Annotated in this window: 56 protein-coding genes (2 of these 56 only partly in view); 19 read left to right on the forward strand and 37 right to left on the reverse strand. The window is 73.0% G+C overall.

The annotated features are described in order from the left end of the window. From nuoH to GNZ18_RS38680, 12 genes are all read right to left on the reverse strand, one after another. Window positions 1–821: the 5' portion of an NADH-quinone oxidoreductase subunit NuoH gene (gene nuoH, locus GNZ18_RS38625; protein ID WP_156222164.1), read on the reverse strand. The gene continues 517 nt to the left of window position 1, outside the view; only the first 821 of its 1,338 coding nucleotides appear in the window; the start codon lies at window positions 819–821; its stop codon lies beyond the left edge, outside the window. After that, a complete protein-coding gene (locus GNZ18_RS38630; protein ID WP_312874998.1) occupies window positions 818–3,352 on the reverse strand; it encodes an NADH-quinone oxidoreductase subunit G in 2,535 nt (844 codons plus the stop codon). The genes nuoH and GNZ18_RS38630 overlap by 4 nt, the downstream gene beginning before the upstream one ends. Continuing rightward, window positions 3,349–4,647, reverse strand: coding sequence for an NADH-quinone oxidoreductase subunit NuoF (gene nuoF / locus GNZ18_RS38635; RefSeq protein ID WP_214618161.1), 1,299 nt, complete (start codon window positions 4,645–4,647; stop codon window positions 3,349–3,351). Before nuoF ends, GNZ18_RS38630 begins: the two co-directional genes overlap by 4 nt. Beyond that, window positions 4,644–5,456, reverse strand: a complete 813-nt coding sequence (gene nuoE, locus GNZ18_RS38640) for an NADH-quinone oxidoreductase subunit NuoE (RefSeq protein ID WP_156222166.1) — start codon at window positions 5,454–5,456, stop codon at window positions 4,644–4,646. Before nuoE ends, nuoF begins: the two co-directional genes overlap by 4 nt. Next, window positions 5,453–6,802 (reverse strand): NADH-quinone oxidoreductase subunit D, encoded by a 1,350-nt coding sequence (locus GNZ18_RS38645; protein ID WP_156222168.1) that lies wholly within the window; start codon window positions 6,800–6,802, stop codon window positions 5,453–5,455. Before GNZ18_RS38645 ends, nuoE begins: the two co-directional genes overlap by 4 nt. Next, window positions 6,799–7,545: an NADH-quinone oxidoreductase subunit C gene (locus tag GNZ18_RS38650; RefSeq protein WP_156222170.1), complete on the reverse strand. Its 747-nt coding sequence runs from the start codon at window positions 7,543–7,545 to the stop codon at window positions 6,799–6,801. Before GNZ18_RS38650 ends, GNZ18_RS38645 begins: the two co-directional genes overlap by 4 nt. After that, window positions 7,545–8,090 (reverse strand): NuoB/complex I 20 kDa subunit family protein, encoded by a 546-nt coding sequence (locus GNZ18_RS38655; RefSeq protein WP_156222172.1) that lies wholly within the window; start codon window positions 8,088–8,090, stop codon window positions 7,545–7,547. The genes GNZ18_RS38650 and GNZ18_RS38655 overlap by 1 nt, the downstream gene beginning before the upstream one ends. 1 nt (window position 8,091) lies before the next feature. Beyond that, complete coding sequence (locus GNZ18_RS38660; RefSeq protein WP_156222174.1) at window positions 8,092–8,451, reverse strand: NADH-quinone oxidoreductase subunit A; 360 nt, start codon at window positions 8,449–8,451, stop codon at window positions 8,092–8,094. Window positions 8,452–8,595: 144 nt separating this feature from the next. Beyond that, a complete protein-coding gene (locus GNZ18_RS38665; RefSeq protein WP_242891817.1) occupies window positions 8,596–9,852 on the reverse strand; it encodes a geranylgeranyl reductase family protein in 1,257 nt (418 codons plus the stop codon). Window positions 9,853–9,989: 137 nt separating this feature from the next. Further along, window positions 9,990–10,691 carry a demethylmenaquinone methyltransferase gene (locus GNZ18_RS38670; RefSeq protein ID WP_156222178.1) on the reverse strand — a complete coding sequence of 234 codons (702 nt, stop codon included), beginning with the start codon at window positions 10,689–10,691 and terminating at the stop codon, window positions 9,990–9,992. Window positions 10,692–10,748: 57 nt separating this feature from the next. Continuing rightward, a complete protein-coding gene (locus tag GNZ18_RS38675; RefSeq protein WP_156222180.1) occupies window positions 10,749–10,988 on the reverse strand; it encodes a DUF4229 domain-containing protein in 240 nt (79 codons plus the stop codon). A 45-nt stretch (window positions 10,989–11,033) separates the two neighbouring features. Beyond that, window positions 11,034–12,017: a threonine ammonia-lyase gene (locus GNZ18_RS38680; protein WP_156222182.1), complete on the reverse strand. Its 984-nt coding sequence runs from the start codon at window positions 12,015–12,017 to the stop codon at window positions 11,034–11,036. A gap of 256 nt (window positions 12,018–12,273) precedes the next feature. On the opposite strand from GNZ18_RS38680, the gene GNZ18_RS38685 reads away from it, so the two are divergent. Then, window positions 12,274–12,477 carry a BldC family transcriptional regulator gene (locus tag GNZ18_RS38685; RefSeq protein WP_021593176.1) on the forward strand — a complete coding sequence of 68 codons (204 nt, stop codon included), beginning with the start codon at window positions 12,274–12,276 and terminating at the stop codon, window positions 12,475–12,477. Between the two features lie 78 nt (window positions 12,478–12,555). Here GNZ18_RS38685 and GNZ18_RS38690 read toward each other — a convergent pair whose 3' ends face one another. The 8 genes from GNZ18_RS38690 to GNZ18_RS38725 form a co-directional block, all read right to left on the reverse strand. Continuing rightward, window positions 12,556–12,819 carry a hypothetical protein gene (locus GNZ18_RS38690; RefSeq protein ID WP_156222184.1) on the reverse strand — a complete coding sequence of 88 codons (264 nt, stop codon included), beginning with the start codon at window positions 12,817–12,819 and terminating at the stop codon, window positions 12,556–12,558. A gap of 50 nt (window positions 12,820–12,869) precedes the next feature. After that, window positions 12,870–13,904, reverse strand: a complete 1,035-nt coding sequence (locus GNZ18_RS38695; RefSeq protein WP_156222186.1) for a hypothetical protein — start codon at window positions 13,902–13,904, stop codon at window positions 12,870–12,872. 214 nt (window positions 13,905–14,118) lie between these two features. After that, complete coding sequence (gene ccsB, locus GNZ18_RS38700) at window positions 14,119–15,105, reverse strand: c-type cytochrome biogenesis protein CcsB (protein ID WP_312874999.1); 987 nt, start codon at window positions 15,103–15,105, stop codon at window positions 14,119–14,121. Between the two features lie 5 nt (window positions 15,106–15,110). Continuing rightward, entirely contained in the window at window positions 15,111–16,862 is a 1,752-nt protein-coding gene (resB, locus tag GNZ18_RS38705) for a cytochrome c biogenesis protein ResB (protein WP_156222188.1), read from the reverse strand. Between the two features lies 1 nt (window position 16,863). Then, the gene (locus GNZ18_RS38710) at window positions 16,864–17,604 is read right to left on the reverse strand and encodes a cytochrome c biogenesis CcdA family protein (protein ID WP_156222190.1); all 741 of its coding nucleotides are present in this window, start codon (window positions 17,602–17,604) and stop codon (window positions 16,864–16,866) included. A 33-nt stretch (window positions 17,605–17,637) separates the two neighbouring features. Next, the gene (locus GNZ18_RS38715; RefSeq protein ID WP_156222192.1) at window positions 17,638–18,228 is read right to left on the reverse strand and encodes a TlpA family protein disulfide reductase; all 591 of its coding nucleotides are present in this window, start codon (window positions 18,226–18,228) and stop codon (window positions 17,638–17,640) included. A gap of 48 nt (window positions 18,229–18,276) precedes the next feature. After that, window positions 18,277–18,915: a histidine phosphatase family protein gene (locus tag GNZ18_RS38720; protein ID WP_156222194.1), complete on the reverse strand. Its 639-nt coding sequence runs from the start codon at window positions 18,913–18,915 to the stop codon at window positions 18,277–18,279. 68 nt (window positions 18,916–18,983) lie between these two features. Continuing rightward, window positions 18,984–19,886, reverse strand: coding sequence for a LysR family transcriptional regulator (locus tag GNZ18_RS38725; RefSeq protein ID WP_156222196.1), 903 nt, complete (start codon window positions 19,884–19,886; stop codon window positions 18,984–18,986). Window positions 19,887–20,070: 184 nt separating this feature from the next. Between GNZ18_RS38725 and dapA the strand changes: the two genes are divergently transcribed. Further along, a complete protein-coding gene (gene dapA, locus GNZ18_RS38730) occupies window positions 20,071–20,943 on the forward strand; it encodes a 4-hydroxy-tetrahydrodipicolinate synthase (RefSeq protein ID WP_173391015.1) in 873 nt (290 codons plus the stop codon). Window positions 20,944–20,998: 55 nt separating this feature from the next. On the opposite strand, the gene hemL is transcribed toward dapA, so the two are convergent. Then, a complete protein-coding gene (gene hemL / locus GNZ18_RS38735; protein WP_312875000.1) occupies window positions 20,999–22,288 on the reverse strand; it encodes a glutamate-1-semialdehyde 2,1-aminomutase in 1,290 nt (429 codons plus the stop codon). A 183-nt stretch (window positions 22,289–22,471) separates the two neighbouring features. Between hemL and GNZ18_RS38740 the strand changes: the two genes are divergently transcribed. Continuing rightward, window positions 22,472–24,163, forward strand: a complete 1,692-nt coding sequence (locus GNZ18_RS38740) for a serine/threonine-protein kinase (RefSeq protein WP_173391016.1) — start codon at window positions 22,472–22,474, stop codon at window positions 24,161–24,163. Between the two features lie 73 nt (window positions 24,164–24,236). Here the strand turns inward: GNZ18_RS38740 and GNZ18_RS38745 are convergent, their stop codons facing one another. The 8 genes from GNZ18_RS38745 to GNZ18_RS42870 form a co-directional block, all read right to left on the reverse strand. Then, window positions 24,237–24,905 carry a bifunctional DNA primase/polymerase gene (locus tag GNZ18_RS38745; RefSeq protein ID WP_156222202.1) on the reverse strand — a complete coding sequence of 223 codons (669 nt, stop codon included), beginning with the start codon at window positions 24,903–24,905 and terminating at the stop codon, window positions 24,237–24,239. A 148-nt stretch (window positions 24,906–25,053) separates the two neighbouring features. Next, a complete protein-coding gene (gene hemB, locus GNZ18_RS38750; RefSeq protein ID WP_156222204.1) occupies window positions 25,054–26,034 on the reverse strand; it encodes a porphobilinogen synthase in 981 nt (326 codons plus the stop codon). 61 nt (window positions 26,035–26,095) lie between these two features. After that, window positions 26,096–27,667, reverse strand: a complete 1,572-nt coding sequence (locus GNZ18_RS38755) for a bifunctional uroporphyrinogen-III C-methyltransferase/uroporphyrinogen-III synthase (RefSeq protein WP_308166126.1) — start codon at window positions 27,665–27,667, stop codon at window positions 26,096–26,098. A gap of 46 nt (window positions 27,668–27,713) precedes the next feature. After that, window positions 27,714–28,673: a hydroxymethylbilane synthase gene (gene hemC / locus GNZ18_RS38760; RefSeq protein ID WP_312875001.1), complete on the reverse strand. Its 960-nt coding sequence runs from the start codon at window positions 28,671–28,673 to the stop codon at window positions 27,714–27,716. A gap of 49 nt (window positions 28,674–28,722) precedes the next feature. Beyond that, complete coding sequence (locus tag GNZ18_RS38765; protein ID WP_446678415.1) at window positions 28,723–30,336, reverse strand: glutamyl-tRNA reductase; 1,614 nt, start codon at window positions 30,334–30,336, stop codon at window positions 28,723–28,725. Window positions 30,337–30,439: 103 nt separating this feature from the next. Next, complete coding sequence (locus GNZ18_RS38770; protein ID WP_214618153.1) at window positions 30,440–31,174, reverse strand: redox-sensing transcriptional repressor Rex; 735 nt, start codon at window positions 31,172–31,174, stop codon at window positions 30,440–30,442. A 297-nt stretch (window positions 31,175–31,471) separates the two neighbouring features. After that, the gene (locus GNZ18_RS38775) at window positions 31,472–31,735 is read right to left on the reverse strand and encodes a glutaredoxin family protein (protein ID WP_156222208.1); all 264 of its coding nucleotides are present in this window, start codon (window positions 31,733–31,735) and stop codon (window positions 31,472–31,474) included. After that, entirely contained in the window at window positions 31,732–33,273 is a 1,542-nt protein-coding gene (locus tag GNZ18_RS42870; RefSeq protein WP_246251237.1) for a putative quinol monooxygenase, read from the reverse strand. Before GNZ18_RS42870 ends, GNZ18_RS38775 begins: the two co-directional genes overlap by 4 nt. 225 nt (window positions 33,274–33,498) lie before the next feature. Here GNZ18_RS42870 and GNZ18_RS38785 point away from each other — a divergent pair, with 225 nt between their 5' ends. From GNZ18_RS38785 to GNZ18_RS38800, 4 genes are all read left to right on the forward strand, one after another. Next, the gene (locus GNZ18_RS38785) at window positions 33,499–34,125 is read left to right on the forward strand and encodes a sigma-70 family RNA polymerase sigma factor (protein WP_156222210.1); all 627 of its coding nucleotides are present in this window, start codon (window positions 33,499–33,501) and stop codon (window positions 34,123–34,125) included. 237 nt (window positions 34,126–34,362) lie between these two features. Beyond that, complete coding sequence (locus tag GNZ18_RS38790) at window positions 34,363–34,539, forward strand: hypothetical protein (RefSeq protein ID WP_156222212.1); 177 nt, start codon at window positions 34,363–34,365, stop codon at window positions 34,537–34,539. Between the two features lie 75 nt (window positions 34,540–34,614). Then, complete coding sequence (locus tag GNZ18_RS38795; protein WP_156222214.1) at window positions 34,615–35,511, forward strand: HAD family hydrolase; 897 nt, start codon at window positions 34,615–34,617, stop codon at window positions 35,509–35,511. Further along, the gene (locus tag GNZ18_RS38800) at window positions 35,511–38,696 is read left to right on the forward strand and encodes an ATP-binding protein (RefSeq protein ID WP_156222216.1); all 3,186 of its coding nucleotides are present in this window, start codon (window positions 35,511–35,513) and stop codon (window positions 38,694–38,696) included. The genes GNZ18_RS38795 and GNZ18_RS38800 overlap by 1 nt, the downstream gene beginning before the upstream one ends. Here the strand turns inward: GNZ18_RS38800 and GNZ18_RS38805 are convergent. Further along, on the reverse strand, window positions 38,680–39,447 hold the full coding sequence (locus GNZ18_RS38805) for an ABC transporter permease (protein WP_156222217.1): 768 nt from the start codon (window positions 39,445–39,447) through the stop codon (window positions 38,680–38,682). The genes GNZ18_RS38800 and GNZ18_RS38805 overlap by 17 nt on opposite strands. Beyond that, complete coding sequence (locus tag GNZ18_RS38810; RefSeq protein WP_156222219.1) at window positions 39,444–40,400, reverse strand: ATP-binding cassette domain-containing protein; 957 nt, start codon at window positions 40,398–40,400, stop codon at window positions 39,444–39,446. The genes GNZ18_RS38805 and GNZ18_RS38810 overlap by 4 nt, the downstream gene beginning before the upstream one ends. Window positions 40,401–40,534: 134 nt before the next feature. Between GNZ18_RS38810 and GNZ18_RS38815 the strand changes: the two genes are divergently transcribed. After that, the gene (locus GNZ18_RS38815) at window positions 40,535–41,314 is read left to right on the forward strand and encodes an SGNH/GDSL hydrolase family protein (RefSeq protein WP_156222221.1); all 780 of its coding nucleotides are present in this window, start codon (window positions 40,535–40,537) and stop codon (window positions 41,312–41,314) included. An 88-nt stretch (window positions 41,315–41,402) separates the two neighbouring features. After that, window positions 41,403–41,687, forward strand: coding sequence for a hypothetical protein (locus GNZ18_RS38820; RefSeq protein ID WP_156222223.1), 285 nt, complete (start codon window positions 41,403–41,405; stop codon window positions 41,685–41,687). Between the two features lie 18 nt (window positions 41,688–41,705). Here the strand turns inward: GNZ18_RS38820 and GNZ18_RS38825 are convergent, their stop codons facing one another. Beyond that, a complete protein-coding gene (locus tag GNZ18_RS38825) occupies window positions 41,706–42,602 on the reverse strand; it encodes a class I SAM-dependent methyltransferase (RefSeq protein WP_156222226.1) in 897 nt (298 codons plus the stop codon). A 270-nt stretch (window positions 42,603–42,872) separates the two neighbouring features. Here GNZ18_RS38825 and GNZ18_RS38830 point away from each other — a divergent pair, with 270 nt between their 5' ends. Together GNZ18_RS38830 and GNZ18_RS38835 are read left to right on the forward strand one after the other, a co-directional pair. Continuing rightward, window positions 42,873–43,283 (forward strand): hypothetical protein, encoded by a 411-nt coding sequence (locus GNZ18_RS38830; RefSeq protein ID WP_214618145.1) that lies wholly within the window; start codon window positions 42,873–42,875, stop codon window positions 43,281–43,283. Window positions 43,284–43,504: 221 nt separating this feature from the next. After that, window positions 43,505–45,106: a hypothetical protein gene (locus tag GNZ18_RS38835; RefSeq protein ID WP_156222228.1), complete on the forward strand. Its 1,602-nt coding sequence runs from the start codon at window positions 43,505–43,507 to the stop codon at window positions 45,104–45,106. 22 nt (window positions 45,107–45,128) lie between these two features. On the opposite strand, the gene GNZ18_RS38840 is transcribed toward GNZ18_RS38835, so the two are convergent. Then, window positions 45,129–45,938, reverse strand: a complete 810-nt coding sequence (locus tag GNZ18_RS38840) for a methyltransferase domain-containing protein (protein ID WP_312875002.1) — start codon at window positions 45,936–45,938, stop codon at window positions 45,129–45,131. A 256-nt stretch (window positions 45,939–46,194) separates the two neighbouring features. Between GNZ18_RS38840 and GNZ18_RS38845 the strand changes: the two genes are divergently transcribed. From GNZ18_RS38845 to GNZ18_RS38855, 3 genes are read left to right on the forward strand one after another with little or no spacing between them, the layout of a single operon-like run. Next, a complete protein-coding gene (locus GNZ18_RS38845) occupies window positions 46,195–47,169 on the forward strand; it encodes a threonine ammonia-lyase (protein ID WP_214618142.1) in 975 nt (324 codons plus the stop codon). Window positions 47,170–47,190: 21 nt separating this feature from the next. Next, the gene (locus tag GNZ18_RS38850) at window positions 47,191–47,838 is read left to right on the forward strand and encodes a P-loop NTPase family protein (RefSeq protein WP_216651578.1); all 648 of its coding nucleotides are present in this window, start codon (window positions 47,191–47,193) and stop codon (window positions 47,836–47,838) included. Between the two features lie 19 nt (window positions 47,839–47,857). Then, complete coding sequence (locus GNZ18_RS38855) at window positions 47,858–48,631, forward strand: aldo/keto reductase (RefSeq protein ID WP_214618140.1); 774 nt, start codon at window positions 47,858–47,860, stop codon at window positions 48,629–48,631. On the opposite strand, the gene GNZ18_RS38860 is transcribed toward GNZ18_RS38855, so the two are convergent. Further along, complete coding sequence (locus tag GNZ18_RS38860; RefSeq protein WP_156222234.1) at window positions 48,628–49,077, reverse strand: MarR family winged helix-turn-helix transcriptional regulator; 450 nt, start codon at window positions 49,075–49,077, stop codon at window positions 48,628–48,630. The two genes, GNZ18_RS38855 and GNZ18_RS38860, sit on opposite strands and share 4 nt — an antisense overlap. Before the next feature lie 239 nt (window positions 49,078–49,316). On the opposite strand from GNZ18_RS38860, the gene GNZ18_RS43930 reads away from it, so the two are divergent. After that, complete coding sequence (locus tag GNZ18_RS43930; RefSeq protein WP_216651579.1) at window positions 49,317–49,487, forward strand: LLM class flavin-dependent oxidoreductase; 171 nt, start codon at window positions 49,317–49,319, stop codon at window positions 49,485–49,487. Window positions 49,488–49,735: 248 nt separating this feature from the next. On the opposite strand, the gene GNZ18_RS38870 is transcribed toward GNZ18_RS43930, so the two are convergent. After that, window positions 49,736–50,722, reverse strand: coding sequence for an Acg family FMN-binding oxidoreductase (locus tag GNZ18_RS38870; RefSeq protein WP_156222236.1), 987 nt, complete (start codon window positions 50,720–50,722; stop codon window positions 49,736–49,738). 291 nt (window positions 50,723–51,013) lie between these two features. Here GNZ18_RS38870 and GNZ18_RS38875 point away from each other — a divergent pair, with 291 nt between their 5' ends. The 3 genes from GNZ18_RS38875 to GNZ18_RS38885 all read left to right on the forward strand — a co-directional run bounded on the left by GNZ18_RS38875 (window position 51,014) and on the right by GNZ18_RS38885 (window position 53,301). Then, window positions 51,014–51,592, forward strand: coding sequence for an Rv1733c family protein (locus tag GNZ18_RS38875; RefSeq protein ID WP_156222238.1), 579 nt, complete (start codon window positions 51,014–51,016; stop codon window positions 51,590–51,592). A gap of 259 nt (window positions 51,593–51,851) precedes the next feature. Next, on the forward strand, window positions 51,852–52,562 hold the full coding sequence (locus GNZ18_RS43935) for a restriction endonuclease (protein ID WP_173391017.1): 711 nt from the start codon (window positions 51,852–51,854) through the stop codon (window positions 52,560–52,562). Window positions 52,563–52,590: 28 nt separating this feature from the next. After that, window positions 52,591–53,301 carry a class I SAM-dependent methyltransferase gene (locus GNZ18_RS38885; protein WP_156222241.1) on the forward strand — a complete coding sequence of 237 codons (711 nt, stop codon included), beginning with the start codon at window positions 52,591–52,593 and terminating at the stop codon, window positions 53,299–53,301. A gap of 4 nt (window positions 53,302–53,305) precedes the next feature. Here GNZ18_RS38885 and GNZ18_RS38890 read toward each other — a convergent pair whose 3' ends face one another. Next, entirely contained in the window at window positions 53,306–54,220 is a 915-nt protein-coding gene (locus GNZ18_RS38890; protein ID WP_156222243.1) for an NAD(P)-dependent oxidoreductase, read from the reverse strand. A gap of 50 nt (window positions 54,221–54,270) precedes the next feature. Here GNZ18_RS38890 and GNZ18_RS38895 point away from each other — a divergent pair, with 50 nt between their 5' ends. Beyond that, window positions 54,271–54,699, forward strand: coding sequence for a MerR family transcriptional regulator (locus GNZ18_RS38895; RefSeq protein WP_214618136.1), 429 nt, complete (start codon window positions 54,271–54,273; stop codon window positions 54,697–54,699). Here GNZ18_RS38895 and GNZ18_RS38900 read toward each other — a convergent pair. Beyond that, window positions 54,680–55,009, reverse strand: the final stretch of a protein-coding gene (locus GNZ18_RS38900) for an ABC transporter ATP-binding protein (RefSeq protein ID WP_156222246.1). The gene runs 441 nt beyond the window's last position; the window shows 330 of its 771 coding nt (coding positions 442–771); the start codon falls outside the window, past its right edge; it ends in the stop codon at window positions 54,680–54,682. The genes GNZ18_RS38895 and GNZ18_RS38900 overlap by 20 nt on opposite strands.

Raw genomic sequence — 55,009 nt, forward strand, 5'->3', positions numbered from 1 at the left:
GCGAGCGCCGACAGCGTCGCGAGGTTGATGTACTCCGCGAGGAAGAACATCGCGAACTTCAGCGACGAGTACTCGGTGTGGAAGCCGCCGACCAGCTCGCCCTCGCCCTCGGGGAGGTCGAAGGGGATGCGGTTCGACTCGCCCATCATCGTGATCACGTACACGAGGAAGGACGGCAGCAGCAGCACCACGAACCACTTGTCGTGTTGCGCGGCGACGATGTCGGAGGTCGACATCGACCCCGCGAACAGGAACACCGCGACGAACGACAGGCCCATCGCGATCTCGTAGGAGATCACCTGGGCGGACGAGCGGAGCCCGCCGAGCAGCGAGTAGGGCGACATCGACGACCAGCCGGCCAGCACGATCCCGTACACGCCCATCGAGGACATCGCGAGCACCAGCAGCACCGCGACCGGGAGGTCGGTGCCCTGGAGGGCCGTCTGGTGCCCGAACACCGACACCGTCGGCCCGAACGGGATGATGATGAAGGAGATGAACGCCGGGACGGCCGACACGATCGGCGCCAGGACGAAGACCAGCTTGTCGACCTGGCGGGGGACGATGTCCTCCTTGAGCGCCAGCTTCACGCCGTCGGCGAGGCCCTGGAGCAGCCCCTGCGGTCCGACCCGGTTCGGGCCGACCCGGAGCTGCATCCGGCCGATCACGCGCCGCTCGACCCACATCGACAGCAGGACGGTCAGCACCAGGAAGACGAAGATCGCGAGGACCTTGCCGCCGATCAGCCACCACGGGTCGTCGCCGAAGCTCTTCAGCGTGGGTTCCTTCGCGGACGCCGCCGCGAGCGTGAGCGGACTCATCGGGAGCCTCCAGCGGGTTCGTCGGCCGGTCCGTCGGCCACGCCGCCCGGGACGTCCCTGGCCGCGATGGCGCCGCCGCGCGGGGCGGCGCCGGTGAGCGTACCGCCCGAGGCGCCCGCGACGCGCACGACACCGCCCGCCACCGCGCCGAGATCCCGGTACAGGGCGCAGCCCGCCGAGTTCGTCGGCAGCCAGACCACCCGGTCGGGCAGGTCGCCGGTGATCTCCAGCGGGAGCGTGACCTCGCCGCGCGGGCCCGACACGCGCACCGCGCCGTCCGCGCCGATCTCCGCGGCCGTCGCGGGTGACAGCCGCGCCGCCGCGGGCTTGGCGGTGCCCGCGAGGAACGGCTCGCCGTCCTGGAGGCGGCCCCGGTCGAGCAGCAGCCGCCAGGTCGCCAGCAGCGCCTCGCCCCGCTCGGGGTGCGGCGCGATGGCCTGCGGCACGTTCGGGGCGTCCGGGCGCTCGCCGCGGTGGGCGCCGAGCGCGGACAGCTCGCGGCGCGCCGCGTCCGGTCCGGGCAGGCCCAGGTGGACGTCCATCTCGTCGGCGAGCGTGTTCAGGACGCGCAGGTCCGACATCCGTCCGGCGGACCTCAGCACCACGTCGAACTGGCGGCCGCGGCCCTCCCAGTCGACGAACGTGCCGGACTTCTCCGCGACCGCCGCGACCGGCAGCACCACGTCCGCGCGGTCGGTGACCGCGCTCGGACGCTGCTCCAGGCTCACCACGAACGGGGTCGCCTCCAGCGCCGCCAGCACGGCCAGCGGGTCGGGCAGGTCCTCGGGGTCGACGCCGCCGACGAGCAGCGCGCCGCGCCGGCCCTGCGCCGCCGCCGCGATGATCGCGTCGGTGCCGAGCCCCGGCTCGGCGGGCAGTTCGGCGACGCCCCAGGCGCGGGCGACCTCCGCGCGCGCCCGCGGGTCGGCGACCGGGCGGCCGATCGGCAGCAGCCCGGGCAGCGCCCCGGCCTCCACCGCGCCGCGCTCCCCGGCCCGGCGCGGCACCCACGCCAGCCGGGCGCCGGTCACCTGCGCGAGCCGCACCACGGCCGACAGCGCGCCGGGGCTGCCGGCGAGCCGCTCACCGACCAGGATCACGGCGCCGGGGGCCTCCAGCAGCGCGCGGACGCCGGCGTGCCCGCCCTCGCCGATCAGCGAGCCGAGCGTCTCGGCCTCGGCGCCGGGCTGCGTCGGCAGCAGCGTCCCGCCGACCTTGCGCAGGCCGCGCGTCGCGAACGGCGCGGCCGAGAAGACCTTCAGCGCCTTCTTGCGGAACGCCTTGCGCAGGCGCAGGAAGACGATCGGCGACTCCTCCTCCGGCTCGAAGCCGGCGAGCAGCACCGCGGGCGCCTTCTCCAGGTCGGCGTAGGTCACCTCGATCGGGCGGCCCGCCACCGACGAGCCGAGGAAGCGCGACTCCTCGTCCGACATCGGGCGGGCGCGGAAGTCGACGTCGTTGGTGCCGAGCGCGATCCGCGCGAACTTGGCGTAGGCGTAGGCGTCCTCCAGCGTGACCCGGCCGCCGGTCAGCACGCCGGCCGAGCCGCGCGCCGCCGCGAGCCCGCGCGCTGCGACCGACAGCGCCTCGGGCCAGGAGGCGACCTCCAGCTCCCCGGCCTCGTTGCGGACGAGCGGGTGCGTCAGCCGGTCGGGCCGGGTGGCGTAGGTGAACGCCCAGCGGCCCTTGTCGCAGTTCCACTCCTCGTTGACCTGCGGGTCGTCCCCGGCCAGCCGGCGCGTGATCTTCCCGCGCCGGTGGTCGGTGCGCAGCGCGCAGCCGGACGCGCAGTGCTCGCACGTGCTCGGCTGCGACACGAGGTCGAACGGCCGCGACCGGAACCGGTACGCGGCGCCGGTCAGCGCGCCCACCGGGCAGATCTGCACGGTGTTGCCCGAGAAGTAGGACTGGAACGGCTTGCCGTCGGCGGTGCCGACCTGCTCCTTCGCGCCGCGCTCGAACAGGTCGATGAACGCGTCGCCGGCGATCTGGTCGGAGAAGCGGGTGCAGCGCGCGCACTGGATGCAGCGCTCGCGGTCGAGCAGCACCTGGCTGGACAGCGCGAGCGGCTTGGGGAAGGTCCGCTTGGCCTCGACGAACCGCGTCTCGCCGCGCCCGTTGGACATCGCCTGGTTCTGCAGCGGGCACTCGCCGCCCTTGTCGCAGATCGGGCAGTCCAGCGGGTGGTTGATGAGCAGCAGCTCCATCACGCCGTGCTGCGCCTTGTCGGCGACCGGCGAGGTGAGCTGGGTCTTGACGACCATGCCCGGCATCACCGTCGTCGTGCAGGACGCCTGCGGCTTCGGCATCCCGCGCCCGTTCCCGGCGTCGGGGATCTCCACCAGGCACTGGCGGCAGGCCCCGACCGGGTCGAGCAGCGGGTGGTCGCAGAACCGAGGGATCTGGATGCCGAGCAGCTCGGCGGCCCGGATGATCAGGGTGCCCTTCGGCACCTCGATCTCGAAGCCGTCGATGGTGCACGAGATCATCTCGACCTGTTCGACAGCCGCCGAGTCGCTGGTGACCGTCACTTGGCACCTCCCCAGAGGGTGGACTTGGACGGGTCGAACGGGCAGCCGCCCTGCTCGAAGTGCTGGAGGTACTCGTCCCGGAACAGCTTGATGGACGAGACCACCGGGCTCGTCGCGCCGTCGCCGAGCGCGCAGAACGAGCGGCCGAGGATGTTGTCGGACAGGTCCAGGAGGGTTTCGAGGTCCTCCTCCGCGCCCTGCCCGGCCTCCAGCCGCTTCAGCATCTGCTTGTACCAGTAGGTGCCCTCGCGGCACGGCGTGCACTTGCCGCACGACTCGTGCGCGTAGAACTCCGACCAGCGCAGGACCGCCCGGACGACGCACGTCGTCTCGTCGAAGATCTGGAGGGCGCGGGTGCCGAGCATCGACCCGGCGGCGCCGACGGACTCGAAGTCCAGCGGCACGTCCAGGTGCTCCTCGGTGAAGATCGGCGTGGACGAGCCGCCCGGCGTCCAGAACTTCAGCCGGTGCCCCTCGCGGATGCCGCCCGCCATGTCGAGCAGTTCCCGCAGCGTGATGCCGAGCGGCGCCTCGTACTGGCCGGGCCGCGTCACGTGCCCCGACAGCGAGAAGATCCCGAATCCCTGGGACTTCTCGGTGCCCATCGAGGCGAACCAGTCGGCGCCGTTCCCGACGATCGAGGGAACGGACGCGATCGACTCGACGTTGTTGATGACAGTGGGGCCGCCGTACAGGCCCGCGACCGCCGGGAAGGGGGGCTTGAGCCTGGGCTGACCGCGGAATCCCTCCAGGGAGTCCAGCAGCGCCGTCTCCTCGCCGCAGATGTAGGCCCCGGCGCCGCTGTGCACGACCACGTCCAGGTCGTAGCCGGAGCCGAGGATGTCCTTGCCGAGGTACCCGGCCTCATACGCCTCCGCGACGGCCCGCTGGAGCCTGCGGATCACGTGCAGGACCTCGCCGCGCACGTAGATGAACGCGTGGTTGGACCGGATCGCGTAGGAGCTGATGATGACGCCCTCGACCAGGACGTGCGGGTTCGCCATCATCAGCGGGATGTCCTTGCAGGTCCCCGGCTCGGACTCGTCGGCGTTGACGACGAGGTAGCGCGGGTTCGGGCTGCTCGGCGGCAGGAACCCCCACTTCATGCCGGTGGGGAAGCCCGCGCCGCCGCGGCCGCGCAGGCCCGAGTCCTTGACGGCCTGGACGATCGCGTCCGGCTCCATGCCGAAGGCGGTGCGCAGCGACCGGTAACCGCCCTCGCGCTCGTAGCCCTCGCGGGTGAACGAGTCGGACTGGTCCCAGTTCCTGGTGAGGATCGGGGTGAGCGTGGTCACTGGTTACGCCCCTCCTGGCTGCCGGGCTTCACATCGCCGCCGATCGGCTTGCCCGGCTCGTTCGGCGGCGGGTCGGTGACCTCGCCCGGCTTCACCGGCTCCTGCGGCCGCTCGCGGCCCGCGTCGGCGGGCGGCGCCTCCCAGCCGCGCTCGCGCGCGAGCTCCAGCCCGCGCAGCGACTCGGGCCCGGCCTGGACGCCCTCGTGCGCGAGCCCGTCGGGGAACCCGGCGAGCACGCGCGAGGCGTCCTTCCAGTTCGCGAGCGTGTTCGGGCCGCGCGAGGGCAGCACCCGCTCACCCGAGCGCAGGTCGTCGACCAGCTTCTTGGCCTTCTCGGGAGTCATGTTGTCGAAGAACTCCCAGTTGACCATCATCACCGGCGCGAAGTCGCAGGCGGCGTTGCACTCGATCCGCTCCAGGCTGACCTTGCCGTCCGGGGTGGCCTCGTCGTGGCCGACCCCGGTGTGCTCGCTCAGCTCGTCCCAGATCTGGTCGCCGCCCATCACCGCGCACAGCGTGTTGATGCACACGCCGACGTGGTACTCGCCCACGGGCCTCTGCTTGTACTGCGTGTAGAAGGTGACGACGCCCGTCACCTGCGCGGGCGTGATCCCGAGCTGCTCGGCGCAGAACTCGATGCCCTCCCGCGTGACGTGCCCGTCGACCGACTGCACCAGGTGCAGCATCGGCAGCAGCGCCGACCTCGGCTTCGGGTACCGGGCGATGATCTCCTTGGCGTCCCGCTCCAGCCGCTCCCGGACGTCCGGCTCGTAGGCCCGGCTCGTTCCGTCCGCCGCGTTCGCCGTCATCGGTCCACTCCCCCCATGACCGGGTCGATGCTGGCGACGGCGGCGATGACGTCGGCGATCATGCCGCCCTCGGCCATCGCCGGCGTGGCCTGCAGGTTGACGAAGGACGGCTCGCGGAAGTGCACGCGGTAGGGACGGGTGCCCCCGTCGCTGACCACGTGCGCGCCGAGCTCGCCGCGCGGCGACTCGATGTGCGAGTACGCCTGCCCCGCGGGCACCCGGAAGCCCTCGGTGACCAGCTTGAAGTGGTGGATCAGCGCCTCCATCGAGGTGCCCATGATGTGCGCGATGTGCTTGGGCGAGTTGCCCATGCCGTCCGCGCCGATCGCGAGCTGCGCCGGCCAGCCGATCTTCTTGTCCTCGATCATGACCGGCCCCCTGGTCCCCTGGAGCCGCTCCACGCACTGCTCGACGATCTTCAGGGACTCCTCCATCTCGGCCATCCGGACGAGGTAGCGGCCGTACACGTCGCAGGTGTCCTGCGTCGCGACCTCGAAGTCGTAGGTCTCGTAGCCGCAGTAGGGCTGCGACTTGCGCAGGTCCCAGGGCAGGCCCGTCGCGCGCAGGACGGGCCCGGTGACGCCGAGCGCCATGCACCCGGTGAGGTCGAGGTAGGCGACGTCCTTGGTCCGCGCGAGGTAGACGGGGTTGGAGTCCATGAGCTTGCGCAGCGCCTGGAGGCGCTTGGGCATCCGGTCGAGGTAGTCGCGCACCTTGCTGAGCGCGCCGCTCGGCAGGTCCTGCGCGACCCCGCCCGGACGGACGTAGGCCATGTTCATGCGCAGGCCCGTGATCTCCTCGAACAGGTCGAGGGTGTACTCGCGCTCGATGAACCCGTTCAGCATGACCGTGGTCGCGCCGAGTTCGAGCCCGAACGTCGCGATGGCGACCAGGTGCGAGGAGATCCGGTTGAGCTCCATCAGCATGACGCGGATGATCTGCGCCCGCTCCGGCACCTGGTCGGTGACGCCGAGCAGCTTCTCCACGCCGAGGCAGTACGCGGTCTCGTTGAAGATCGGCGCGAGGTAGTCCATCCGGGTGCAGAACGTGGTGCCCTGCGTCCAGGTGCGGAACTCCATGTTCTTCTCGATGCCGGTGTGCAGGTAGCCGATGACCACGCGGGCCTCGTCCACCGTCTCGCCGTCGAGCGTCAGGATGATCCGCAGCACGCCGTGCGTGGACGGGTGCTGCGGGCCCATGTTGACCACGAGCCGCTCGTCGCCGAGGTCCTCGGCGCCCGCGACGACCTCGTCCCAGTCCTGCCCGGCGACGTCGAACACCCGGCCCTCGGTCGCCTCGTCGGCGGCGGCGTAGGCGTCGTACTCGGTGTACTTCGTGGAACTCATGTGTACGACCTCCGCTCGTCGGGCGGCGGGATCTCCGCTCCGCGGTACTCGACGGGGATGCCGCCGAGGGGGTAGTCCTTGCGCTGCGGGTGACCGACCCAGTCGTCGGGCATCTGGATCCGTGTCAGCGCCGGGTGCCCGTCGTACACGATGCCGAAGAAGTCGTAGGTCTCCCGCTCGTGCCAGTCGCTCGTCGGGTACACCGGCACCAGCGACGGGACGTGCGGGTCGGCGTCGGGGCAGGTCGCCTCCAGCCGGACGCGCCGGTTGTGGGTGATCGACAGCAGGTGCGTCACCGAGTGCAGCTCGGCGCCGGTGTCCTGCGGGTAGTGGACGCCCGACACGGCCGAGCACAGCTCGAAGCGCAGCGACGGGTCGTCCCGCATGGTGCGGGCGACCTCGCGCAGGTGCTCGCGCTTGACGAAGAACGTCATCTCGCCGCGGTGGATCACCACGCGCTCGATCGCGTCCCCATAGTCCGGGAAGGCGCGCTCCAGTTGGTCGGCGATCTCGTCGAACTCGCCCGGCTCGGCGGCGCCGTCCGGCCCGCCGTAGGGGCGCGGCGCGCCGACCTTCGGGCTCTGCCGGACGACGAGCCCGCCGTACCCGGAGGTGTCGCCGGTCGTCTTCGAGCCGAACATGCCCGTGCGGGCGATCGGCTGCTCGCGGCGCTCCTCCTCGACCTGCGCGGGGAGCCGGTCGGCGGCCTGCTCGGCCTGCTGCTCGGGATGCTGGGAGGACATCAGGCCCCCTGTCCGAGCAGCGGGAGCCGGCGGCGCTTGGCCTCTTCCAGCTCGGCGATCTGGCGCTCGCGCTGCGGGCCGAGCTTGGTGTTCTGGATCTTGTCGTGCAGCTTCAGGATGGCGTCCAGCAGCATCTCGGGCCGCGGCGGGCAGCCGGGCAGGTAGATGTCCACCGGGACGATGTGGTCCACACCCTGCACGATCGCGTAGTTGTTGAACATCCCGCCGGACGACGCGCACACGCCCATCGCGATGACCCACTTGGGCTCGGTCATCTGGTCGTAGATCTGCCGCAGCACCGGCGCCATCTTCTGGCTCACCCGGCCCGCGACGATCATCAGGTCGGCCTGCCGGGGCGTCCCCGAAGCGCGCTCCATCCCCCAGCGGGAGAAGTCGTGCCGGGGGTCGCCGGTCGCCATCATCTCGATCGCGCAGCACGCGAGGCCGAACGTCGCCGGCCACACCGAGCTCTTGCGCGCCCAACCCGCGACCTGCTCGACCGTCGTCAGCAGGAACCCGCTCGGGAGTTTCTCCTCTAGGCCCATGTCAGTCCCACTCCAGACCGCCGCGCCGCCAGATGTAGGCGTACGCCACAAGCACGGTGACGATGAAAAGGACCATCTCCACAAGGCCGAAGATCCCCATCCGGTCGAACGCGACCGCCCAGGGGTACAGGAAGATGATCTCAATGTCGAAGACGATGAACAGCATCGCCGTCAGGTAGTACTTGATCGGGAAACGGCCGCCGCCCACCGGCTGCGGCGTCGGCTCGATGCCGCACTCGTAGGCGTCCAACCGGGCCCGGTTCCAGCGCTTGGGCCCCGTCAGCGAGGCCATCGCCACCGAACCGGCGGCGAACACGAACGCGAGCACCCCCAGCACGATGATCGGGATATAGAGATCCATGTCTCTACCGCCTCCCTCTCGAACCTGCGACGCGATACGGGGCGGCGCCTCCGCGGTCCGCCACCCTAGCCAAGGTGGTCAATAGCACTCCCCTCCGGGTCGGGGTCGCTGGCGGCCCCTGCCTGTGTGCGCCCGTGTGTGCGCTCATGCTGCCGGGGCCACCTTCTGCATCGCGTTGATGACCCGGTCCATCGCGTCGCCGCCCTTCGGGTCGGTCAGGTTGGCGAGCAGCTTGAGCGTGAAGCGCATCAGCGTCGGATGCGGCAGGCCGTGCGCGGTGAGGAACTTCATCACGCGCGGGTCGCCGATGGCCTGGACGAACACCCGCGCCAGCGTGAAGTAGCCGCCGTGCTCGTCCTTCAGGATGCGCGGGTACTCGTACAGGGTCCGCTCGCGCTGCGCCGGGGTGCGGCGGGCGAGCGCCTGCACCATGATGTCGGCGGCCAGCCGGCCGGACTCCAGCGCGTAGTCGATGCCCTCGCCGTTGAACGGGTTGATCATGCCCCCGGCGTCGCCGACGAGCAGCATGCCCCGGGTGTAGTGCGGCTGCCGGTTGAAGCCCATCGGCAGCGCGGCGCCGCGGATCTTGGACGTGGCGTGCTCCTCCGAGAACCGCCACTCCGCGGGCATCTGCGCGCACCAGCGCCGCAGCATGCCCCGGTAGTCGACGTTCTGGAACGCCTTGCTCGTGTTGAGCAGGCCGAGGCCCACGTTGGAGGTGCCGTCGCCGACGCCGAACACCCAGCCGTAGCCGGGGAGCAGGCGCTCGCCGTCCCACAGCTCCAGCCACGCCTCCATGTAGTCGTCGTCGTGGCGGGGCGTCTCGAAGTAGCGGCGGACCGCGACGCCCATCGGGCGGTCGGAGCGGCGGCGCAGGCCCATCGCCAGCGAGAGCCGGGTGGAGTTGCCGTCGGCCGCGACGACGAGCGGCGCGTGGAAGGACGTCTCCTCGCCCTCGTAGGTGGCGGTGACGCCGGTGATGCGGTCGGTGCGCTCGTCCAGGATCGGGCCGGTGACCGTGCAGCCCTGGAGCAGCCGGGCGCCGGCCTTGGCGGCGTGCTCGGCGAGGAGCTGGTCGAAGTCGGCGCGCTTGCGGACGAGCCCGAAGTCGGGGAAGCTCGCGAGCTCGGGCCAGGGCAGCTCGACCTTGACCCCGCCGCCGTAGATCCGCAGGCCCTTGTTGCGCCCCCACCCCGGATCGTTGACGTCCACGCCCATGCCGATCAGGGCGCGGACCGCACGCGGGGTGAGCCCGTCACCGCAGATCTTGTCGCGCGGGAACGTCGCCTTCTCCAGCAGCAGCACGCTGAGGCCGGCCTGGGCCAGCCAGTAGGCGGTCGAGGCCCCGGCGGGGCCGGCCCCGACGACGATGACGTCCGCGTGTCGGGTCGAGTCGGTCACGGCTTTCCTCTTCAGCTCGTTCGCTTGTGAAGTACTTCACAAGGATCCGGTGGGGAGTCTATTCCTTTATCACGACTGGTGGGTACTTCTGGGCCGATCCAAATATGGAGCGGTCCCCGAACCACCTGCCGTCCCGGTCATCCCGGATTGGTGGCGTGGTGCAGCGCCGCGACCCCGAACGTGAGGTCGCGCCATCGCACCGACGTCCACCCGGCGTCCTGGATCAGCCGCGCCAGCGCCGCCTGGCCGGGCCACGCCAGCGTCGACTCGGCGAGATAGGTGTAGGAGCCGGGGTTGGAGCTGACCCGCGCGAGCAGCGGCAGCCCGTACCGCAGGTGCGCCTTGTGGCCGAGCGCGAGCAGCGTGTTCGGAGGGTGACTGACCTCACACACCAGCAGCCGCCCGCCCGGCTTGGCCACCCGCCGCAGCTCGCGCAGCGCCGCGCCGGTGTCGGCGACGTTGCGGAGCCCGAAGGAGATGGTGACGGCGTCGAACGAGCCGCTCGCGAAGGGGAGCCGCAGCGCGTCGCCCGCGACGAAGCTGAGCCGCTCGACGCCGGCCTGGCGCCGCGTCCCGACCCGCAGCATGCCGAGGGAGAAGTCGCACGCCACCGTGTCGGCCCCGGCCTCGGCGAACGGCACCGAGGAGGTGCCCGTCCCGGCCGCGAGGTCGAGGACCCGCTCGCCGGGCCGCGCGTCCACCGCCGCGACGACCGCCCTGCGCCAGCGCCGGTCCTGGCCGCCGGTCATCAGGGTGTTCAGCAGGTCGTAGCGCTCGGCGGTGCCGTCGAACATCGCCGCCACGTCGGCGGGCTGCTTGTCGAGTGAGGCGCGGGTCATGGGTCCACCCTAAGAGCTAGCGGAACCACCGCCGCGCACCGCCCACGCCGGGTAGTGCTACGCGTCTTCCTTGGTACGTGCCCGCTCGAACCTCCGGCGCCGGTCGCGGACGCCGGTCAGCACGGCCGCCGACATCCGGTCGCGCTGGCCCGACAGCAGGACGAAGCTGACGATGCCGCTGATCAGCAGTGCCAGCAGGACGAGGGGGAACCCGCGGGTTCCGAGCAGCGCCAGCACGCCCGCGGTGGCCACGAAGATCATCAACCGCGCGGCGGTGTAGAAGAATACGGAACGCATGACACCGCAAAGCCTACCCCCGCCCTCTCGCGACCCCGCGGCAGGTCAGGCGTACACCTCCTGGAACAGGGCCGGGTCGACGTTGCCGCCCGACAGCACCGACGCGTAGGCCGCGCCCTCGGGGAGTTCGTCGCGGTGGTGCAGGTAGGCGGCGGTGGCCACCGCGCCCGACGGCTCGGAGACCAGGCGGGTCTCGCGGGCGAGGCGGCGCATCGTCGCCTTGATCTCGTCCTCGGTGACGGTGACGATGCCGTCCACGAGCGCCTGGATGTGGGCGAAGGGGAGGTCCCCCACCCGCTGGACGCGCAGGCCGTCGGCGATGGTGCGGCCGGTGTCCTCGGCCGTCCAGGAGACGGGCCGGCCGAGGCGCAGCGAGTCGCGGGCGTCGGCGGCCAGCTCCGGCTCGACGCCGATGACCCGCGCCCGCGGCCGCAGCGCCTTGACGGCCGCCGCGACGCCTGAGACGAGGCCGCCGCCGCTGATCGGGACGAGCACGACGTCCACGTCCGGGCGGTCCTGGACGATCTCCAGGCCGACCGTGCCCTGGCCCGCGATCACGCGCGGGTCGTCGTAGGGCGGGATCATCGTGAAGCCGTGCGCGTTCGCGAGCCGGTCCGCCGTCTCGACGCGCGCCTCGGCGGTCGGCTCGACGTACACGACCTCGGCGCCGAGCTCCCGGCACGCGTCGACCTTCACGGCGGGCGTGGTGTGCGGCATCACCAGGACGGCGCGGATCCCCAGCTCGCGGGCGGTGTAGGCGACGGCGCGCGCGTGGTTGCCGCTGGAGTGCGTCACGACCCCCCGCTTCCGAACGTCATCCGGGAGAGAGGAGATGGCGGCGTACGCGCCGCGCAGCTTGAACGCGCCGACCGGCTGCAACGACTCGGGCTTGACGAGCAGCGCGGGAGCACCAGGCGGGAGCGGGAACGGGACGAGCGGCGTCCGGACGGTGATCCCCGCGAGCCGCTCGGCCGCGCCCTCGATCTCGGCCAGCGAGACGAGATCGGACGTGGTCCGGAGACTAGACATGATCCGGAGACTATTCGCTTCGCCGCCGCCCGCGCGCCGCCTCCCGGTCAACCCTGCGTCGCGAGCGTGACACGGCTGGTCAGCCGGGGGTCCGATGGCCGCTGCGAGCGACCCCGCGAGCACATCAGGTCATCACGGCAGGTCATGCGACTACCCAGCGTGATGTTTTCCGAAAACAAGGGAGAAATCGGTCTTGAACCGCCACACTGTAAACAGTCCACCCGCGACGAGAGCGGGACAAAGGGGGAGAGAAAACGTGGAGAGCACGAGCGAGCGCCTGCTCACCCCAGGAGAGGTCGCCGCCCTCTTCCGGGTCGATCCGAAGACGGTCACACGATGGGCCGCGGCGGGCCGGATCAGCAGCATCCGCACTCCCGGAGGCCACCGCCGCTTCCGCGAGTCCGAGGTGCACGCGCTGCTGCGCGGCGAGGAGCCGGTCGCCGAGCACTCGGCACGCTGACCTTACCGTCCCGGCATCGTCCCGGAACTTTTTTCCGGACCGTCGCACGGCGGGAAGGGCGCCTCACGGGGAAGCGCCCTAGTCCTCCGTCCGGTCCGCCTTCCACTCCTCGAATCGTCTGAGGAGCTCCGCGTCCTCGTCGCGCCAGCGCCGCCGTCGCTCCGCCAGCTCGTCCTCGGTGAGCGACTGGTCGAGCAGCCGGTCGTAGTCGGGATCGTCCGGACCGATCTCGACGTAGGCGTCAGCGATGATCCGCCCGCGGCCCGGCTCGTCCGCGCCGGTGTCGGCGAGGACGCTGTGGGGTACCCGGAGCCTGCCGTCGGGGAGCCGGATCACCTGCATCGTCGATCACCCTTGGTGTGCATCGGTGTGCGTCGGGGCCATCGGGGGTCCTAGATCCCGTATCTGCGGTTGAAGAAGAGCATGACCTCAAGTGCCGTCCGGATGTTGCCGGCGAGCATATCGACCAGCGCGGGACGCTGCCGGGACGAGATCGCCGCGAACGCGTCCGCGAAGAACTCGCGGCGGCCGAGCGCGTCGGGCTGCCGGTGGAAGTCGCTGGCCAGGTGCGGAAGGCACTGCTCGTACAGCGCGACGAACGCGGGGCTGTCGGAGGTCCACGCGCCGTCGTCGCCGTCGATGTCGTCGAGCGCGTGCCCGACCTCGTGCAGCATGACGTCGGGCGTGGGCGACGGCCGGTCGCCCACGACGATCTTGCGGTCGCCGTAGGCGCCCGCGCAGATGTCCCACGTCGCGCGGCCGGACGGCAGCGGGCGGTCGCGCAGGTGGCCCATGTCGTCGAGTTGCGGGACGCCGCCGGGGCCGACGTAGATGCCGTCGAGCCCGGCCGCGAGCTTCTCCTTGAGCGGCGCGGGCAGCCCGGCGAGGCTGTCCACGGCGCGGATCACCTCGGGGGTGGGCGGGCCGAGCCGGGCGTCCCACTGCCGGTACAGCACGCCCTCCAGGACGCCGCAGTGCCGGCGGCCGTCGGCGACGTGCGGCATGCCCGGCGGGTAGGGCTCCACGCGGAGCGTGTCGTCGTCGAGTTCGAAGGCGCGCAGCGCGTGGTCGCGCGCCCCGCCGCCGGGGCGGCGCCGCCCGTAGCGGCCCACGACGCCCTCGGGCGCGTCGCCCGGACGGGCCTCGTCCGGGCGGTCGGGGCCGGCGGTGAACTCGTCGTCGCGCCCCGCCTTGCGGAACCGGCCGAACCGGTCGCGCGGCTGGCTGCCGCGCGGGCGCACGCGTCCGGCCTCGGGGGGTCCGCCCGAGTCGGGCGGCGAGGGCGAGTACGCGGTGTCGCCCGGACGGTCGTTCCAGTCGGTCGGGTCGTTCCGGTCGGACGGGTCGTTCCAGTCGGTCCGCCGGCCCCGGGAGGCCTCCCGATTCCTCAGCTCCCGGGGCTTGCGGTGGATGCCTTTGAAGCGCATCGGGCTCCTCTGTCGGCGGGACCCCGGCGGGGGTCGACGAGCGTCCGGGTCCCGGAGGCAGGGTAAGCCGGAACCCGACACCGCGTCATCCCCACCGGTCACCCGCTGCCCTCAGGCCAGGGACGTATCCGCTGATGACGCGGTTCCGCGAACACGACAACGGGGGGACCGCCGCCGCGGTCCCCCCGTTGGCCGTGAATATCAGCCGTGAATATCAAGCGTAGGAGTGCAGTCCGGAGAACATGTAGTTCACGCCGAAGAAGTTGAACAGCAGCGCGGCGAAGGCGATCAGCGAGAGGATCGCGGCCTTGCGCCCCTTCCAGCCCGCCGTGGACCGCGCGTGCAGGTAGGCCGCGTAGCCGATCCAGATGACGAACGACCAGGTCTCCTTGGGGTCCCAGCCCCAGTAGCGGCCCCACGCCTCGTCCGCCCAGATCGCGCCCATGATGATCGCGGCCGTCCAGATCGGGAACGCGAACATCGTCACGCGCAGGCACAGCCGGTCCAGGGCCTCGACGGCCGGGATCCGCGCGAGCACCCCGCCCTCGGCGACGCCGCCGCGCTCCTGCGCCCGCGACTTGACCAGGTACAGGATCGTGGCCGCGCCGGCGACGGTGAACGCGCCGGTCGCGGTGATCGCGGCGGTCACGTGGATGGCGATCCAGTAGGAGTTCAGCGCCGGGCTCACCGGGCCGACCGAGTCGTACAGCCACAGGTTGTCGATGCCGAGCGCGACCACGGCGGCGACCATCACGAACGCGCCGAGGAACCGCGCCTGGTAGCGCCACATCACGACGAGGAACGCGGTGACGGCGGCGAAGGCGATCGCGGCGAGGAACTCGTACATGTTCGCCCACGGCCAGCGGTCGGCCGACAGCCCCCGCGTCACCAGCATGCCGAGGTGCGCGGCCCAGCCCAGCAGGTTCAGCACGACGCCGAGGCGCGCCCAGTCGGCCTGGCGGCGCCCGCCGTCCGGCCTCCCGGGGGCGGCGGCCTCCTCGGCCGCCCCCTCGGCCGGGGTCGGGGCGGCGGCGCCGGCGCCCACCAGGACCTTCGCCTCGGCCTTCTCGGCCACCAGCGCGGCCGAGCGGCGGCGGCCGAAGCCGAGGTCCGCGGCGTAGGCGAACAGCGCGATGATGTAGAGCACCACCGTGGTCAGCATGAGCTTGTCGCTCAGGTTCGCGAGGTCGGCGTCGCCCACCCTCGTCACTCCTTCGGTTCTGTGTCGGGGTCGTGCCCGGCCGGTCCCGCCTCGGCCTCGGTCTCAGCGGTTTCCGGCTCGTTCTGCGGCTCGTTCTCCGGCGCGGGCTCGGCCTCCGGCGCCTCGTGCCCGGGACCGCGCAGCGCGGTCACGATGTCGTCGAACTCCGAGGTCGGGTTCCCGAGCGTGAGGCCGCCGACCTCCACCACCGTACGCCCGCCCTTCCCGGCGCTCGCACGGACCCACACCCTGCGGCGCCTGACCATGAACGAGGTCGCCACGCCGAGCACCGCGAGCACGGCCGCGACCAGTGCGGGCAGGCGTCCCGGGTCGCGGTTGACCGACATCGTCGTGTACTCGCGGAGGCCGTCGAAGGTGATCGTCCCCGCGTTCCCGGGGAGCTTGAACGACTCGCCCGGCTCCAGCAGCTTCTGCCCGTCCTTGACGGGCTGGAGCGTCTTGCCGACGCCCTCCAGCTTGTAGACCGACTGGGGGGTGCCGGAGTCGAGCCCGATGTCGCCCTTGAACGAGGAGATCGTCACGACCGGGCGGATCGGCCCGGGGAAGGCCGAGACGATCTGCTTCCGGTCCTCGCTGGCCATCGCCGTCGGCCACAGGATCGCGTAGAAGGCGAGCTGCTCGGGCTCGGCGTCGGGCGCCTTGATGACGCCCTCGGAGGTGAGGTTGCGCGGCTCCATCGGCAGGAAGGGCACCGCGTCCTGGAAGGCGATGTTCCCCTTGCCGTCGCGGACGGTGAACACCGGCGCGTACCCGTGCCCGAGCAGGTAGAGCTTGGCGCCGCCGACCTTCAGCGGGTGGTTGAGCCGCAGGTCCCAGCTCTTCTCCTTCGCCCCGGGGGAGTTCCGGTAGCGGATCTTGGCGTGGAAGTCGGTGGCCTGGCCGCGCTTGTCGCCCTTGGTCTCGTAGGTGGCGGTGAAGTCGTCCAGCGTGATCGAGAACGGCGAGAGGTCGTCGCCGCCGAACGCGCGTCCGGGCTTGAAGTCGTCGTACTGGCTCAGCGAGTTCGCGAACGACTTGCCCTCGGTCAGCAGGATGTTGCCGCGGTAGCCGAACAGGTTGCCGAGGCCGAGCGCGAACAGCAGGGCCAGCAGCGCCAGGTGGAACAGCAGGTTGCCGGTCTCGCCCAGGTACCCCTTCTCGGCGGACGCGGCGCCCCCCGAGACGTCCACGCGGAACCGGCGGCCGCGCAGCACCCGGCGCGCCTCGGCGAGGACGTCCTCGGGCGCGTCGTCGGTCTCGTAGGACGCCGACTGCGGCAGCCGCCCGAGGTTGCGGGGCGCCGCCGGGGGCCGCGCCCGCATCGACCGGTAGTGCTTGACGGCGCGCGGGACCACGCAGCCCGCCAGCGACACGAACAGCAGGATGTAGATCGCCGCGAACCAGGGCGCGGAGAACACGTCGAACAGCGAGAAGCGGTCGAGCCAGGGCGCGAGGGTCTTGTGGTCCTCGACGTACTTGGCGACCTTCTCCGGCGCCTGGTCGCGCTGCGGGAAGATCGAACTCGGCACCGCGCCCAGCGCGACCAGGAACAGCAGGATCAGCGCCGTGCGCATCGTGGTGAGCTGCCGCCAGCCCCAGCGCAGCCAGCCGAGCGGGCCGATGCCGGTGGGCCGGGGCACCTCCCCGGGGGCCTGCCGGGCGGTGGGCGCCCGCGTCCCCGCCTCACCCTCGGCGGCCTCGGCGCCCTCGGCGGCGGCGATGGCCTCGTCCGTGATCTCGTCCGTCGTCTCGCCCATCTCAGATAACCGGTTCGAAGCCGCTGATCCACGACCTCAGCTCGATGGTCAGATCGCCCCACAGGCCGCTCACCAGCAGCACCCCGATGAGCACCAGCATCCCGCCGCCGGTGCGCATCACGAGGGGGTAGTGCCGCTTCACCGCGCCGAACGCGCCGAGCGCGCGCCGGTAGGCGATCGCGGTGACCACGAACGGCAGCCCGAGGCCCGCGCAGTACGCCAGCGACAGTAGCGCGCCGCGCCCGGCGCTCGCCTCCGTGATCGCCAGGCCCTGGACGGCGCCGAGCGTCGGGCCGATGCACGGCGTCCAGCCGAGCCCGAACAGGACGCCGAGCAGCGGCGCCCCGGCCAGCCCGGCCGCGGGCATCCTGCCGGACTTGAGCGTCCACTGGAGGCCGGGGACGAACCCCATGAACGCCAGCCCGAACACGATCGTGACGACGCCGAGGACGCGGGTGATCGGGTCCTGGTACTCCAGCAGCCACCGGCCGAGCCCGCCGAACAGCACGCCGTAGCTGACGAACACGAGGCTGAAGCCCGCGATGAACAGCGACACGCCCGCCAGCAGCCGGCCGCGCCGCTGCTCGGCGAGGTCGGCGCCGGACATGCCGGTCACATACGACAGGTAGCCCGGGACGAGCGGCAGCACGCACGGCGAGGCGAACGAGACCAGCCCGGCCAGCGCGGCCAGCGGCGCGGCCGCGAGCAGCGACCCGCTCGTGACGGTCTCGGCGGCGCTCATCGGCCCGCGCCGCTTCCGGGGATCATGGCGGGCTCACTTCTCCGCGAGGGTCTTGGCGACCAGCGGACCGAGCTTGGAGTAGGTCGTGGCGCCGATGACGCGGGCCGCGATGCGGCCCTGCCGGTCGAGGACGAGGGTGCTCGGGATCGCGCTCGGCGGGACCTCGCGGAAGGCGAGCGTGACCCGCCCGTCCGCGTCGAACATGCTCGGGTAGGTGACCTTGAACTTGCGCTCGAAGGCCTTGCCGTTCTCCTTGGCGTCCTTGAAGTTGACGCCGAGGAACTCCACGCCCTTCGCCTTGTTCTCGCTGTAGACCTGCTCCAGCGAGGGGGCCTCGCCGCGGCAGGGCGCGCACCAGGACGCCCAGAAGTTCACGACGACGACCTTGCCCTTGAGGTCGGCGAGGCGGTGCCGGCCGCCGGCGAGGCCCTCGGCCTCGACGTCCTGGACGCTCTTGCGGTCGCCGGGCTTGAACTCCGTGACGTTCCCGTTGCCCGAGATGAAGCGGTTGTCGTTGCCGCCGGCGCCGTTCTCGGAGGCGCTCGTCCCGGCGCAGCCGGCGAGCAGCCCGCAGAGCGCGACGGCGGCGGCTCCGGCGCGCGCGGGGGAAAGTCGGGGGTTCAACGGACCCTCCTACTACTACAGGACGTAGTACAAACGGTAGCGGTGCCCTCAGGCACCCGCGACACTGGGCCCCTTCGCGAGCCCCGCGGCGGGCTCGCTGTAGGCGACCTCCACGAGCCGGCTGCCCTCGAACGTGAGGCTCGTGACGCTGGCCAGGGCGCATTCGCGCTTGTTCGGATGGTGCCAGAGCCTGCGGTGCTCGGCGTGCAGCCGCAGGATCCACACCGGGAGCTGGTGGCTCACGCACACCGCCTCGTGGCCGCGTCCGGCCTCCCTGGCCCTGATCACCGCCGCGCGCATCCGGGCGGCGAGGTCCCGGTAGGGCTCGCCCCACGACGGGCGGAACGGGTTGACCAGGTGGCGCCAGTGCTCGGGACGGCGCAGCGACCCCGCGCCCGCCCCGAACGTCAGCCCCTCGAAGTGGTTCTCGGCCTCGATCAGCCGGTCGTCCACCGTCACGGGCAGGTCGAACGCCTCGGCCAGCGGCGCGGCCGTCTCCAGGGCCCGCTGCATCGGCGAGGAGAACAGCGCGGTCACGTCCCGGTCGCCGAACCACTTGGCGGCGGCCTTGGCCATGAGGACGCCGTCCTCGCTCAGCCGGTAGCCGGGCAGCCGCCCGTAGAGGATCCCGTCCGGATTGTGCACCTCACCGTGCCGCAGCAGGTGAACGATCGTCTTCTCGGTCATCGCCCGTCAGATTACCCAGGCCGGGCGGTGTCCCGGCCCACCGGCCGCGCCCCGCCCGCCGCCGCGGCTCAGCCCGCGGCCGGGACGGCCGAGCGCAGCGCCTTCACCGCCGCGCGGATCGCCGGGCGGCGCGCCGCCTCCTCCCGCCAGAGCGCGTAGACGCGGCGCGTCAGCGGCTCGGCGAGCGGCACGACCGCCACGTCCGGCGGGACGTCGCAGCGGCCGAGGCGGGGCAGGATCGCGTTGCCGAGCCCGGCCGAGACGAGCGAGAGCTGGGTGGCGAACTCGTAGGCCATGTGGTCGATGCGAGGCTCGCTGTCGACGGCGCGCAGCGTCCGCAGGAGCCAGTCGCAGCAGATGCTGTCGGGCGAGGAGCTGATCCAAGTGTCACCGGCCAGCTCCTTCAGCTCGATCGTGTCGCGCCCCGCGAGCGGGTGGTCGGAGGGGAGCGCGACGTCGGCGATGTCGGCGCAGATCACCCCCTTGCACAGGCCCTCGGGCAGCGGCAGCGGCTCGTTGTTCCAGTCCTGCACGACGGCCAGGTCGAGGTCGCCGCGCGAGACCAGCGGCCCGCTCTGCAGCGGGTCCTCCTCGCGGAGCAGGACGCGCAGGTCGGGGTGCTCGGCGCGGAGCCTGCGCAGCGCGGCGGGCATCAGCCCGCGCACGGCGGTCGGGAACGCGGCGAGGGAGAGCCGCCCGACGACGGAGCCGCGGTGCGCCTCCAGGTCGGACTGGGCCTGCTCGACGAGCGAGAGGATCCGCTCGGCGTGCGCGACCAGCAGTTGCGCGGCGTCGGTCAGCCGGACGCCGCGCCCGTTGCGTTCGAGCAGCTTCTGGCCGGTCTCCCGCTCCAGCTTGGCGAGCTGCTGGGAGACGGCGGAGGTGGTGACGTGGAGCACGTCGGCGGCGGCGCTGACCGAGCCGTAGGTCGCCACGGAGTGCAGGGCGCGCAGCCGTTCCAGATCGAGCATGTAGCAATGCTAAAACGAACTGTCAAAGAGTTCTAGCTTGTTCTAAAGCTATCCGCCGAGGACGATGCGGGAAACCGCGCTCCCCGCCGGGGGCGTGCCGTCCGGCGAAGGGTGTCGCGCGTCTCATAGAACGTTCCACGGCCATCGTACGGGTGACCCGACCCGTCCTGACGAGGTGAGAGACATGCACGGAATCCACGCGTCCCTGGTGACGCCGTTCACCCGCGCGGGCGAGGTCGACCTCAAGTCCCTCGAAAGGCTCGCGGCGCACTGCCTCACGGGCGGCGCGTCCGGGCTCGTGGCGCTGGGCACCACCGGCGAGGCGGCCACGCTGACGGCCGCCGAGCAGCGGGCGGTGCTGGAGACCGGCCGCGCCGTCGCCACCGAGCACGGCGCGCCGCTGATCGTCGGCGCCGGGACGATGGGCACCGAGGACTCGATCCGGCAGGCCCGCGAGCGCGCCCCGCTCGCCGACGCGCTGCTCGTCGTCGTCCCCTACTACCTGCGCCCCTCCGACGACGGCGTGATCGACCACATCGCCGCGATCGGCGCCGCCGTGGACGTGCCGCTGCTCGTCTACAACATCCCCTACCGGACGGGCAAGCACCTGTCCGCCGAGGCGCTGCTGCGGCTGCTGGAGCTCGACTGCGTCCTCGGCCTCAAGCACTGCCCCGGCGGCATCGACCAGGACACCCTCGCCCTGTTCGCCGCCCGCACGGGCAAGGTGATCCTGTGCGGCGACGACGCCTACACCTACCCGATGCTCCAGCTCGGCGCGTGCGGGGCCATCGCCGCAACGGCGTGCCTCGCGCCCGAGGCGTTCGCGGCGATGGCCGAGGCGTCGCGCACCTGCAACACCACCCGCGCGCTGACCTTCCACGACGCGCTGTACCCGCTGGTGGAGGCCCTGTTCGCGGAGCCGTCCCCGGCGGTGCTCAAGGCGTGCCTGGCCGACGCCGGGGTGATCGACGACCCCGCCGTCCGGGCGCCGCTGCGCGCGCCGCACCCGGACTCGGTCGCGCGGGCCAGGGACGCCCTGCACATCCTCCCCTACTGATCGGCCGAACCGCCGAACGGCTCCCGGCCGGGGTCCGCCGCAAGCCCCGGCCGGGTCAGGAGACGGCGGCGGCGCGGGCGGCGTGCGGGAGCGCGGCGAGGACGCGGTCCAGCGCCGCCTCGTCGTGCGCGGCCGACAGGAACCACACCTCGTACGCCGACGGCGGCAGGTAGACGCCGCGGTCGAGCGCGGCGTGGAAGAACGCCGCGTAGGCCTTGGAGTCCTGCCGCTGGGCGGCGGCGAAGTCGCCGACGGGCTCCTCGGTGAAGAAGATCGAGAACAGGTTCCCGGCGTGCTGCGCGTGGTGCGGGACGCCCGCCCGGGTCAGCGCCTCGGAGGCGGCCCTGGACACCAGCGCCGCCGCCGCGTCCACGGCCGCGTACACCTCCTCGGTCGCGCCGCGCAGGGTCGCGAGGCCCGCCGCCGTGGCGAGCGGGTTCCCCGACAGCGTGCCCGCCTGGTAGACGGGCCCGGCGGGGGCGAGGTGGTCCATGACGTCGGCGCGCCCGCCGAACGCGGCGGCGGGCAGCCCGCCGCCCATCACCTTCCCGAACGTCATCAGGTCGCCGGGCACGCCCTCGATCCCGTACCAGCCCGACCGGGACGCCCGGAACCCGGTGAGCACCTCGTCGACCACCAGCAGCGCGCCGCTGCGCTCGCAGAGCCGCTTCAGCAGCGCGTTGAAGTCGGGCAGCGGCGGCACCACGCCCATGTTGCACGGCACCGCCTCGGTGATCACACAGGCGATCTCGTGGCCGTGCTCGTCGAAGGCGCTCTCCACGGCCGCGACGTCGTTGTAGGGCAGGACGATCGTGTCGGCGGTCGTCGCGCCGGTGACGCCGGGGGTGTCGGGCAGCCCGAAGGTGGCGACGCCCGAGCCCGCCGCCGCGAGCAATGAGTCGACGTGCCCGTGGTAGCAGCCCGCGAACTTCACGATCTTGCTGCGGCCGGTGAACCCGCGGGCGAGCCGGATCGCCGACATCGTCGCCTCGGTGCCGGAGTTGACCAGCCGCACCTTCGCGACCGGGGCGCGCGCGACGATCTCCTCGGCGAGCTCCACCTCGCCGGGCGTCGGCGCCCCGTAGGACGTGCCGTGCCCCGCCGCCTCGCGCACCGCGTCCACGACGGCCGGATGCCCGTGCCCGAGGATCAGCGGACCCCACGAGCACACGAGGTCGACGTATTCGTTACCGTCGGCGTCGGTGAGGTACGGGCCGCGCCCGGACGCCATGAAGCGGGGCGTCCCGCCGACGGCGCCGAAGGCCCGCACCGGGGAGTTCACGCCGCCGGGGACGACCTCGGCGGCGCGGTCGAACAACTGCTGGGAGCGATCGGTTCCAGTCACGCTCCAATCCTCTCAGTTGCAGTTCGGCGACTGCCCTTGACCTCGCCGGGCACGGGCCGATATTCCACCAAGTACGACATGAGACCCGCCGGGAGGTGGGCCTGCTATGTCCCCACTTCCCTGTAACTTCCCCACAACTTCCCCGCATCAATGACTCTCACCGGCGGCGGCCGGATCGGAGGGATGGCTTTCACCGTGGTTGACGGCTGGACGGTCCCGGGCTTCACCCACGAGCGAGAGCTCAGCGGCGGCGCCTCAGGCCGGGTGGTGCTGGCGGTCGACGACCTGACCAGCACGAAGGTCGCCATCAAGTACTTCGGCGGGCGGCAGGCCGACGAGGCGTTCCGGGCGCGGTTCCGCGCGCTCTCGCGGCCGCTGTCCCAGCTTGAGGACCCGAACGTGGTCGACCTCTACGACTTCGTGGAGACCGCCGAGGGCGCCGCGATCGTGATGGAGCGCGTCGAGGGCGTCGCGCTGCGCCGGATCCTCGCCGCGCAGGGCCCCACCGGCCCCCTGGCGGCCCTGTCGATGCTCGGCGGGACGCTGCTCGGCCTCGCGGCCGGGCACGCGCGGGAGATCGTGCACGGCGCGCTCAGGCCGTCCAACGTGCTGGTGGACGGGCAGGGCAACGCCCGCCTCGCCGACTTCGCGACGGCGCCCGCCGGCACCGAGACGGCCGCGGGCCCGGCCTACGCGGCGCCCGAGCTGTGGGACGGCGCGCCCGCGAGCGCCGCCACCGACCTCTACGCCGCCACCGCGGTCTTCTTCGAGTGCCTGACCGGGCGCCCGCCGTTCGCCGGGCGGAACATGGCCAAGCTGCACCGCGAGGGCCCGATCCCCGCCGAGGAGGTCCCGGGCCCGCTGCGCGGCCTGATCACCCAGGGCCTCGCCAAGGACCCGGACGAGCGTCCGAAGTCGGCGGCGGACTTCCTCGGCGCGCTGGAGGACGCGGCCGTGTCGGCCTACGGGCCGTCCTGGGAGGCGCAGGGCCGCGGCCGCCTCACCGAACTCGCCGCGCAGGCGGCGGCGCAACCGGAGCCCAAGCCGAGGCCCGCGCGCGGCAGCGGCCGCAACCCGATCGTCGCGGCGGCGGGCGCGGCGCCCAAGGCGGGCGGCGGGCGCGGCCGGTGGATCGCCGTGGCGGCGGCCGTCGTCGTGGTCGGCGTCGTCGCGGCGGGCGTCCTCCTGCTCGGCAAGGACGGCGAGTCCGCCGCGCCCGACCCGACCCCCGCGCAGAGCAGCACCCCGCAGCCGAGCCTCCCGGCCGGCGGCGTGGACCCGGCGCCGCTCGTCGCGAGCATCGACCAGTCGACCGCGCGGGCCGGCGGCGCCCGGTTCACCTACCGCCGGACGGGCGCCGGCGGCCCCGCCGCCGGACGGGGCGGCTTCACGCTGGTGCAGGGCGGCCCGGCGTCGTACTCGATGTCGCTGTCGGGCGCAGGGGGGACCCGCAAGGCGGCCCAGGCCGTCGTCGTCCGCGACGTCGTGTACCTGCGGGCGGGCAAGCGGTGGCGGCAGGCGCCGGCGGGCGGGCGCGGCTACCCCGCGCTGGCCGAGCAGATCCGGCTGGGCAGCTCCGTCCCGGCGATGACGGCGCTGCTGCGGTCGGCGACGGCGCTGCGCAGGTCCGGCGACGTCTACCAGGGCGAGGCGCCTCCCGCGCGGCTCGCCCAGGACCCGGGCTCGGGCCCGCTCTACGCGGAGATGGCCCGCGCGACCGGCGCCACCAAGATCAGCTTCGCGGTCCGGATGGACGGCGGGCTGCCCGTCAAGCTGTGGGTCCGCGCGCAGGACGCCGCGAAGAAGCGCACGCAGATCCTCTCGGTCTCCTACTCGGGCTGGGGGCACGCGGCGCCGGTCAAGGCCCCGCGCTGACCCCTCGGCCCGCGCCGGGCGGCTGAGCCGGTCTCAGGCGGGCTCAATCGGTCTCAGGCGGGCTCAGGCGGGCTCAGGCGTCCGCCGCCGCGTCCTCGCAGCTGTCGGAGAGCACTTCGAGCAGCCGCAGGGGGTCGGGGAGGCCCCCGCCCTCGGCGGCGCGCTCCGGCGCGCGCAGCCAGCCCACGTCCCGCCCGTGGGGCAGGACCGACGGCGGCGCCACCACGTAGCTGTCGCGGCAGTGCCAGCGCATGCCGGGGGTCGCGGTGACGGTCTCGGGCGAGGTGTCGAGATGGCAGGACCACCACTCGTCCTCGTCGGCGGGGGCGCCGCGCGTCGCGACGAAGAACAGGTGCCGCTCGCCGCCGACGCTCGCGACGGGCCCGACCGGCAGGTCCTCGCGCGCGATCCGCTCCAGCGCCCGCGCGCCCGCCGCCGCCGGGACGTCGAACACGTCGAACACCCGGCCCGTCGGGAGGATCAGGTTGGCGCGGGGCCGCTCGGCCCACCACCGCCGGATCGCGGCCGGGTCGACGCTCGCCTCCAGCGCCCACGCGGCCGACACCGGGTGCGCGCCCGGGTCGGGACAGCCGATCCGGTCGCACGAGCACGCCCGGTCACCGCCGGCCGGCGGGTGCGCCCCGGGGAAGCACGGCCAGCCCAGCGCGGCGTACTCCAGCGCCGCCGCCGCCATCCGGTCGCGCGCCGCCCGCTGCCGCCTGCTCCCCGTGACCGCCAGCATGTCCGCCCCCCGTTTCCCAACGTCGACCGTGGGTTCCTCTTAGGACGATGATGCCGCCGCTCCGCCCCCGGGCACACGGCAACCCCCGGTAACCCACCCTAAGTAACTAGGGGATTCTGGGTAACCGGGGGTCAAAGGCGCATGCGGATCAGAGCGCGCGGGCCACCTCGGTGGCCCAGTAGGTCAGGATGATGTCGGCGCCCGCGCGGCGCATCGAGACCAGCGACTCGTGGATCGTGCGCTCCCGGTCGATCCAGCCCCGCTCGGCGGCGGCCTCGACCATCGCGTACTCGCCGCTCACCTGGTAGGCGACGACGGGCACGTCGACCGCGTCGCGGACGCGGCGGACGATGTCGAGGTAGGCCCCCGCGGGCTTCACCATGACCATGTCGGCGCCCTCGTCGAGGTCGAGGAAGACCTCGCGGAGCGACTCGTCGGCGTTGGCCGGGTCCTGCTGGTGGGTGGAGCGGTCGCCGAACTGGGGCGCGCACTCGGCGGCCTCGCGGAAGGGGCCGTAGTAGGCCGAGGCGTACTTCACCGAGTAGCCGAGGATGGAGACGTCCTGGTAGCCGGCGCCGTCGAGGGCCTCGCGGATCGCGCCGACCTGGCCGTCCATCATCCCCGAGGGGCCGATCACGGCCGAGCCCGCCGCCGCCTGCGCGACCGCGATCGAGGCGTAGCGCTCCAGCGTGGCGTCGTTGTCGATCTCGCCCGCGCCGGTGAGGACGCCGCAGTGCCCGTGGTCGGTGTACTCGTCCAGGCACAGGTCCGTCATGACCACGGTCGCGTCGCCGAGGTCGGCGCTCAGGTCGCGCAGCGCGAGCTGGACGATCCCGGCCGGGTCGTCGGCGCCCGAGCCCGCCCCGTCCTTCACGGCGGGGATCCCGAACAGGATGAGCCCGCCGACGCCCGCCTCGACGGCCTCGTGCGCGGCCTTGCGGAGGCTGTCGCGGGTGTGCTGCACCACGCCCGGCATCGACGCGATGGGCTGCGGCTCGGTGATGCCCTCCTTGACGAACATCGGCAGCACCAGCTCGGCGGGGCTGAGCCGGGTCTCGGCGACCATCCGGCGCAGCGCGGGGGTGCGGCGCAGGCGCCGGGGGCGCGCGACGGGGAACTGAGCGGTCATCGTCCTTCTCCAGCTCTGGGCGTGTCTGGGCTACGTGCGGCCGGGCCGCCTCGCGGCCGGGCTACTTGCGGCGGCGGGCCCCCCGGCGCATCTGGCTGGGCTTGCGCAGCGGGTCCCCCGCCTCGATCTGGGCCGCCCTCCGCTTCGCACCGTACTCGGCGAGCGCCTCGGCGAGCGCGGAGACCGACGGCCGGTCGGCCATGACGTCCACCCGCAGCCCGTACTCCTCGGCGGTCTTGGCGGTCTGCGGCCCGATGACGGCGATCACCGTGACGTTGTGCGGCTTGCCGGCGATCCCGATGAGGTTCTTCACCGTGGAGGAGGAGGTGAACAGCACCGCGTCGAACCCGCCGCCCTTGATCGCCTCGCGGATCGGCGCGGGCGGCGGCGCGGCCCGGACGGTGCGGTAGGCGGTCACGTCCTCGCACTCCCAGCCCAGCTCGGTGAGCCGGGCGATGAGGGTGTCGGTGGCGATGTCGGCGCGCGGCAGTAGCACCCGGTTGATCGGGTCGAGGTCCTCGTCGTAGGGCGGCCACACCTCGGCCAGGCCCTCGCTGGACTGCTGCCCGGTCGGGGTGAGGTCGGGCTGGATGCCGAACTCGACCAGCGCGGCGGCGGTCTGCTCGCCGACGGCGGCGACCTTCAGCCCGGCGAACGCGCGGGCGTCCAGGCCGTAGTCGACGAACTTCTCGCGGACGGCCTTGACCGCGTTGGTGGAGGTGAAGACCACCCACTCGTACCGCCCGGTGACGAGGCCCTTGACGGCACGGTCCATCTGCTGGGGCGTGCGGGGCGGCTCGACGGAGATCGTCGGGACCTCGTCGGGCACGGCCCCGTAGCCGCGGAGCTGATCCGACAGCGAGGCGGCCTGCTCCTTGGTGCGCGGGACGAGCACGCGCCAGCCGAACAGCGCCTTGGTCTCGAACCACGACAGCCGGTCGCGCCAGCCGACCACGTCCCCCACGATGATCATCGCCGGGGACTCCATGCCCTTGGTGTCGGCGACCAGCCGGTGCAGCGTCGAGACGACGGTCTCCTGCTCGGTGGTGGTGCCGAGGCTGGTCATCGCGGCGGGGGTGCTCGCCGGGCGGCCCGCCGCGACCAGTCCCTTGACGGTCTCGGGGAGCGTGTCCTCGGCGCCGAGGATCACCAGCGTCGCGGCCGGGTCGGCGAACCGGTCCCAGTCGACGCCGCCGTGCGAGGCGTCCACGACCCGGACCTCGCGGTGCTTGGCGTCGGTCAGCGGGATGCCCGCGTAGCCGGGGACGCCGGTCACCGCCGACACGCCCGGGACGACCTCGAACGGGACGCCCGCCTTCGCCAGCGCGCCGCCCTCGTCGGCGAGCCCGCAGCCGAGGCCGGGGTCGCCCTGGAACAGCCGGACGACCCGCCGCCCCGCCTTGGCGGCGCGCGCGGCGAGCTTGGCCGGGTCGCCCTCGGCGGAGTCGATGATCTCGGCGTCCGGGCGGCAGTAGGCGAGGATCTCGGCGGGGCAGTGGGCGCGGCCGACGATGACGGTGTCGGCGCGCTCCAGCTCGGCGGCGGCGCGCAGGGTCAGCAGGCCGGGGTCGCCGGGGCCGACGCCGACGATGGCGACGGTGCCGGGATCGGCCGTCCTGCCGCCGACCGGCACATGTCTCGTGGTCTTGGCGGCGGCCCGCTGGGTCGCCGGGCTCTGGCTAGCGGGGCTCAATGTCGCGCTCCCCCATCAACTGGTCGGCCCCCTGGGCGAGCAGCCGGTTCGCGAGTTCGCGCCCCAGCTCCCCGGCCCGCTGCGGGTGGCCGCTGGCGGACAGCCTGATCTGCCGGCTCCCGTCGTAGGCGACGACGGACGCGGTCAGGCGCAGGTTCTCTTCTTCTTCGGCAGCGTATGTTCCCACGGGCGCGGAGCAGCCCGCCTCCAGCACGGCCAGCACCGTCCGCTCGGCGGTGATCGCGCGCCGGGTGGCCGGGTCGTCGACGCTGCCGAGCAGGGCGCGCAGGTCCTCCCGGTCGGCGCGGCATTCGAGCGCGAGCGAGCCCTGCCCGGGGGCGGGGAGCATCTGGTCGGGGTCGAACACCTCGGCGACGGCGTCCAGCCGTCCGAGCCGCCGCAGCCCGGCGTGCGCGAGGACGACCGCGTCCAGCTCACCGCCCGTGACCTTGCGGAGCCGGGTGTCGGCGTTGCCGCGGATCGGCACGACCTCCAGGTCGGGACGCAGCGCGCGCAGCTGCGCGGCGCGGCGCGGCGAGCCGGTGCCGACGCGGGCGCCGAGCGGCAGGTCCGACAGCTTGGCCGGCCCGCACAGGGCGTCGCGCGGGTCGTCGCGGACCGGGGTCGCGGCGAGCGCGATCCCGTCGGCCTCGCCGGTGGGCAGGTCCTTCAGCGAGTGCACGGCGAAGTCGATCTCGCCGGACAGCAGCTTCTCGCGCAGCCCGTTGACGAAGACCCCGGTCCCGCCGATCTGGGCGAGCAGCGCCTTGGAGACATCACCCTCGGTCGTTACCCCGACCAGCTCCACGGCATGCCCGGTACGCCGCACCAGGGCGTCCGCGACCTGCTGCGACTGCGTCATCGCCATCAGGCTCTTGCGCGTGCCCAGCCGCAACGGCCTGCCGTCGTCCCCTGTACCGCTGCCTGCCCCGCCTGTACTGCTCACTGCCCCGCTCCGCCCGTCCACCGGCGGGTCGGCCGGACGCCGCCGCCGTTCACGTCTGGTCTCCTTCGCGCCGCGGGTCGCGCCCGCTCACCGCGCGCACGCTCGCGGCCTGCGCGGTGACGGCCTCGGCGGTCACCCCGCCGGCCCCCTCGATCGCCTCCACCGCGTCGATCGCCCGGCCCGCGTCGACCGGGCCGCCGCTCAGGCAGTCGGCGTCCGCGCATTCCTCCCGCATGCCCGATTCCACCGTAGGGGCGGCGGGCGCCGAGCGCGCGGCGCCGTCCCGGAAAGCGGCCGTCCCGGGGGAGATCCGCCGGGACGCCCGCCCCGACTCCCGCGCCGCCTGCGGCTCCCCCTCGCGCATGTCGGCGCGCGCGACGGCCTCGGGCGCCTTCGGGTCCAGGTCGAACAGCTCGCGGAGCGCGACGGCGTAGGAGTCGCCGCCCGGCGCCGCCGCCAGCTCCTTGACCCGGACGGTCGGCGCGTGCAGCAGCTTGTCCACCACGCGCCGGACGGTCTGGTCGATCTCCTTGCGGGCCCGCTCGTCCAGTTCGGGCAGCCGCCCGCCGAGCCGGGCCAGCTCCGACCGCACGACCTCGGCGGCCTTGCTGCGCAGCGCGACGACCGTCGGCGCGACGGCGGCGGCGCGGGCGGCGCCGAGGAACGCGGCGACCTCCTCGCGCACGATCGCGCGGGCGGCCTCGACCGCCTCGGGCCCGATCGCCCTGCGGGCCTCCTGCGCGGTGCGCAGGTCATCGAGCCCGGCGAGCGCCGCGTCCGGCAGGTCGCCGACGGCGCGGTCGATGTCGTGCGGGAGCGCGAGGTCGAGGAAGAAGCGGCGGCGGCCGTCGGCGCCGACGCCGCGGGCGCGCAGCCGGTCGGCGGTGAGCACAAGGCCCGCCGCGCCGGTGCAGGAGACGACGAGGTCGGCCGCGGTGATCGCCTCGTCCAGCGCGGCCAGCTCGATGGCGCGCGCGGGGACCTCCAGCGACTCCGCGAGCCGCACCGCGCGCTCGTGCGTGCGGTTCGCGACCACGACCTCGCGGGCCCCGGCGCGGCTCAGCGTCGCGGCGGCCAGCGAGCTCATCGACCCGGCGCCGACGACGAGCGCGCGCACGCCCGCGAGCGGCCCGAGGTGCCGCTCGGCGACCTCCAGGCCCACGCTGACCAGCGACGCCCCGGCCTTGTCGATCCCGGTCTCGTGGTGGGCGCGCTTGCCGACCCGCAGCGCCTGCTGCAGGACGTCGTGCAGGTCGCGGCCGAGCGTCCGGTGCTCCTGCGCGAGCCGGAACGCCTGCCGCATCTGGCCGAGGATCTGCCCCTCGCCGACGACCATCGACTCCAGCCCGCACGCCACCGCGAACACGTGCTGGACGGCCCGCTCCTCGTAGTGGACGTAGAGGTACCGGGTGAGGTCCTCCAGCGGGACGCCCGAGTGCAGCGCGAGCGACTCGGAGATCGCCGAGACGCCGCCGTGGAACTTGTCGACCACCGCGTAGACCTCGACCCGGTTGCAGGTCGAGACGATGGCGGCCTCGGCGACGTTCGCGGCGCCGTGCACGGAGGTCAGCAGCTTGGCCAGATCGTCCCCGGTCACCGCCGTGCGTTCGAGCACGGCCACCGGGGCGCTGCGGTGACTGAGCCCCACGACCAACACGCTCATACCGTCTCTCCCGCCATCAAGCCTCTCCCACCGTCGAGCACGTCAAGCCTCCGCCGGCGTCAACGCTGTCAATCCCAACGCCGCCGACGTCACGCTTCTGCCGTCACGCCTCTACCGCCTCCACGTACTGCGCGGGGCCGGGTGGGTCCTCGCCGCCGCCCGCGACGGGTTCATAGTCCCCCGGGCCCCCGGCCTTGCGCTGCTCGTGGAAAGCGAGGATCTGCAATTCGATGGACAAGTCGACCTTACGCACGTCCACACCCTCCGGAACGGAGAGTACGACAGGCGCGAAGTTCAGAACACTCGTGACGCCGGAGGCGACCACCCGGTCACACACGCCCTGCGCGGCACCGGCCGGCGTCGCGATCACGGCGATCGAGACGCCGTGCTCGGCGATCATCTCCTCCAGCCGGTCGATGTGCGCCACGGTCTTGCCGGAGATCTCCTGGCCGACGATGGCCTCGTCCGCGTCGAGCAGGCCCGCCACCCGGAAGCCGCGCGAGGCGAAGCCGCCGTATCCGGCCAGCGCACGACCGAGGTTGCCGACGCCGATGATGGCGACGACCCAGTCCTGGGTGAGGCCGAGCTCGCGGGAGATCTGGTAGACGAGGTACTCGACCTCGTAGCCGACGCCGCGCGTCCCGTACGAGCCGAGGTGGGACAGGTCCTTGCGGAGCTTGGCGGAGTTCACGCCGGCGGCGGCGGCCAGCTCCTCCGACGAGACGGTCGCCACCTCGCGCTCCTGGAGCCCGGTCAGGGCCCGCAGGTACACGGGGAGCCGCGCGACGGTCGCTTCGGGGATGCCGCGGTCGCGCTGGCGGTTCTGTCGAGGTGTCACGGCCTGCTTCTTCGGGGCTCGACGCTGGGGACGGGGCCGGTGCACCCCTCACCCCGGCTCGCCTGGCCGGGCCGCACGGCCGCGGCCTGACCGCCCCAGGGCTATTGACCAGGTTAAGCCTTTGTGAATACGCGCACAAAGTGGCCCCCCGCCAACGAGATCATCGCTGGCCAGGCCCGGCGCGCGGGAAGCCCCGCCCAGCAGGGACCATCGGACCGTTCCGCCGGACGCGGCGCCCCCCGGATGTGACCGACCAGACACCCGAAACGTCCCCGATCGAGGGAAACGCGGGGCGGACTACCGCGAGGCGCGCAGTTTCTCGACGGCGGCGCGGAGCCGGTTCTCGTCCACCCGCCAGAAGTCGTGCTGGACGCCGTTGATCAGCGTGACCGGGATCTGCTCCCAGTAGAGCCGGGTGTCCTCCTCGGAGCGGGTGATGTCGCGCTCCTCCCAGGGGACCTCCAGCTCGCCCGCGACGCGCTCGATCACCGCGCGGGCGTCGTCGCACAGGTGGCAGCCCGGCTTGCCGAGCAGCGTGATCATGATGGGCCGCACCGTCATCTCCCCGGGAACTCCGGCGCGCCGGGCAGCGGGATCTTGGCGGCGCCGAGCCGCAGCTCGATCACGTTGGTCGCCAGCACGTGCGTGCGGGACTCGGCGAGGAAGCGCTGCAGGTGCGGCTGGCGCCGGTGCGCGGCGAAGGCCGCCTCGTCGCGGAAGACCTGGTAGAAGATCCGCTGCGTGGGCGCGCCCACCACCTCGTGCGAGGCGAACACGACGGTGTCGGGCTCGGCCGCCCGCGCCGCCTGGACGAGGTCGGCGGCGAGCCGGTCGAAGGCGTCCTCGCGCCCCTCCAGCAGCGTGTAGACGGTGATCTGGCCGCAGCCGCCCGGCAGGTCGGCGCCGCCGAACCCGCCCGGCAGACCGCCCGGCAACCCGCTCGGCAGGCCGCCCAGCGGGTTCGCGAGCGCGCCGCCCGGCGGGGCGGGCTGGGGCAGGGCGCCGCGCAGGCCGTCGATGGAGGTCGGCCCGGCCGGGTCGCCGGACGGGTCGTCCAGCGGGCCGAGCGCGTCGGGGAAGCGCAGTTCGTCGGCCGGAGCCTGCTCGGGGAAGCGCAGCTCGCCGCGCTTGGCCGGGGGCTGCCGGCCCGGCTGCGGCACCGGCGGGAGGGGCGGCGTCACGGGCGGCGCCTGGGCGGCGGCCAACTCGCGCGGCTGCGCGGCCGGAAGACCCTGCTGCTCGAACCCCTGCTGTTCATAACCCTGCTGCTCATAGCCCTGCTGCTCGAACCCCTGCTGCTCGAACCCCTGCTGCTCGTACCCCTGGTCCCCATAGCCCTGGTCCTCGTACCCCTGGTCCTCGTAGCCGGTCGCGGGCTCGTCCCGGTACTGCCGGTCGTCCCGCCGGTCGTACTCGTCGTCGTAGCCCCCCTCGCCCTCGTAGCCGGGGGCGATGCGCATCGCGCCGTACCAGACCAGCCCGGCGGCGGCGCCCAGCGCGATGATCGCGATCGGCGCGGGCAGCAGCCCGCGGCTGCCGCTGACCACCAGCACCCCGGCGAGCGCGAGCAGCGCCACCGGGATCAGCAGCTCCCCGGCCTCGCGGTCCTGCTTGGAGGCGAGCCAGGCGGTGACGCCGGTGCAGCCGACGAGCGCGATCACCGCGACCACGTGCGCGCCGTCGATGAGCAGCAGCGGCAGCGCGTCGTAGGTGTCGCCCGGCTTCGGCAGGCTCTTGCTCAGCGACCCCTTCAGCGGGTCGACCATGAGGATCACGAGCGCGACGAGCGTGTAGGACACCGCGAACAGCCACGCGGCGAACCGCACCTGCACGTACCGCGCGATCAGCTCGATGATGCCGAGCGCGAGCCAGACCGGCCCGATCATCGCGGCGCCGAGTTCGGCGACGCGGAACAGCGGCCCGTTGAACCCGGCCAGGAAGCCCACGCCCATCGACAGCAGCGCGAGCGTCAGCCCGACCTGGGTCACGGACCAGCTGATCAGGTAGAGCAGCCGGTCCTTGTAGGCGCGCGAGATCAGCAACCCGGTGGCCAGTAAGGCACCCAGGGCCGCCAGCAGCGCGAGCAGAGCGTCGACCATCGCGCCCCATGGTGCCCGATACGGGGGCGTGACGGGTAACCGCTTTCCGGTCCGGCGTCCGAAACCCCGGGAAACCGCCGGTGCGGACCCTCGCGTCCGGCGACCCGCCGGGTGCCCGTCCGGTGCCCGCGCGGACCCCAAACCGCCGACCATTGCCCGCCGTACCTTTCGGTATCTAGAGTGGCAAAACACGCCGGAGGTCGCGTACGCCCCGAGGAGAACTGCATGAGCAGCTTGACCCTCGATACCCGGGTCGTCCCGCTACACCGGCCCACCCCGCGGGCCGAGCCGGGGGCCGACCGGGCCGCGACGCTCAAGGCGCTGGTGCTGCGGGCGAGGGACGGCGACGCCGAGGCGTTCGGCTCCCTCTACGACCACTATGTCGAACTGGTCTACCGGTACGTCTACTACCGGGTCGGCGCCCATTCCCTTACCGAGGACCTGACGAGCGAGACGTTCCTGCGCGCCCTCCGCCGGATGCCGGACTTCCGCTGGCAGGGCAAGGACTTCGGCGCGTGGCTGGTCACGATCGCGCGGAACCTCGTCACCGACCACTTCAAGTCCGGCCGGTACCGGCTGGAGGTCTGCACGGCCGAGCAGGTCGAGCCGGACCTCCCGCAGGAGGGCCCGGAGCGCGCCGTGATCGAGGCGATGACGAACCGGACGCTGCTCACCGCCGTCCGCCGACTCGGCTCGGAGCAGCAGGAGTGCGTGGTGCTGCGGTTCCTGCACGGGCTGTCGGTCGCCGAGACCGCGCTCGTGATGGGCAAGAAGCCGGGCGCGATCAAAGCGCTCCAATACCGGGCCGTCCGGTCTCTGGCCCGGATGCTGCCGGACGATCTACGCTATTGACCGGTGTTATCGGGTGGTATCGACCCGTGTGATGGGCCGGGGTGACGCATGCCGGCGCGGCGCCGCGTGACCTGCCGGAACGTGACACACCGGTGCGCCCCGGGCACCACTGGACGGCCCGTCCGACCCCCTCGGACGGCCGGTCCGATGACGGATTGCCCGTAACCCGGCCCGCCCCAGGGTCGTTCTCGCGGGCAGGAGAGCGCTTTCGCGCCTGGATCCGCAAGGGAGCGGCCGGTGAGAACCAGGCGAGGCAAGATCGTCGAGAAGGGTGGCGCGCTGGCGCGGCTGCGGACGAGCGGGGACGGTCCCGACCCGCGGTTCCGCGCCGACCTGCGCGAGCGGCTGATGGCCGCCGCCGGGGGGCACGGCGAGGACCATCGCAAGGACAACCGCACGGAACCCGTCGAGTAGGGGCAGGTCGACCAGGAGGAGACCGGGAGGAGATCGGCACGTCGCGCGTGGGTCCGGGTGACTAGGCTCGGGCCCATGCGGCAAATCTGGCGGCGTGGGCTGTTCTGGCAGCGCGGCAGGCACGAGGACCACGTGAGCGCCGGGGAGGCGGCGGCCGCCGCCGCGGCGGCCGCGACGCCCCCGCCGCCTTCGCCCGACCCGGCCGCCGCCGCGTTCTTCGACGTCGACAACACGATGATGCGCGGCGCGTCGATCTACTACTTCGCGCGCGGCCTCGCCGCCCGCCGGCTGTTCACGCTGCGCGACCTCGCCACGTTCGCGTGGGGGCAGGCCGCGTTCCGGCTGCGCGGCACGGAGAACTCCGAGCACATCGGCAGCGCGAAGGAGGCCGCGCTCGCGTTCGTCGCGGGGCAGCACGTCGCCGGGATCGTCAAGCTCAGCGAGGAGATCTACGACGAGGTGATGGCCGACCGGATCTGGCACGGCACCCGCACGCTCGCGCTCGGCCACCTCGACGCGGGCCAGCAGGTCTGGCTGGTCACCGCGACGCCGGTGGAGGTCGCCCGGACGATCGCGCACCGGCTCGGGCTGACCGGCGCGCTCGGCACCGTCGCCGAGACCCGCGACGGCGTCTACACCGGGCGGCTCGTCGGGAACCTGCTGCACGGGCCCGCCAAGGCCGAGGCGGTCCGCGCGCTCGCCCAGCGCGAGGGCCTCGACCTCGCGCGCTGCGCCGCCTACAGCGACTCGGTCAACGACCTGCCGCTGCTCACCGCCGTCGGGTATCCGCATGCGGTCAACCCCGACGCCGAACTGCGCGAGCACGCCAGGCGGAACGGCTGGCCGATCCACGACTTCCGCACCGGGCGCAAGGTGACGATGGTCGCGCTGCCCGCCGCCGCCGGGGCCGGCGCGCTGGCGGGCGGGGTCGCGGCGGGCATCGCGCTGCGCAGGCACTACCGAACCGGCTGATGGCCGTCGAGCTGGCGCTGCTCACGCGGGTCGCCTGCCGGGGCCGCGAGATCACGGGCCCGCGGCTGCGGGACCTGCTCGCGCTGCTGGCCGCCGAGCCGCGCGCGGGCGTCGCCGCGTCCCGGCTGGTGGAGGGCCTGTGGCCGGACGGGCGGCCGGAGAACCCGGCCAAGGCGCTCCAGGTCGTCGTGTCGCGGGCCAGGTCGCGGCTCGGCGCGGACGTCATCGCCAGCACGCCGTCCGGCTACCGGCTCTCGCTCGCCGAGGACGCGGTGGACGCCTCGGCCGTGCTGCTCGCCGCGTCCGCCGCCGCCCGGTCCGCCCGCGACGGCGACCACGCCGCCGCGCTCGCGCACGCCGACGCGGGCCTCGCCCTCTGGGACGGGGTCCGCCCCGAGGCGCCGCCGGGCGACGACCCGGTGGCGGTGCTGCGCGCCGCCCGGATCCCGACGTACTGGACGCTGCTGCGCGCCCGCGGCCTGGCGCTGTCGCGGCTCGGCCGCCGCGCCGAGGCGGCCGACGCGCTCGCCGCCCTGGCCCGCGTGTACCCGAGGGACGAGGAGGTCCTGCGCGAGCTGCTGCGCTGCGAGGCCGCGACGGCGGGCGCGGCGGTGGCGCTGGCCCGCTACGAGGGGTACCGGCGCGCGCTGCGCGAGGACCTCGGCACCGACCCGGGCGCGGCGCTGCGGGCCGTCCACCAGGAGCTGCTGCGGGACGCGGCGCCCCCCGTGCGGCGCGGCGTCGCGCACGAGCCGAACCCGCTGCTCGGCCGGGAGGACGACCTCGCCGCCGTCCGCGCGCTGGTGCGCGCGTCGCGGGTCACCTCGATCGTCGGGCCGGGCGGGCTCGGCAAGACACGGCTCGCGAACGCGGTCGCGCGCGGCGCCGAACAGCGCTCGGTGCACCTGGTGCCGCTCGCCGGGGTCGCGCGCGACGAGGACGTCGCCGGAGAGGTCGCGTCCGTCCTCGGCGCCGGCGACACCCGGCTGACGCCCGGCCGCGCCCCCGGGCACGCCGGGCCGGCCCCCGGTGGGGGGACGCACTCCCGGAACGGCCTCGTCTCCGGGATCGCCGAGGCCCTCGGGCCGGGGCCGGCGCTGCTCGTCCTGGACAACTGCGAGCACGTCGTCGGCGGCGCGGCCGACCTGGTCGGCGCGCTGGTGTCGCTGACGCGGGACGTGCGGGTGCTGACCACGGGCCGCGCGCCGCTCGGGCTGTCGTCGGAGTCGGTGTACCCGCTGCCCGAGCTGGACCTCGCGACGGCCGCCGAGCTGTTCCTCCAGCGGGCGCGGGCGGCGCGGCCGCGCGCCGACCTGCCCGCGGACGCCGTGGAGGACATCTGCCGCCATCTGGACGGGCTGCCGCTCGCGGTGGAGCTGGCGGCGGCGCGGGTCCGGGTCATGTCTGTCCCGGAGATCGCGCGCGGCCTCGGCGACCGGTTCGCGCTGCTGCGCGGCGGCGCCCGCGACGCGCCGTCCCGGCACCGGACGATCCACGCCGTGGTCGACTGGAGCTGGGCGCTGCTCGACCCGTCCGGGCGGGCCGCGATGCGGGCGCTGTCGGTCTTCCCGGGCGGCTTCACCGCGGCCGCGGCGCGCCACCTCGTCGGCGGCGACGTCCTGGCGGTCCTGGCGGACCTCGCCGACCAGTCGCTGCTCAAGGTGTCCGACACCGGGGCGGGCGCGCGGTTCCGGATGCTGGAGACCGTCCGCGAGTTCAGCGCGGCCCGGCTCGCGGAGGCGGGCGAGGAGGCCCGCGCGGTCGACGGGCTCATCGCGTGGGCTCAGGGGTTCGGCGCCGCGCACCACGCCGCGCTGTTCGGCGCCGAGCCGTTCGCGACCGGGGAACTGGTCCGCGCCGAGCAGGACAACCTCCAGCTCGCCCTGCACCACGCCCTCGACCGCCGGGACGGGCCCGCCGTCGCCGCCGTGACCGCCGTCCTCGGCTGCCTGTGGACGGTCGAGTCCGCGTTCAACCGGCTCGCCGCGCTCACCGCCGACACGGCCGGGGCGCTGTCGCGGTTCCGCCCCGGGCCCGAGCACGTCGAGGTCGCCCGGTCGGCGCTGACGCTGTGCGCGATGACCGGCCTGGTGCTGGACGGGCCGCGCCCGACCCGAGCGCTCGTCGCGCTGCGCCGCCTGCCGCCCGTCCCGCCCACGACCGTCGGGAACGCGATCGCCACCGTCGTCCGGTCGCTGCCGGAGATCCTCGGCCGCGACGGCGCCGCGCTGGCGGAGATGTGCGCGAGCGGCGAGCCGCTGCTGGCGGGGGCCGCGAACGCCGTCGCGGGCTACCTCCACGAGAGCCGCGGCGACCTGGACGGCGCGATCGCCGCCACCGAGCGGATGGTCGGGGCGCTGGACGACCAGGAGGCGCCGTGGATGCGGATGGCCTCCCACTCCCGCCTGGGCGAGCTGTACATGCAGGTGGACCAGAGCGCCCGCGCGGAGCGCCACATGCGCGTGGCGCTGGACGTCCTGGAGGGGCACGAGGCGTGGGCCGACGTCATCGGCCTGCGCTGGGCCCTCGCGATCATCAGCCTCCAGCTCGGCGACCTGGACGCGGCCGAGCGCTGGCTGGAGGTCTCGTTCCCACATGAGGCGGACGAGGCGTCCGGCACGCCCACCTTCTACCTCTGCGCCCGCGCCGAGATCGCCCTGGCGCGCGGCGACACCGCCGCCGGCCTCGCCCTGTGGCGCCGGGCCGCCGAGCAGCTGGACGACGCCGAACGCCCGCTCGCCTCGGCGGACCTCGACCTCGACCCGTTCACGCTGGAGACCCACAGCGCGGCGGTCGTGGCGCACGCCCGGCACGGCGGCATCGGCGCGGTCGAGCACATCGCCGACGGGCTCCCCGGCAGGCTGACCATGCTGCTCACCCTCCCCGAGGAGCGGATCCCGTCCTTCTACATGGACCAGCCGGTCTGCGGCGCGGTCCTGCTGGCGCTCGCGCTGACCGACCTGGCCCGCGGCCGCGAGCCCGCGCGGGCCGCGCGCATGATCGCGCTGGCGGAGCGGCTGCGCTTCATCCGCAACTTCCAGCCGACCATGTCCGCGCCCCTCGCCCGCCGCGCCGCCCAGGAGGCCGACGGGCCGGCGTACGCCGACGCGGTGTCGGAGTACGCCGGCCTCGACCGCCCGGGGCTGCGGTCCGCCGCGCTGGCCGTCCTCACCGAGCGCGGTTGAACAGCCGCTTGGCCAGCACGTAGCTGACGACCGCGATCCCGGCGCACCAGGCCACCGAGATCCACGCGTCCCGCCCGACGGGCGTGCCCATCAGCAGCCCCCGAAGCGTCTCGATCACCGGCGTGAACGGCTGGTACTCGGCGAACCACCGCACCCCGGCGGGCATCGACTCCGGCGGGACGATCGCGCTGCCGAGGAACGGCAGGAACTGGACGAGCAGCGGCGAGTTGCTCGCGCCCTCCGGGTTCTTCGCGACCAGCCCCATCACGACCGCGAGCCAGGTCAGCGCGAACGTCAGCATCGTCAGGAGGCCGATCGCGCCCAGCCAGTCGAGCACGGTCCCGTTCGTCCGGAACCCCATCGCCACCGCGACCAGGACCACCGCGAACGTGCTCAGCAGCGTCTGGATCATGCTGCCGGCGACATGGCCGGTCAGCAGCGACGAGCGCGCGATCGGCATCGTCCGGAACCGGGAGACGATGCCCTCGGTCATGTCGACGCACACCGACACCGAGGTGACCATGCAGCCCGACGCGACCGCCATCAGGATGATCCCCGGGGCGACGTATCCGATGTAGTCGTCCTTGGACGGCCCGCCGACCCCGGTCCCGAGCGCGTTGCCGAACACGCCGACGAACAGCAGCAGCATCAGGATCGGGGTCGCGATCGTCGCGATCGTCAGCGCCGGGTAGCGCAGCGCGTGCCGCAGGTTGCGGCGCAGCATCGTCGCCGAGTCGTGGAGCGCGTTCATGCCGGGGCCGCCTCGTTCTCGGGCCGCCCGGTCAGGGCGAGGAAGACATCGTCGAGGTCAGGGGTGTGCACCGACAGCTCGTCGACCTCGATCGAGTGCGCGTCCAGGCGGCCGAGCAGTTCCCGCAGCGCCCGCACGCCGCCGTCGGAGGGCACCTGGAGGGTGAGCGCCTCGTCGTCGCGCGTCCTGGTGCCGAGCGCGCGCGCCGCCGCGTCCAGCGAGGCGAGGTCGGCGAACCGCAGCCGCACGTGGCCGCCGGGCACCAGCCGCTTCAGCTCGTCGGGCGTCCCGTCGGCGACGAGGCGCCCGCCGTCCAGCACCGCGACGCGGTCGGCGAGTTGGTCGGCCTCGTCCAGGTACTGCGTCGTCAGGAAGACCGTCACCCCGCCCCGGACCAGCTCGCGGATGATCCCCCACATCGTCCGGCGGCTGCGCGGGTCCAGGCCGGTCGTCGGCTCGTCCAGGAAGATGATCCGCGGGCCGCCGATCAGCGTCATCGCGAGGTCGAGCTTGCGCCGCATCCCGCCCGAGTACGCCGCGGCCTGCTTGCGGCCCGCCTCGGCCAGGTCGAACCGCTCCAGCAGTTCGTCGGCGGCGCGCCGCCCGGCGGCCCGGCCGAGCCGGTGCAGGTCCGCCATCATGATCAGGTTCTCGCGGCCGGTGAGCAGCCCGTCCACCGCCGAGTACTGCCCGGTCACGCCGATGGCCCGCCGCACGCCCTCGGGGTCGCGGGCGAGGTCGCAGCCCGCGACGCGCACGTCCCCGGCGTCCGCGCCGATCAGCGTGGACAGGATCTGGACGGTGGTCGTCTTCCCCGCGCCGTTGGGGCCGAGCAGCGAGAAGACCGTCCCGCGCCGCACGTCCAGGTCGAGCCCGTCGAGGACGACCTTGTCCCCGAACGCCTTCCGCAGCCCGGCCACATGGATGGCCGTCTGCTCCACTGAGTTCGTCATGCCCCGAACCCTGCGGCGACCGCCCTTCAGCGCCCTTTCACACCGGTTTCACCCCTGCCCCCCATCATGATCATTTGCGGGTATCGTGCGGGTCAGGACGGCTTTAGGGCGGACCCCATCGTGGAGGCGGACCATTGCGCTACCTGCGGTACGTGGCGATCGGCGACAGCCAGACCGAGGGTCTGAACGACGGCGACGACAGGACCGGCTATCGCGGCTGGGCCGACCGGCTGGCCGAGACCCTGGCCGCCCGGGAACCGGACTTCCGCTACGCCAACCTCGCCGTCCGCGGGCACCTCACCGGGCGGATCCGGGCCGAGCAGGCGGGCGCCGCCCTCGCGCTGGAACCCGACCTGGTGACGGTCATGGCCGGGGTGAACGACCTCATCAGGCCCGGATTCGACGCCCGCGCCGTCACCGCCGACCTGGAGGCGATGTACGCCGATTTCACGGCGTCCGGCGCGCGGGTCGTCGCCTTCACCTTTCCCGACGTCGGGAAGATAGCCCCGCTCGTCCGGCACCTGCGCCCGAAACTCGTGGACTTCAACGCCCGGATCCGCGCGGCGGCCCGCCGCCACGACGTCGTACTGGTCGACACCTTTCCGCATTCCGTCACGACCGATCCCCGGCTGTGGAGCGGCGACCGCATCCACGCCAGTCCGCTCGGCCACGCGCGCATCGCGGCGGCGGTCGCCGAGGCCCTCGCGCTTCCGGATGCCGACACATCTTGGACGGCCCCCCTTCCGCCACTACCGCCGGTGCCGCAATGGCATCGCGCCCGCGCCGAAGCCACATGGGCCGCGACTTTTCTCGGCCCATGGGTGGTGCGGCGGCTACGCGGCCGCTCATCGGCGGACGGACGTATCGCGAAACGCCCCCGACTGGAACCGATCCGCACGAACGAACACCCCTGAAGCCGCAACCGATCCCGGCCCCCCATTGTGGCGGCGGCTCCCACTCCCTAATTTGAGAGGAGAAAGCCGGATCCGCGAAAGGATCATCGTGCGCCTCACCAGCCTCGCCGTCGCCGCCACCGTGCTCGCGGGCCTGCTCTCGTCCGCGCCGGCCACCCCGGCCGCCCACGCGGGCGGCTATTACACCTGCTTCTTCGGCGAAACGACCCCCGGAGACAACGGCTACTACAACCTCACCGCCCACAATTGCGACGTCAACGGCGTCGATGTGGTGATCAAGGTCATCAGCGGAGCCACCGGAAAACACCGCTGCCAGACGGCCTTCTCCTGGAACGGATTCGTCGACGCGAAACGCTGCCGCCCGGAACCCTGATCCGTCACGCCTTGCGCGTCATGCCTGGAAATGCCAGACGACCATCGCGGGCACTCCGGCGTTCGCGGCGCCCGCCGCCTCGGGAATCATGCGCGCCAGGCTCCACGGCCACAGTTCCCACGGGCCCGCCTCGCCGGAGGCCCCGTGCGAGGCGGCCGGCGGTCGAGGCTCCTCGCACCGCCGCAACCGCAGGCCCGCCGCCAGGGCCGCCCGCAGATAGTCCCCGATCGGGTGCCGGTGGGTCGCGAGTCGCGCGGGGCGGCCGTCGGTGTCGCGCACCGACGGCACCGACCCCCGCGCCACGGCCTCGGGGTGGACGTCGGAGATCACGAGATGCCCGCCCGGCCGCAGCACCCGGGCGAACTCCGCCATCACGGGCCCGAGGTCCGCGACGTGGGTCAGCGCGAGCGCGCACACGATCACGTCCGCGGCCCCGCCGTCCACCGGCAGCCGATGGAGGTCGCCGAGCCGGAACTCCGCCTCCGGGACGCTCGCGCGGGCCCGGTCGAGCATGTCCGGTGAGCTGTCCACGCCGATGACCCGGTGCCCGCGTCCGACCAGGTCACGCGCGTAGCGGCCGGTGCCGCACGCCGCGTCCAGCGCCTCCCCCGGCGCGAGCCCGCCGAGGATCTCCGCGACGACGGGCCGGTCGATGTCGAACGCCGCGTTGCCGGGGTCGTCATAGGTCCCGGCCCACACGCCGTAGCCCTCGACGGTGCCGACCCGCCGCACCTCGGTGCCGAGGTCCGCCAGGGACTCATCGTCCAGCAGCCGCCGGACCTCGGCGAGCCGCTCCTCGACGAAGCGCCGGTCGCCCTCCCCCGTGAACGCCCGCAGCAGCGCGGCGCCCTCGATGCCGAGCAGGTAGGCCAAGGGATGCTCGTAGATCACCCGCGCGACCCTAACCACATCCATGCGGGCCAGGCCACCGATTTACCGGACAGAACCCGCCCCCGAACCGGTTATGAAAACCTCCCCGGCGCCGAACTTGACGACCACTCGGGCTCCGTCCACTTGTTCGGAACACGAAACGGAGAGCCCGTAAACCGCACCCCCCGAATGACAAAAGACACCAAAATCAGAAAGGTTCACTTTTCCGGTAGGTGATCAATGCCGTGGGGTAGCCATACCGGTGTAGCGAGCGGTACCGCTCAGATCCCCTCGATACGGCAGAGGAGACAGCGCGTGGCAGTCACCAACATCACCATCCTGGAAGGCCAGGACCAACCTCCCCCGCCCGGCTGGCACAAGGACCCCACCGACCTCAACAAGGGCGCCGGCGGCGCCTACCTCTACCTCGCCTTCGAGACCGACGGCTCCGAGGAGGCGGTCAGCGACATCTACTTCCTCCTCTCCAAGGAGCAGGATCCCCCGGACGGCTACATCAAGATCGACACTGACCTCAACAAGGGCGCGGGCGGCGCCTACATTTATCTGACCTTCACCCGCACCGCCGACTACGCGCCCATCCAATACCTGACCGTCGTCTCCTCCTCCGACCCGAACGCCAACGCGCCCGACGGCTACACCAGGATCGACGTGGACCTCAACAAGGGAGCCGGAGGCAAGTACATCTACCTCTGCTACCGAAAGTAGGCCAGGCCGAGAAGAAGCACCGGGGTGGCCCACTGGAACGGGCCACCCCGCCCCAACCTTTTCCTCCAATGTTTCCGGCCGCTGACATCATCGGCGGTCGAGCATTTTCAGAAACCCTGGAGTGACCTAGAGTGATCGCGGAGACTCATTCCGCTAAATCGGCTTCCAGATGGTGAATTCTTCGATCGGGTGCGTCATGGATGGGCTAGGTTGCGGGTCCCATGGATGCGTTCTTGAAGGACGGGCACCCGACGCTCGGCAGCGTGCCGGGGCCCCTGGTCCTCGCCGGTCATGACGGGACGATCTGGGCGGCCGGCGGCGGCCGCGGCGAGAGCTCGGTGTTACGGTTCGGAGCCGAGGGCTGGCGCGCCTGGCCGATCGACGCCCACGGCGTGCGCGCGGTGCTGCCGCTCGACGACCGGACCGCCGTCGTCGCGGGCGAACACGGGTTCCTCGCGGTCATCGACACCGCGATCGTCGACTCCGCGGCCGACGACGAGGACGACGAGGGCGTCGTTGAGATCAAGACGCGGCAGGGCGGCTGCCTGTTCGGGCTGACGCCGATCGGGGACCTGATCTGGGTCACCGGGGAAAAGGGCTTCGTCGCCACGCTCGATCCGCGGACCCGCGAACTGCGCGCGCAGCCGCGATTCGATCGCAAGCGCGTCGTCCGCGCGGTGGCCGCCCCCGGCGGGGAGCCGGTGTTCGTCGTCGGCCGCCAGATACTGCGGCGCCTCCCCGACGGCACCGAGGAGATGGTCTTCTCCGGACACGCGCCGCTGACCGACCTCGCCTACTCGTCCGACGGCGGCTTCGCGGTGGCCGGTGACGCGGGCCAGCTCTACCTGGCCGCGCCCGGCGGGACGCCCGAGCCGTGCGACGGCGTTCCCGCGCTCGACATGGAATGCCTGAGCTACGATCCGCGCCGCGACCGCTTCGTGGTCGCCGGTGAGGACGGCTACGTCGGAGCGCTCGGCCGCGACGGCGCGTTGCGGCCGCTGCCCGCCGCGGAGCCGCCGTACCGGCTCACGAGCATCCTGCCCTGGGGCGACGGCCACCTCTATGCCGGCTGGGTCGAGCAGGGCCCGCCCTACCGGTTCCGTGGCGCGCTCTACTTCGACGGCGAGCACGCCCCGGACAGGGTGTACGAGGCGCCGCGCCAGGACTTCGGCCCGCCGAGGACGCGCACCGTCGGGCGCTCCGGCCGCCCGTCGCTCGCGGTCGACGCCTTCCAGCTGATCTCGTTCGACGAGGCCCAGCGGCGGATGCCCGAGGTCGAATGGCCGGACGAGGACATGTACTCGTTCGAGGAGATCCGGTTCTACGACGGCGATGTCCACGTCGCCGACACCGGCGCGCTGTTCGACGACCACCGGGACGACTACGGGGTCGCGATCCGCGGCGACCTGATCGTCGACGGGACGCTCGACGCCGTCGCGGGCGGCGACGCCTACGGCAGCATCCTGGCCGTCCAGGGCGACGTGTGGGCCCACGCGGCGCTGTTCCGCTACGGCATCAACGCCGCGATCAGCGGCGCGCTTGAGGTCGCGACCGTCGTGCTGTGCGACCACGGCGACGACGGCGGCCTTCTCACGGCCGAGGTGATCCGCGCCCAGGTGCTTCACTACTCGCTCTATTTCGCCAAGCCCGAGGCCAAGATCGACGCCTTCTGCGTCGGCAACGTCTACGGCGACCTCAGTTTCCCGCCGGGACGCGCCAAGGAGGTGTTCGTCGCCGGCGTGCTGGAGGACGGCTACCTGGAGGAGGACACGGCGGCGAACTGGCTGCGTGAGGGCAGGTCGATCCTGCGCGAGGCGAACTGAGACCGCCACCGCCTGGACGGCGTCAGGGAACGACCGGATTGGCGGGGGTGTCGAGCCAGATCGTCTGGCCCCGCGGGGTGACGGTGATCCCGAAACGTTCGCAGGCGGGTGCGCCGGTCTCGATCCACCGGGCCTTGTAGGCGTGCCGGTCGGGCTGGGAGATCCGCTGGCCGCGCAGCGGCATGAACCAGGAAGGGGCCACGAACCGGCCGTCCGCCCGCCCTCCGCCGCGCGCGGTGAGGCGGGCGAGCGGGCCGTCCGGGTGGAAGGTCGGAGCCCAGGGCACGAGCAGGAGCCCGCCCGGCCGCGTCTGCCGCACCCACGCGTGCGGCAGCTCCGCGGCGGCGGCGGTGGCGACCACCCGGTCGTAGGGCGCGCCCGCCGGGTCCCCGGCCTCGCCGTCCCCGGTGACCACCCGGACGGGGCAGCCGGCGGCGGAGAGCCTCAGCCGGGCCCGGTCCGCCAGCGCCGGATCGATCTCGATCGTGGTGACGTTCTCCGGGCCGACGATCGCCGCCATCAGCGCGGCGTTCCAGCCGGTCCCCGTGCCGATCTCCATGACCCGGTGGCCGGGCTCCAGGTCGAGCAGTTCCAGCATCTCCCGCACGACGTGCGGGGCCGAGCACGAACTGGTGGGCCACACGCCCCTGTCGGTGGCCCCGTCGTCGATCTGGGTCGTCACCGCGTCGCCGGACCGCACCAGGGCGCGCCAGCGGTCCGGGTCGTCCTGGCGGCGCAGCGGGACGGCCCAGCCGTCGTCGCCGCGGACCCAGACCAGGTCGGGGACGAACGCCTCACGCGGTACCGCGTCGAACGCCGCGTCGATGCTCACGTCCTACCCGAGCCGTCGCACCCCGGGCAGTCGATCTCCTGCTCCTGGTTGTCATTGTTCACCACGACCTTTCCATTTCCGCCGCACATGCCGCAGTTCGAGGGATTCTCATGCTTGCCCATGGCGAAGATCCTTTCATGCGGACCGATTCGAATAGCCCATTCCTTCGGCCAGGCTAACCGAAGGTATTGCGGCGGGTACCGCGATCGGCGCCGCCCGCCTGGGCCGATTGTGCTTGCCGTTAGGGTGTTGTGTCGTGCTGGAGACGCGGCTTGATACTGGACGGATCCGGGCGGCGCGCCTGGTCATCGACCCCCTTTTCCTCGATACCCCGCTCTACCGGTGCGAGGGCCTGGAGCCCGGGCTCGGGTGCGCGGTCAGCGTCAAGCTGGAGACGGCCAATCCCGTCCGCAGCTTCAAGGGACGCGGGACGGAGCTGGTCGCGGGCCGGCTGATCGACATGGGCGCGCGGGACGTGGTGTGCGCCAGCGCGGGCAACCTCGGGCTGGCGCTCGCCTGGTCGGGGCGCCGGCGGGGGCTGAACGTCGCCGTCGTGGCGTCGAGGTCGGCGCCCGCGGCCAAGCTCGACCGGATCCGCGCGCTGGGCGCCCGGCTGGAGCTGGTGGACGGCGACTTCGACCAGGCCAGGGAGCGCGCCGTGGACATCGCGCGCGGCGACGGCGTCCGGCTGCTTGAGGACAGCCAGGACATCGAGACCTGCGAGGGCGCGGCGACGATCGGGCTGGAGCTGGTGGACGCGGCGCAGCCGGTCGACGCCGTCCTGGTCGCGCTCGGGGGCGGCGCGATGGCCACCGGCGTCGGGCATGTGCTGAAGGCGCTCGCGCCCGGGGTCGAGGTCATCTGCGTCCAGCCGGAGGGCGCGCCGGCGATGGCGCGGTCGTGGCACCGGCGGAGCGTCGTCACGACCGGGCCGACCGACACGATCGCCGACGGTGTGGCCGGGCGGCGGCCCATCAAGGCCGTGCTGGACGATCTGCTCCAGGTCGCCGACGACGCCGTCCTGGTCCGGGAGGAGTCGATCATCGCGGGGATGCGGGCGCTCCTCGACCACGCGGGCCTCGTCGTCGAGCCGTCGGCGGCGCTCGGGATCGCGGCGGTGCTGGAGGACCGCGAGCGTTTCGCCGGGCGCCATGTCGCCACCATCGTGTGCGGCAGCAACGTCGATCTGGATTCCTACCACCGCTGGATCGGCGCGGCGTCCATTCGCTGAGGCACCCCTACGCTTATGGCCATGCCCGACGAGATGCCTTTGCGGAACGCCTACTGGATCGGCGGCGGAAGCGGCGCCGGTAAGACGACCATCGCGCGGCGTCTCGCGGCCCGGTACGGATTGCGCCTCTACTCGACCGACGACGTGATGCCGGACCACGCCGCGCGCTGTTCACCGGACGACGCGCCTTTCCTGAATGAGTTCAAGTCCATGGGAATGGACGAGCGCTGGGTGAACCGTTCTCCACGGGAGATGCTGGAGACCTTCCACTGGTTCCGGGGCGAGGGCTTCTCTCTGATCGTCGAGGATCTGCTGCGGCTGCCGGAGGACGAAGGCGTGATCGTCGAGGGTTTCCGGTTGCTGCCCCGCCTCGTCCGGCCGCTGCTCGCCGGTCCGGGCCGCGCGGTGTGGCTGCTGCCGACGCCGGAGTTCCGCCGGGCGGCGTTCGAGCGCCGGGGCTGGGACATCCCGCGCCGGACGAGCGATCCCGGACGGGCCCGGTACAACCTGCTCGAACGCGACAGGATGTTCACCGACCGGCTCATGGACGAGACCACCGGGCTCGGCCTGCCCGCCGTCGAGGTCGGCACCGCGATGGGCGAGGACGCGCTCGCCGCCCAGGTGGCCACGGCTTTCGGGCTCCGACCCGCGAGGCTTCCGCGCCGATGATCCGGGCAGAATGCGGAGCATGACTGCGACTGTGAACCTGCCCGGCGGCACCGCGCTGCCGTTGATCGGTTTCGGGACCTGGGAGCTGCCGCCCGCGACGGCCTACGAGGCGACGCGCACGGCGCTGGAGGTCGGCTACCGGCATATCGACACCGCGGCGCTGTACCAGAACGAGGCGGACGTCGGCAGGGCCGTCAAGGACAGCGGCGTCGGCCGGGACCAGGTCTTCGTCACCACCAAGCTGCGGCCGCGGGACGCGCGGCAGGCCCGGCGCGCGCTGGAGTCGAGCCTGCGGCTGCTCGACACCGACTACGTCGACCTCTGGCTGATCCACTGGGCGACCGGCCCGGACGACCTCGTCCCGACGTGGGAGGCGCTCCTGTCCGCCAAGGACGCGGGGCTGGCGCGCAACGTCGGGGTGAGCAACTACAGCCCGGCGCAGATCGACCACGTGACCGGGGCCACCGGGCGGAGTCCGGCGGTCAACCAGATCTCGTGGAGCCCGGGGCGGCACGACCCGGCCCTGCTGGAGGAGCACCGGCGCCGGGGCGTCGTCGTCGAGGGCTACAGCGGGCTGAACAACACCGACCTGCGCGACCCCGTGCTCACCGGGATCGCCGAGCGGCACGGCGTCAGCACCGCGCAGGTGATCCTGCGCTGGCACCTGGAGCACGGCATCGTGATCCTGCCGAGGTCGTCGCGCCGCGAGCACATCGCCGCCAACCTCGACCTGGACGGCTTCGACCTCACGGCGGACGACGTCGCCGCGATCGACGCCCTCGCCAAGGGCTAGGACTCGGTACCCGGGTCCAGGCGGGCCCAGATCTCGGCGAGGCGGCGCAGGTCGCCGTCGTCCAGGCGGCTGAAGAACAGCGCGTGCAGGTCGTCGTGGTGGCGGCGGCGGGCGCGGCGGATCAGCGCCCGCCCGCCGCCGGTGAGCGCCGCCTCGAAGCCGCGCCCGTCGGCGGCCGAGCGGCGGCGCTCGATCAGGCCGCGGTTCTGGAGGCGGTCGGCGAGGCGGGTGAACCCGCCGGTGGACATCAGGCGGCGCTGGGCGAGGTCCGACATGCGCATGCCCCCGGGCCCGGCCTCGTAGAGCAGGGACAGCACGCTGTACTCGGCCATGCTCACGTTCAGCGGGGCGAGTCCCGCCTCCAGCGCGCGCCAGAGCCGGTCGTGGGTCAGCAGGAACCCGCCCCAAGCGTCCTGCTCAAGGTCGCGTAGACCGTCGGTCGCCATGGCCGCACCGTATCCGGATGCCGGCGCCGCGACCAAGCCGGAATACCTGCCTGCGCAGACAAGTCATCCGGTCAGGCCGGGCGCACCCGGGGCCCGGCGGCCAGGAGAGGACCGGAGACGGCGTTCGAGATCGGCATCATGACGTTCGGCGAGGTCACGCGGGACCCGGTCACGGGGCGGCGCCGTCGCCGCGGCGGCGCGTCGGGGAGACGATCGAGCAGGCGAGGGTCGCCGACGAGGTGGGGCCGGCGGCGGCGGCCGAGCGCACCGAGCGCATCCGGCTGACGAGTTCGGTCACCGTCCTCGGCTCGGAGGACCCCGTGCGCGTCTGGGAGCAGCTCGCCACGATCGACCTGCTGTCGGCGGGCCGGGCGGAGATCATCGCGGGCCGCGCCGCGAGGGCGACATGACGGCAACGGAACCGGCGCTGCGGGTCGTCGTCGTCAACGGGAGCCCGAGCCGCCCGTCCAGGACGATGGGGCTGGTCGACGTCGTCCTCGACACGCTGGAGAAGGCGCTGCCGGTCGAGGCGTCCCGGATCGACGTGTACGGCCTCGGGCCGGGATTCACCGGCGCGGTCGAACGCGCCGGTGCCGCGCCCCAGGTCGAGGACGCGCTGCGCCTCGCCGAGGGGGCCCCGCAGGGGCCTTGGTCCTCTTCACGGTCCTTCGGTGAGGACGTCCTGGAGGGGGCGGCGGACGCTGGTCAGGACCTCGGTGTCGGGCATGCCGAAGCGCAGCAGCAGTTGCGGCCACGCGTCCCCGCAGAAGTGGGTGCGGATGAACGCGCGCAGCCCCGGGATCTGGAGCGACTGCGTGTGGTAGGCGGCGGCGAACCCGTGCTGGGAGGCGCGCAGCAGGCTGCGCTGGAGGCCCTGGCCCGCACGCAGCCAGTCGGCGGGCCGGTCGGTGTCGGTGACCAGCAGGACGATCACCCCGGCCGTGGGCGGCTCCTCGGTGTGGACGGGGTCGGCGCCCCAGCCGCGTCCCCGCGCGAAGTCGCGCGCGGAGAAATGCGGATCGGTCCACGGTGTGGTGCGCGGATAGGAGCCGTGCTGGACGCCGTCGGTGCGGCGGCCGCCCGGGGCCGGGGCCCAGCGGGCGATCTCGCTCGCGTAGGAGGGGGTGCGGCGCTGGATGTGCTCGGCGGCGTTGTTGAGCGCGGCCAAGGCGCCCTTGACGTGCGCGTCCACGGCCTGGATGAACCGGGCGCCCTCCTGCTCGGCCTCGGCGCGGATCCGCGCCAGCTCCGGATCGAGCACGGGATCGGCCCGGAACCCCCCGCGGTGGCTGCGCCGCCGCCGGACCTGCGCGTGCAGCGCCCGCGTGTACTCGTCGGGATCCTCACCCGGGACGGCCTCGACATCGGCCAGCAGATGCGGCCGATCGGGGTCGGGCAGCAGCGTGACCTGCGGCTCCAGGCCCTGCGCCCGCAGCCCCAGCCGCAGGTTGAACAAGGCCGCGCCGCAACTGACCAGCATCTCCCGGCCCTCGGGATCGGCGACCTCCAGCCTGCGGTCGGCATCGGCCCGCAGACTGATCCGGGACCCGCTGAGTGTGAACCGCCACGGCTGGGTGTTGTGGATCGAGGGCGCCCAGACCGCGTCCTCCACGACGGCCCGAAGATCGGGCTGTAGTGCTCGCATGTTCTCCCCCCGGATTCGCCTTTCGCCAGGCCATCGGCCCGGGTGCGGGACTCCGGAGGGAGGAGGGCCCCGCGTGCGGGTCAGGCCCGATGGCCGGGCCGCTGTGTCGCGCCGCCCTCTGCCGCGGCGCGCGGCTGGACGTCGTCCACGTGCTACCCCGGGAAGGCGGGCCCAAGCCGCGCCCGGACGGCGAGCAATTTGGAAGTTTGCGACGATATAGGGACATTGGGCCCTGCCGCCGACCTGATCGCTTGCCTAGCCTCACACTAGGAACGGACGAGGGAGGCGGCTATGGGGCCGAGCGGAGCGGCGTCGGGCTTCGACCGGCTACGGCGGAGGTTCGGCTTCGACCACAACGCGCTGCGCCGCGACGTGGACCGCAGGCAGTGGATGCTCGGAATCGCGCTGCTCATGCTGTTCCTGAGCCTCGCCCCGCCGCTGTGCGCGTGGGCGGGCCGGAGCGTCTACGCCTCGGGCGTCCGCGCCGAGCGGCAGGAGAGGGCGACCCGGCACGAGGTCAGCGCCACCGTCCTGCGGGTCGAGGACATGCGCTCGGGACGGAAGGTCACCGTGACCTGGCGTGAGCCCGACGGCACCGCGCGGACGGGGTCGTTCACCGCCTTCCACGGCGGCACGGCGGGCCAGCGGCGCGAGGTGTGGGTCGGGCCGTCGTCGCAGGTCACCGACGAGGCGCCGCGCCACCACACGCGGACGGTCGGCGACACCCTGACCGTCGCGCTCGGCAGCGCGATGGCCCTCGGCATGCCGCTGCTGGGGCTGTACCTGATCATCCGCTACCGCTGCGACCAGCGCCGATACCGCCTGTGGGACGCGGAATGGGCGCGCTTCGGCACCCGCCGAATCCCCTAGCCGACCGCCGAGGGCCTCGACCGAAAAATCGGCAAATTTGCCAGAAAAGGCGTTCAGGGTCGGAGGTCAGATGCGGCGCCCCGACCCTGACCTCCGGTTCGCGTTTCGGATATCCCTAACGCGCGAAGTTGATCATCCGGCCGGATGGCCTCATGTGGACGCGGCGTTCTGAATTCGCGGGACGGGGGCCGATTCTGTCACGGATCCGTGTTTCCATCGCAGGATGAAGACCCCTCCTAGAAAAGGGAGCGGCGGGCCGGTGGCGCGCGTTCGGCCGAGCCCCTTCCACGAACACCGGCACCGCTGGCTGATTCCCGACTGGGTCACCCGGCTGAGGCTCCCCCGGAACGCCGGAGAATGGGGCTACACGGGTCTCGGGGCACTGGTCGCGGCGCTGGCGGCCGGGCTGGCCGTGAAGCAGGCGATCGCGCACCCGCTCATCGCGCTGGCGGCCCTCGCGGGCGTGTGGTGGCTGGTCGACCGCTGGTACCGGGCGCGCTGGGCGCGCGAGAAGGTGCGGCGCGAACGGCTCGCCGCCCTCTCGTGGACGATCGGCGAACTCGACGACATGACGTGGCTGAACTTCGAGGTCGCGGTCCGCGACCTGATGCGCCGGGACGGGATCGAGGCCGAGCACGTCGGCAAGACGGGCGACTTCTCCGGCGATGTGATCGGCCTCGATCCCGTCCTCGGCGAGAGCTGGATGGTCCAGGTCAAGCACTACGGCCCGAAGTCCAAGGTCACCTCCGATGACGTCCAGAAGGTCGCGGGCGCGGCGTGGCCGATCTACCGGGCGAAACTGACCCTGGTCGTCACCACCAACACCTACACCCGCGACGCCCGGAGGTTCGCCACCAAGGCCGGGATGCACCTCATCGACCGCGAGCGCCTGGTCGACTGGGCCGGGCGCGGCATCCACCTGTACGAGGTGCTCGGCATCGCCCCGCGCCCCCAGCGCTCGGCCTCCTGAGCCCCGGCCGGCGAAGTACGCTGGGGCGATGTTCTCGCCCCAGGGTCCGTCGCTGCGCGAACTGGCGGTCCAGTCGCTGTCCTCGGTCGAGCGCGGCTACGACCTGCTCGCCCCGAAGTTCGACCACACGCCCTTCCGGACCCCCGACGCCATCCTCGACGCGACCACCGACGCGCTGCGTCCGCGCGGCCTGTTCGAGCGGGGGCTGGACGTGTGCTGCGGCACCGGCGCGGGCATGCGGACGCTCGAACCGCTGTGCAAGGAACAGGTCGCGGGCGTCGACTTCAGCACCGGAATGCTCGCCCGGGCACGCGAGGCGCACCCCGGCGCGGAATGGATCCGAGCCGACGTCCGCGCCCTTCCCTTCTCCGAGGCATTCGACCTGGCCGTCACCTTCGGCGCCCTCGGGCATCTGCTGCCCGCCGAACGTCCGGCGCTCTTCGCCGGGGTGCACCGCGCGCTGCGGCCGGGCGGCCTGTTCGCCTTTCCGATCGGCGCGCCGCCGCCCATCGCGTCCGTCGGGTATTGGACGCTGCTCGGGTTCGACGCGGCCATGCGGATCCGCAACGCGATATGGCGCCCCCCGTTCGTCATGTACTACCGCACCTGCCCTCTCCAGGCGATGCGCGACGATTTGGCGGCGGCCGGGTTCACGGTGACGACCACCCCGCTGGAGGGCCTGGGCCGCCGGGAGGACGGAAGCCCGCGCTACCGCCTCCTCCTCGCCCGCAAGCCCTGAACGGTCAGGCCGGCGCGGGCTTGCGGAACTGCTCGATCAACGCCGCGTAGCCGTCGCCGCCGCGCCCGGCCGCCACCGCCCGTCCGGCCAGATCCTGGATGAGCCTCGGCAACTCGGCGTTGACACCGAGCGCCTCGCTCTCGGCGACGAGGTGCCGCATCGCGGCCACGTGGGTGTCGATGGTGGAGTCGTAGGCCGGATACACGCCGTCGTCGACCTGCCGCGCGTAGTCCGGCAGCCAGCCCGTCACGGTCTCGATCCCCTTGGTCGCGATCGGAACGAACGCCGACGCGTCGACCCCGGCCGCGCCGAGAAGGGCGGCGCTCTGCAGAAAGCCGTTCAGAATGTTCCACATCAGGCTCAGCACGGAGACGTCGTACAACGACGCCAGCCCATGGTCGTCCCCGAGGTACGTGACGCCCGCGCCCAGACTGCTTAGCGCCGACTCGTGCGCTTCGAAGGCCGATCGCGGCCCGCTGTAGAGGACGAGGGCGTCCTTTCCGATGCCCTCGGGAACGGCCAGGATCGCCCCGTCGAGATAGCCGGCCCCCGCCCATTCGGCGGTCTCCCGCGCCTCCCGCGGCGTTCCCGAGGTCAGGTTGACCAGGACCCGCCCGCCGAGGACGTCGCCCAGCGGTTCGAGGAGCCCCCGCACCCCTTCGTAATCGGTGAGGCAGACGACGACGAGCGGACTCGCCGCCACCGCGTCACCGACGGAGTCGGCGAATTGCGCGCCCCGCGCCACGAGGCCCTCACCCTTCGCGGCCGTGCGGTTCCATATGGTCGTGGGATGCCCGGCGTCCAGAAAGGCTCCGGCCAGTGCCTGCCCCATCAGCCCGAGCCCGATGACGGTCACGGGGGTGCGGTCGGCGCCCTGGTCGGGCGCCGCGTGCTCTTTTTCGGTCGTGTTGGAGGTCATGGCAGAATCATCAACGTTCATATCGATATGAAGGTCAAGGGGGAACGTCCGTGCGGATCGGGGAGTTGGGCCGGCGGGCCGGAGTCCACACGCACCAACTGCGCTACTACGAGGCCCAGGGCCTCCTGGAGCCCGGCCGCGGCTCCAACGGCTACCGCGAGTACAGCGACGACGACGTCCTGACCGTGTACCAGATCAGGAAGCTGCTCGGGGCCGGGCTGTCCACCGAGGAGATCGCCTACATGCTCCCCTGCGTCAGCGGCGTGAGCCTTGAGATCGAACCGTGCTCCGAACTCATGGACGTGCTCAACGCCCGCCTCGACGGGCTGGACGAGCGCATCGACACCCTCACCCGCTCCCGCCGGGCCCTGCACGACTTCATCAAGAACACCGAGATGCGCGCCCCGCAGAACTGCGAGACCACCCACAGCGACGCGGAAAGGGCCGCTCACCCCATGGTCAGTCCGGGAGGACGGTGATCTGCGGGGCGGCGGTGCGCGGGTGTGCGCTGACCTCCGCGTTGACCCGGTAGACCCGGGCCAGGAGTTCCGGGGTCAGGACCTCGCCGGGCGGGCCGGCCGCCAGCAGGGCTCCCTCGTGGAGGACGCAGAGGCGGTCGCAGAACGCGGCGGCCAGGTTCAGGTCGTGCAGGGCGATCAGGGCGGTGGCGCCCAGGCCGCGGACCAGGCGCAGAGCGTCGATCTGGTGGCGCAGGTCCAGGTGGTTGGTGGGTTCGTCCAAGACCAGCGCGGCGGGACGTTGGGCCAGGGCGCGGGCGATGAGCACGCG

The organism is Actinomadura litoris, from assembly GCF_009733595.1.
Taxonomy (GTDB): domain Bacteria; phylum Actinomycetota; class Actinomycetes; order Streptosporangiales; family Streptosporangiaceae; genus Spirillospora; species Spirillospora litoris.

What these genes read in the sequence shown, in the direction of transcription:
- nuoE (WP_156222166.1), bottom strand. Translation starts at nt 5,456, where the DNA reads ATGACGGCGAACGCGGCGGACGGAACGAGCCGGGCCTACGAGCCGGAC.
- GNZ18_RS38645 (WP_156222168.1), bottom strand. Translation starts at nt 6,802, where the DNA reads ATGAGTTCCACGAAGTACACCGAGTACGACGCCTACGCCGCCGCCGAC.
- GNZ18_RS38650 (WP_156222170.1), bottom strand. Translation starts at nt 7,545, where the DNA reads ATGTCCTCCCAGCATCCCGAGCAGCAGGCCGAGCAGGCCGCCGACCGG.
- GNZ18_RS38655 (WP_156222172.1), bottom strand. Translation starts at nt 8,090, where the DNA reads ATGGGCCTAGAGGAGAAACTCCCGAGCGGGTTCCTGCTGACGACGGTC.
- GNZ18_RS38660 (WP_156222174.1), bottom strand. Translation starts at nt 8,451, where the DNA reads ATGGATCTCTATATCCCGATCATCGTGCTGGGGGTGCTCGCGTTCGTG.
- GNZ18_RS38670 (WP_156222178.1), bottom strand. Translation starts at nt 10,691, where the DNA reads ATGACCCGCGCCTCACTCGACAAGCAGCCCGCCGACGTGGCGGCGATG.
- GNZ18_RS38675 (WP_156222180.1), bottom strand. Translation starts at nt 10,988, where the DNA reads ATGCGTTCCGTATTCTTCTACACCGCCGCGCGGTTGATGATCTTCGTG.
- GNZ18_RS38680 (WP_156222182.1), bottom strand. Translation starts at nt 12,017, where the DNA reads ATGTCTAGTCTCCGGACCACGTCCGATCTCGTCTCGCTGGCCGAGATC.
- GNZ18_RS38690 (WP_156222184.1), bottom strand. Translation starts at nt 12,819, where the DNA reads ATGCAGGTGATCCGGCTCCCCGACGGCAGGCTCCGGGTACCCCACAGC.
- GNZ18_RS38695 (WP_156222186.1), bottom strand. Translation starts at nt 13,904, where the DNA reads ATGCGCTTCAAAGGCATCCACCGCAAGCCCCGGGAGCTGAGGAATCGG.
- resB (WP_156222188.1), bottom strand. Translation starts at nt 16,862, where the DNA reads ATGGGCGAGACGACGGACGAGATCACGGACGAGGCCATCGCCGCCGCC.
- GNZ18_RS38710 (WP_156222190.1), bottom strand. Translation starts at nt 17,604, where the DNA reads ATGAGCGCCGCCGAGACCGTCACGAGCGGGTCGCTGCTCGCGGCCGCG.
- GNZ18_RS38720 (WP_156222194.1), bottom strand. Translation starts at nt 18,915, where the DNA reads ATGACCGAGAAGACGATCGTTCACCTGCTGCGGCACGGTGAGGTGCAC.
- GNZ18_RS38725 (WP_156222196.1), bottom strand. Translation starts at nt 19,886, where the DNA reads ATGCTCGATCTGGAACGGCTGCGCGCCCTGCACTCCGTGGCGACCTAC.
- dapA (WP_173391015.1), top strand. Translation starts at nt 20,071, where the DNA reads ATGCACGGAATCCACGCGTCCCTGGTGACGCCGTTCACCCGCGCGGGC.
- GNZ18_RS38740 (WP_173391016.1), top strand. Translation starts at nt 22,472, where the DNA reads ATGGCTTTCACCGTGGTTGACGGCTGGACGGTCCCGGGCTTCACCCAC.
- GNZ18_RS38745 (WP_156222202.1), bottom strand. Translation starts at nt 24,905, where the DNA reads ATGCTGGCGGTCACGGGGAGCAGGCGGCAGCGGGCGGCGCGCGACCGG.
- hemB (WP_156222204.1), bottom strand. Translation starts at nt 26,034, where the DNA reads ATGACCGCTCAGTTCCCCGTCGCGCGCCCCCGGCGCCTGCGCCGCACC.
- GNZ18_RS38765 (WP_446678415.1), bottom strand. Translation starts at nt 30,336, where the DNA reads ATGAGCGTGTTGGTCGTGGGGCTCAGTCACCGCAGCGCCCCGGTGGCC.
- GNZ18_RS38775 (WP_156222208.1), bottom strand. Translation starts at nt 31,735, where the DNA reads ATGACGGTGCGGCCCATCATGATCACGCTGCTCGGCAAGCCGGGCTGC.
- GNZ18_RS42870 (WP_246251237.1), bottom strand. Translation starts at nt 33,273, where the DNA reads ATGGTCGACGCTCTGCTCGCGCTGCTGGCGGCCCTGGGTGCCTTACTG.
- GNZ18_RS38785 (WP_156222210.1), top strand. Translation starts at nt 33,499, where the DNA reads ATGAGCAGCTTGACCCTCGATACCCGGGTCGTCCCGCTACACCGGCCC.
- GNZ18_RS38795 (WP_156222214.1), top strand. Translation starts at nt 34,615, where the DNA reads ATGCGGCAAATCTGGCGGCGTGGGCTGTTCTGGCAGCGCGGCAGGCAC.
- GNZ18_RS38800 (WP_156222216.1), top strand. Translation starts at nt 35,511, where the DNA reads ATGGCCGTCGAGCTGGCGCTGCTCACGCGGGTCGCCTGCCGGGGCCGC.
- GNZ18_RS38805 (WP_156222217.1), bottom strand. Translation starts at nt 39,447, where the DNA reads ATGAACGCGCTCCACGACTCGGCGACGATGCTGCGCCGCAACCTGCGG.
- GNZ18_RS38810 (WP_156222219.1), bottom strand. Translation starts at nt 40,400, where the DNA reads ATGACGAACTCAGTGGAGCAGACGGCCATCCATGTGGCCGGGCTGCGG.
- GNZ18_RS38825 (WP_156222226.1), bottom strand. Translation starts at nt 42,602, where the DNA reads ATGGATGTGGTTAGGGTCGCGCGGGTGATCTACGAGCATCCCTTGGCC.
- GNZ18_RS38835 (WP_156222228.1), top strand. Translation starts at nt 43,505, where the DNA reads ATGGATGCGTTCTTGAAGGACGGGCACCCGACGCTCGGCAGCGTGCCG.
- GNZ18_RS38850 (WP_216651578.1), top strand. Translation starts at nt 47,191, where the DNA reads ATGCCCGACGAGATGCCTTTGCGGAACGCCTACTGGATCGGCGGCGGA.
- GNZ18_RS38855 (WP_214618140.1), top strand. Translation starts at nt 47,858, where the DNA reads ATGACTGCGACTGTGAACCTGCCCGGCGGCACCGCGCTGCCGTTGATC.
- GNZ18_RS38860 (WP_156222234.1), bottom strand. Translation starts at nt 49,077, where the DNA reads ATGGCGACCGACGGTCTACGCGACCTTGAGCAGGACGCTTGGGGCGGG.
- GNZ18_RS38870 (WP_156222236.1), bottom strand. Translation starts at nt 50,722, where the DNA reads ATGCGAGCACTACAGCCCGATCTTCGGGCCGTCGTGGAGGACGCGGTC.
- GNZ18_RS38875 (WP_156222238.1), top strand. Translation starts at nt 51,014, where the DNA reads ATGGGGCCGAGCGGAGCGGCGTCGGGCTTCGACCGGCTACGGCGGAGG.
- GNZ18_RS38885 (WP_156222241.1), top strand. Translation starts at nt 52,591, where the DNA reads ATGTTCTCGCCCCAGGGTCCGTCGCTGCGCGAACTGGCGGTCCAGTCG.
- GNZ18_RS38890 (WP_156222243.1), bottom strand. Translation starts at nt 54,220, where the DNA reads ATGACCTCCAACACGACCGAAAAAGAGCACGCGGCGCCCGACCAGGGC.